Origin of the sequence: Rubellimicrobium thermophilum DSM 16684, assembly GCF_000442315.1 — a bacterium.
Taxonomy (GTDB): Bacteria; Pseudomonadota; Alphaproteobacteria; order Rhodobacterales; family Rhodobacteraceae; genus Rubellimicrobium; species Rubellimicrobium thermophilum.
Genome location: NZ_KE557318.1, coordinates 113,641 through 170,036, shown reverse-complemented (window position 1 = coordinate 170,036; position 56,396 = coordinate 113,641). Strand labels below are relative to the sequence as shown.

Below are 56,396 nucleotides of genomic sequence, written 5' to 3'. Positions count from 1 at the left end.
TTCGCTCCGGCGTGCGCAAGATCAACATCGACACCGACAACCGTCTGGCGATGACCGCAGGGATTCGCCGAACGCTGGCCGAAGAGCCGGGCGAGTTCGATCCCCGCAAGTATCTCAAGGCCGCGATGGCCCTGATGCAGAAGGTCTGCGAGGCCCGGTTCGAGGCCTTCGGGACTGCCGGACACGCCAGCCGCATCCGCCCGCTTCCGGTCGAGGCGATGGCAAAACACTACTGACGTCCGTCCGCCCTGTCGCTAGACTGGTGCACAAGGGAGGCCGGAATGCAGACCCAAAAACTGATCAATGACGGCAACCTGGCGGTTGACGAGATGCTTGCGGGCATCCTTGCCGCCCATCCGCAACATCTCTGGCGGCCCGAACATGCGCCGCGGGCGGTCATCGCCCGCCATGGCCCCCGCCCCGGCAAGGTTGCCCTTGTCATCGGCGGCGGCTCAGGACATGAGCCGACCTTTCTGGGCTTTGTCGGCAAGGGGCTGGCCGATGCCGCCGCCATCGGCAATGTCTTTGCCTCGCCCCCGCCGCAACCCGCCGTCGATGCGGCGCTGGCCGCGAATGGCGGGGCCGGGGTGCTGTTCATGTATGGCAACTATGCCGGCGACGTGATGAATTTCGACATGGCCGCGGAACTGCTGGAGATGGAGGGCATCGAGGCCCGCACCGTCCTGACCACCGACGACATCGCCTCGTCCCCCGTCCGTGAGAAGCGCCGGGGTGTGGCCGGGAACGTGTTCATCTTCAAAGCCGCAGGCGCCGCCGCCGATCTGATGCTGCCTCTGGACGAAGTCGAACGCATCGCCCGCCACGCCAATGCGCGCACCTTCACGATGGGCGTCGCGCTGTCCTCTTGCTCGCTGCCGCAGACCCGGCGGCCCAGCTTCGACCTGCCGCCGGGCGAAATGGAGATCGGCATGGGCATCCATGGCGAACCCGGCGTCCGCCGCGGCCCCCTGCGCCCGGCGGACGAGGTGACGGACGAGATCATGGACGCGCTTCTGGCCGAGATGGGCGCGTCGCGTGGGGACCGAGTCGCGGTGCTTGTCAACTCGCTGGGGGCGACACCGCTGATGGAGCTTTACATCCTTCACGCTCGCGTCGCCGCGCGTCTGGCGCAGGCGGGGCTTTCCGTCCACAAGGTGCTGGTCGGCCCCTACTGCACGTCGCTGGACATGGCGGGGGCCTCGATCACGCTGATGCATCTCGATGACGAGCTGACCCGCCTGATCGACCACCCTTGCGACTGCGCCATGTTCCGCCAGGGCTGATCCATGTTCACCACCGACGATCTGAAAACCCTTTTCGCCGCCTTCGCAGCCCGGATGGCGACCGAGCGCGACCACCTTTGTGCGCTGGACGGCGCGATCGGCGACGGCGATCACGGCATCGCCATGGAGCAGGGCATGGCCGCCGCCGCCAAGGCCGCCGCCGAGACCGAGGGCACGCTGCAGGACATCTGCAACGCCGCGGCAAAGGGGTTTCTGAACGCCGTCGGCGCTTCGTCAGGGCCGCTTTACGCCACGGGGTTTCTGCGCGCGGGCAAGGCGCTTGGCCCCGTGACCAGCGTGCCGCAAGCGCAGGTTCTGTCCATCATACCGGCGATCCGCGACGGGATCGCCCATCGCGGCAAGGCGGTGCCGGGACAGAAGACCATGCTCGACACCTGGCACCCGGCCGCCGAGGCTGTCATTGGCGGTGCGACCGCGGCCGAGGTGCTGCGCACCGCGACCGAAGGCGCCGAGGCGACCCGCGCGATGACCGCGACACTGGGCCGGGCCGAACGACTCGGCGCCAGGGCGGTGGGTCATCCCGACCCCGGCGCGGTCTCGGCCCTGATGCTGATCGAGGAAATCCTGGCACGGATCGTCCCGCCACCCGCCGACTAGGCTGCGGACTCGGATGCCGCATCCAGAGTCGTACGGAGGCGATGCGGGCAGCGACAAGGTCATTGTGGGCGGTCTTTTGGTAGCGTGTGGCGATCTTTCTGAAGTGCTTGAGCTTGTTAGGGACCGCTCAACCAAGTTGTGCTGGCGGGCGGCGGGCATCGCAGCTTCGATGATCCCGCCTTTCTGGCCGAGGCGGCGGGCGAAGCCATCTATGCTCGGCTCGACCCGACGCATGAGCTCTCTCCGCCCGCGCGGGCCTTCGCGCATCTGTCCCTGCCCGAAATGGCGCGGTCGGTGCTCGAGTTTCGATGTGTGCAGACGCGGGGCTCTCGCCCGATCACCTGATCGCCCGCGCGCTGGGCGGGGCGCATTCGACGGGCGACTTCCCCCTGACCCTCGGTAACGCCCTGACACGAAACCTGCGTCGGCTTTACGAGGCTGCCCCGCCCGCCCTGCGCGCGGTGCGCGCGAGGCCTCGGCGCGGGACTTCCGCGACAAGCAGGTGATCGCCCTGGGCGAGGGGCCGCGGCTCGAGCGGGTCGCCGAGGGCGCGGAATTCCGCTACGCGCCGTTGTCGAGGCCGCCGAGGCCTACCGCGTGCAGACCTATGGCAAGATCGTCGCGATCACCCGTCAGGCGCTGGTCAACGATGGCCTCGGGGCCTTCGACCGGCTGCCGCGGATGTTCGCCCATGCCGCCGTGGACCTCGAAGCCTCGCTGCGGCTGGCCTGATCGAGGCCAACCCGACCCTGAGCGACGGGCGGCCCGTCTTCCACGCCGATCACGGCAACCTTGTTGCAACGGGCACGCCGATCACGGTTGATGCGGTGGGCGACGCCCGGGCGCTGATGCGGGCCCAGCGCGGGCCGCAAGGCGCCGTGATCGGTGCGGCCCCGACCTTCCTGGTCGTCGGCCCGGCGCGGGAGACGCAGGCCGAACAGCTTGTGGCCCAGATCACCGCGGCCGCGCCCGCGAACGCCAACCCCTTCGCGGGGCGCCTGCAGGTGGTGGTGGAACCGCGCTTTAGCGACGCGAACGCTTGGTATCTGGTGGCAGATCCCGCGATGCATGACGGGCTGGAGTTTGCCTATTTCTCGAAGGCCAGCGCGCCTTCAGGTCGAGACGCGGGCGGGCTTCGAGGTGGACGGGATCGAGGTGCGCGCCCGGCTCGACTTCGGCGCGGGCTGGGTGGACTGGCGGTCCTGGGTCCGGAACCCCGGCGCGGCGTCCTGATCGCGGCCACTTTCCATCGGCGACGGCGCCCGGTGCCCGCCGGGCGCGTTCGTGTGTCTGCTGCCTGCCTCGGGTCCTTCCCGGCAGTCATGGGATTCGGGCGGCGGGGGTGCGGTATTCCTCTAGGCTCAGTTAGACAACCAGTCCAGGCGGCGGCGAGATGCAGCCTACCAAGGAAGCTGGCTGCGGTTTTGTCATATCGGGTGGCGATGGCGCGGGTTTCCTTGAGGCGTGCCCAGAGGTTCTCGACGCGGTGGCGTCTGCAGTAGGCGGCGCGGTCGTGCGGTGGGGCCGGGGATAGGTGGGCTGGCCGGGCACGCAAGGGATGGCTCCGACGGCGCGGATGGCGTCGCGCCAGGGTCGGAAGAATATCCACGGTCGCAGACGACGCGACCGATGGGCCCCAAGGGGCACAGTAGCTCCAAGACGGCCGGCCCGGCCCGCACCTCGCTCGCCTGGCCGGGCAGCAGCAGGAACAGCACGGCCCGTCTTTTCGCGTCAGCCACGCCCAAGGCCTTGGTCCCGAAGCCGCCGCGGGATCGGCCTAGGGCGTGCCTCAGCCCCCCCCCTTTTGCGCCCGCCGCCTTGTGGTGAGCCCGCACCGAGATGCCGTCCAGGAACACCTCGCCCAGATCGGGCCGCCCCGCCTCGCGCAGATGCTCGAAGGCCCGTTCCCACACGCGCGACCGCGACCAGCGGATGTGCATCTGCGCCGCCTTCCACCAAGGTCCGAACTCGGACGGCAGCGAGCGCCACTTGGCGCCGTTCCTCTGCCGCCAGATCACGGACTCGATCACACGGCGCTCATCGCCCATCGGACGCCCTGTCCCAGACCGGGCCGCATCCAGCGCCCCCTTCAGCCGCCCCCACTCCACGTCATCCAGTATCTCCATGCCAACCTAACTCAGTCCAGCATGCAAGAGTTCTCTAACAGGCCCTTAGCTGCGCAAGCGATCACGTTGCATCGTATCCGGCGGCGGCGGAGCAGTTGGCGCATTCCTGCGGGGTGAAGGTGTCGAGGAGGCGGCCGATGGCGGTCCGGAGGCCATCGACGGTGCGCTTGGCGGCCTTTCTGAGGAGGGCCCTGAGCTTGGCGGAGGCGTTCTCGATAGGGTTGACGTCCGGTGAGCAGGGCGGCAGGTCAAGCAGGCTGGCGCCTGCCGCCCCGATCATCGCGCGCATCTTCGGCCCCTTGTGGCTTGACAGGTTGTCCGGCACGACGATGTCGCCGGGACGCAGTTCGGGACTGAGCACCTTCTCGACATCGGTCTCGAAGGCGATGCGGTTGATCGGGCCGTCGAGCACGAGGGGCGCGATCATGCCGCGCAGCGTGAGGCCCGCCACGAAGGGGGTGGTCTTCCAGTGCCCGTGGGGGATGCCAACGCGCAGGCGCTCGCCGCGCGGGGCCCATCCGTGGCGCCGTGCCATGTTGGTGGAGGCCCAGTCTTGTCGATGAAGACGAGATGCCCGGGATCGAGGTCGGGCTGATCGTCGCACCAGGCCGGACGCTGCTTCAGGATGTCGGGGCGCTGCTGCCCGGCCGCGTGGGCAGTCTTTTTTTGCGCGTCATGCGGTGCCGCTTGAAGAAGCGCTGGACGGTGCCGAAGCCGAACGCATGGCCGCGCTCGGCAAGGGCCTGGCGCATCTCGTCACGCGTCATGTCGGGCGTCTCCTCGCGCAGCGACAGGATCAGCCCCTTCACGGCCTCGATCCGCTTCGATCGCCGGTCGCCGCCAAGCGCCTTCGGCCGGACATCCCCTTGCTCCCGCTTGCGCCTCCGCCACCGGCTGACGCTGGCTGCGCTGACCCCGAACCGTGCCGCCGCCTGGCGGTGCGTTGCGCCCGCCGCCACCGCCACCAGAACCCGCTCCCGAAGATCGACCGACAAAGCTCTCGACCTGCCTGCCGGCCTCCCCCCCCCGGCCAGGCAGCTCGAATCAGAACCGAACAATCGGAGAATCCCCAGCGATGCATTCAGCTCAGGTGATGCCTAGTGGCAGAGGGAAGATCGGGGTACGCAGCGGCTGTGGCTGCATGCTCCTCTCCGCGGGTCGCGGCCGCCTGTCGAGGCGCTCCGCGGCGGTGCCCAGCCTGTTCGGCATCCGCCGCCGCTTCGGAGTCCGTGTTCGGAGTCCCTGAACGTCCGGATGAATCCCGGTCGCAATGGGGGATGTTCCGGGGACTGGCTTGAGAAAAAGCCATTATAATCAGATTTTTGTTCAAAAAGTGGCGGAGACGATGGGATTCGAACCCACGAGACGGTTTCCCGTCTACACCCTTAGCAGGGGTGCGCCTTCGACCACTCGGCCACGTCTCCGCCGCCGTGTCTAGGGAGGATGAGGGGGGATGACAAGGCGAAAGCAGTGCCCTTGCTGCAAAGTCCGCAGGGGAAGAGGCTTTCCCGTCCCGCTCGCGGCATCGGCCCGAAGAGAGGCGCAGGATCTTCCTCTTTCGGTGCGCCTGCTTCATCAGGGGAATAAGCCCCTTCGCCGCATGGGGTCATCCGCGCGCCCGAACGGGCTGCCGATGACTGCCCCCCGCCCCTGCCCCCCGCCCCTGCCCCCCGTCCCCCGGAACCGCCGCAACCGAGGCGTCCGGACGCGCCGCCTCATGTCTCGGGCAGCCAGACCGCCATGGCCCCCGCATCGCGATTCCCCCAAAGGAAATACGGGATCGCGACCAGAGGCGCCTCGATCTCGGACGGCGGGTCGGAGCGATACAGATCCTCCCTGTCATCCGTCCGGATGGCCCGCGCCGTCGTCGCCAGGGTCACGATCCCGCCAAAGAGATCGGCGCGCGGCACTGCCGCAAGGGCAGCGCTGCGGGGCAACCGCAGATCGGCGACCGGCACCGGATGATCGGCGGCCTCGAGGCAATAGATGAGCGGTCCGCGTTGCAGCGCCACACGGCCGCGATCCGCCCGGACCAGCGGATGAGCCCAGATCCGCCCGGGCGGCATCGGCAGGTCCAGCATCACCCGGTCGCCCGGGGACCAGAGCCGATCGAGCACCAGATAGCCGCGCTCGGTCCGCGCATCGACATCGATCACCTCCCCGTTCACCGCCGCTGCGGCGCCCCTGCACCAACCGGGGATGCGCAGCCGCAGGGCCATCCGTAGCGGGACTGCCGGCGTGACGGTCAGGACGATCCGCCCGTCCCAGGGATAGTCCGAGCGCTCCTCCACCCGCAGACCCTGCCCGCCGATGGTCGTCTCCACCGTCGCGCCGCCGTAGAGGTGGAAGGCCAGGCCATCAGGGGCGACCGAGCAGAAATAGCCGCCGACCGAAGCGACAAGACGCGCCACATTCATCGTGCAGCAAGGGCAGGGGTGCCAGGGCCAGCGCCGATGGCTGCCGTCCGATTCGAGCTTGTTCTCGTAGAAGTAATGGGTGCCATCCCATGACAGGCCCGACAGCGCACCGTTGTAGAGCGCGCGCTCCATGAGGTCGGCATATCGACCCTCGAGATCGAGATGCAGCATCCGGTGCGCCCAGAACACGAAGGCGACCGAGGCGCAGGTCTCGGCATAGGCGGTGTCGTTGGGCAGGTCGTAATCGGCGGTAAATCCCTCGTTTCCGGCCGAGGACCCGAACCCCCCTGTCACATACATCCGCCGCAGGGTGGCATCCTGCCAGAGCCGCTCGCAGGTGCGGCGCAGATCCTCATCTCCCGTTTCGGCCGCGAGATCCGCCATGGCGGCATACATGTACATCGCGCGCACCGCATGACCCACAACCTTGGTCTGCTCGCGAACCGGGAGATGGGCCTGCTGATACTCATAGGTCTTCTGGTGATAGGCGGCCGGGTCCTCGCCCCGGGCACGCGCCTCCTCGTCATAGTAATGCGGCTGTCGCCCGCGCTCGTCGATGAAGTAGAGCGCAAGCTCGAGATGCCGACGATCCCCGGTCAGCCGGTAGAGGCGCATCAGGGCGATCTCGATTTCCTGATGCCCGGGATATCCACGCTTCTGCCCCTCGCCACGGCCGAAGGTGCTGCGGATATGGTCGACGAAGCGCTCCATCACCGCAAGGAAGCGCCGCCGGCCCGTCGCCTGGAAATAGGCGATGGCACCTTCGAGAAGGTGGCCGGCATTGTAGAGTTCATGCCGGTCGCGCAGGTTGGTCCAGCGCAGATGCGGCTCTCGCCCCAGATACCAGAAGTTGACATAGCCGTCCGGCAGTTGTGCCGCCTCGAAGCGGTCCACGATCGCCTCGATCCGGGCTTCGATCAGCGGATCGCGGCGATGGTGCAGCGCATAGGAGGCGGCCTCGATCCATTTGCCGATGTCGCTGTCCCAGAAGACCTGATGCGTGTGTCCGTTCGGCCAGCGGGGAATGCGCAGGGGCGGCGGCGGATCCTTCAGCTCGAGGGACTCGAGAATGCCACTTTCGCCGAGCTTCTCGTACTGGCTTGGGATCGTGCGGGTGAGCACGGTCTCGAGCCGCTCGGACCAGAAGCGCCCGGTGAAGCGCACATCCCTGAAGGGAACTGGCTGCCATCTGGTCATGTCAGGCCAGCGTGACGCGGATCATCTGCCAGGAATGCGGCGGAAGCGTCACCGTCAGCAGTCCATCGGCGACTCTTGCGCCGGCCCCGTCGCGCGGAACGACGGCATCAGGATCGGCCAGCGTATTCCGCGCGCGCAGATTCTCATGCGTCATCACCTTGTGTTCGGTCACACGGGCCGCGCCGAAGCCTTGCAGGGCGATCTCGGTCTGCAAGGATTCGGCCGCGTGCCGATTGATGGCAAAGAAGGTGAGGGTGCGGGCCGCCTCGTCATGGACCCCGGCGATATCAAGCCAGGGCACATTGTCGTCATGAATGCTGTCGTAGCCGGGACAGCTGACCGACAGATTGAGCGCCGTTCCCCGCCCATGGCGGGAAGCGAAGTAGTAGGGATAGTAGATCGTTTGCCGCCAGGCCGGCCCGCCCGGCTCGGTCATGATCGGGGCAATGACATTCACCAGCTGCGCGATGCAGGCGATCTTCACCACATCCGACCGCCGGATGAAGGTGTTGAGGATACACCCGACCTGAAGCACATCCTCGAAGATGTAGATGTCCTCGAGCAGCCGCGGCGCATGGGGCCATCCGGCATTCCCCTCGAGCACGGCCCGATCCTCGGCATTGGAATGATACCAGACATTCCATTCATCAAAGCTGATATGGACATCGCGCTTCGACCTCTTGTTCGCCTTCACCAGACGGATCGCTGCGGCGACGGTCGCGATGTAGCGGTCGAGCTTGTGATTGAGCGAAAGATAGGTCTGCGTGTCGCCGTCGCGGTTGGCGAAATACATGTGCAGGCTGATGTGATCGACCGCCTCGTAGGTATGTTCGAGGACGATGCGCTCCCATTCCGGATAGGTCTTCATGTCCGAATTGGAGGAGCCGCAGACGACCAGTTCCAGCCCCTTGTCGAAGGCCCGCAGGGCCTTGGCCGTCTCGTTGGCGAGCCGTCCGTATTCCTCGGCCGTCTTGTGGCCGATCTGCCAGGGCCCGTCCATCTCGTTGCCGAGGCACCACAGGCGGCAATTCCAGGGCTCGGCCCGGCCATTCTTCTTGCGCAGGTCGCCCCAGTAGCTGCCCAGGGGTCCGTTGACATATTCGACGAAGTTCCGCGCCTGATCGAGCCCGCGGGAACCGAGATTGATGGCGAGCATCGGCCGGGTGTTCACCGTGTCGCACCAGGCCATGAATTCGTGGATGCCGACGCGGTTCGATTCGGAGGTGTGCCAGGCGAGGTCGAGCCGCACCGGGCGCTGCTCCACCGGACCGATCCCGTCCTCCCAATTGTAGGCGGAGACGAAATTGCCGCCGGGATAGCGCACGAAGGGGATGTCGAGCTCGCGCACCAGCTCGGCCACGTCGCCGCGCATGCCGTTGGCATCAGCCGTCGGATGATCTGGTTCATGGATACCGGTATAGACCGCCCGGCCCAGATGCTCGAGGAACGCGGAATAGATCCGCTCGTCGATGGCGGCGATGGTGAAATCCCGGTGCGCCGTGACGGTCGCCTTCATGTTGCCCTCCCTTCTGCGCAGGACCCGGCGGCCCGGAATCCGTATCAGCAAATACGATGTATATCTGACTACAGGGAAAGGTCGTCAAGAAGAATCCCCGCCCCGGCCTAGCCGGAGGTCGTGATCCGCATCACGATGTCCTGGTCATAGTTGCCAAAGCCGCGTCCGAAGATGTTGACGCCACCGGGATGGCGCGCATCCTCGCGCACCGCGATGCGCAGGCGGATCGAGCGATGCCTGTCGAGGTCGAGATCCTTGAGGGAGACGGGCGAGATCTTCACGCCATCCACGAAGGTGCCTTCGGGTGTCACCCGCCAGGTCTTGAGCTTGCCATACTGGCTGCCCTTCAGCTTCCACCAGTCGGGCGTATAGACGCCGCGCTGGTCGCCGAAATCGCCCGGGCTTGTCCATGTGCCGATATCGACCCGGTTGACCGAGACAGTGATGTCCGAGGGCCAGTTGGGGCTCGTCCCCGGCACTTCCGAACAGAGCTCCATGGAGAACTCGAGCGAGCGCAGGCTCCCCTTCATCAACTTGATATTGTTCGGAAACTGATACTCAACATAGCCCCGGGTGAACCAGATGAGAGCCGCATCCATGCGGCCGGGATCCAGAAAGCTGTCCGGCACATCGAGAAGCCCCACGATGCCCTGCGTGGAGCAGAGGCCGCAGGGCGCCGTTACCTCGCAGGAGGTGTAGAGGCCGAGCGGCATGGCCACCTCGATGGTATTGGCATCGGCAGCCGCCGCATCCTGATCCTTGAGCAGGACCAGAATCTCGTCGAACTGACTGTGGCAGAGCTTCTGGTTGCCCTTGCGGGCGCGCTGCGTCTCGGTCCGGATGAGGCCGGCCTCCTCCAGAAGCTGAATGTTGGCCGAGACCGTGGATTGCGGCAGGGACAGGCGCTGGGCGATCTCGTTGACGTTCAGCGGCCCCTCCCGGCGCAGAAGCTTCAGGGCCTGAATCCGCGCCGGAGAGGCAAGAGCCTTGAGAACGCCGAGACCTTCTTCGGGATCGACGATGAGAAAGTTGCGACCCATGATACCGTATCAGCCTCCATGGAACACATCCAGTCTAGTCCGGCATCACGGATGCCATCAAGCGACCCCTCCTGCCCAAATTGGAAATTGTTCCAGCGCGCAGGAGCATGGGCATTCGCCTTCCAGCATGGCTCTATGATCTTCAATAATCATGGACACCGATATGTATCTACATTCTTGTTGACACAAGTCGTGTCTTCCATAGGATTTCCCCTGTCGGATCCGCGTCCTCGCGACGGGGGCGCTCCGGGAATGCCGGGCCGGATCCGGAAAGAACGGGTCGAGGGGCGCACAAGGCCCCCGGGCAAAGGGAGGATCGGATGACCAGAACATTTCGGGCGGCCTTGCTGTCTTCGGCGCTGCTGGCGCCCGGCGTGCAGGCTCAGGAGATCGTCGAATGGTGGGATTTCCTGGGTGGCGGCGACGGGGTGCGGATGAAGCAGCTCATCAGCGACTTCAACGCCGAACATGCGGGCGAAATCCAGATCAATGCCACCACGCTCGACTGGGGCATTCCGTTCTATACCAAGGTCCAGACAGCGGCGGCGGTCGGGGAAGGCCCTGACATCATGACCTATCACGCAAGCCGCATCCCCCTCGCGGTCAGTCAGGGCACGCTGGCCCCGATCACGCCGGAGGATCTTGCCGCGATGGGCCTGTCACCCGACAGCTTCGCCCCCTCGACCTGGGAAGCGGTGAACGTGGACGGCACGACCTATGCCATCCCCTTCGACACCCATCCCATCGTCCTCTACTACAACAAGGACATGCTCGAGGCAGCGGGCCTCATCGGCGAGGACGGGCTGCCAACCGGGCTCGACGGGCTCGAGAATTTCAACGCCGCACTGCAGACGCTCAAGGACAATGGTGCAGAGTGGGCCATCGCGCAGGTGACGGCCGATGGCGGCTTTGCCTTCCGCACCATCTATTCCCTTCTCTGCCAGCAGGGCGGCACCATCGGCGGCGACGGCGACTGGTTCCCTGGCGACAGTCAGCAGAAGCTTGAAAACGCGGTGCAGGTGATCGCCGACTGGGTCGCCAACGGCTACAATCCCTCCTACACCGATTACCCGACCACGGTGGCCCTCTTCACCTCGGGGGCGGCGCCGTTCATGATCAACGGCGTCTGGGAAGTTCCCACGATGACCGATCTTGCTGCGCGGGGCGAGCTTTTCGAATGGGGCGCGATCGAGCTGCCTGTGCTCTTCGACCGGCCCTGCACCTATGCCGACAGCCATGCCTTCGCCATCCCCAACAATGTCGGCAAACCGCCAACCGCTGAAAAGCATGCGGCGGTGCTCGAAGTGATCCGCTGGATGTCCGAACATTCGCTGTTCTGGGCCACGGCGGGGCATATTCCTGCCAACCTGGCCGTCATTCAGTCCGAGGAATACCAGACGATGGAGCCGCAGGCGACCTATGCCTCGCTCATCGCCAACATGGTCTTCGACCCGAAGTCGATCCATGCAGGCGTGGCCTCTGCCCTGTTCGAGGAAGCCGGCAATGCCTTCACCGCGGCCATGAACGGCGAGGTGGATGCCGCCACCGCCGTGGCCGAGATGAAGGCGGCGATGGACAGGCTCTGACCCCTTGCGCAATGGCCGGCCCCACCCTGTGCCGGGGCCGGCCCGACCCGACCAGACCCGACCGGGGAGCCCATGCTGACCGACCGACGCAAGGAACTGATCGCCGCCCTGGTGCTGATCACACCTTTTCTCGTGATCTATGGCTGGATGTTCGTCTGGCCCACGATCCAGATGGTGACGATCAGCTTCACCAATGCTCCCCTGATCGGGAAAGGGGACTGGATCGGGCTCGACAACTACAGGGCGCTTCTCGCCGATCCGGTGTTTCACACGGCCCTGTGGAACACGAGCTATTTCGTGATCCTGACCGTGGTTCCCGGCACGGCGGTCGCGCTGCTGATCGCCCTCATGGTCTCGCGGCTGAGAGGCTGGCTCCAGAGCCTGGTGCTCGCGCTGTTCTTTCTGCCCTTTATCCTGCCGGTCACCGTCGTCTACGTCATCTGGGACTGGCTCACGAATGTGCGCTTCGGCCTGCTGCAGGGCGTGATCGAACCCCTGGCGGGCCGCAACGTCAATGTCTGGCGGACCCTGCCCTGGTTCATGCCGGGGGTCGCCCTGATCACCATCTGGTGGACCAACGGTTTTTCCATCCTGCTGTTTCTGGCCGGGCTGAGGAACATCCCGCGCGATCTCTACGAGGCGGCAAGTCTTGACGGCGCAACGCGCTGGCAGCTTTTCACACGGATCACCTGGCCACTGATCTGGCCGGTCACCGTGCTGTGCCTGACGATCCAGCTCATCCTTCAACTCAAGATCTTCGATCAGGTCTACCTGTTCGCTCAGGGCGGCCGGACACGTTCCACCATGGTCATGGTGCAATACATCTACGAAACCGCCTTTCAGCGGAATCAGGGCGGCTATGCCGCGACAGTTGCCGTGATGCTCTTCATCATCGTGGCCATCTTCTCGGTGCTGCAGTTCCAGCTCCTGCGCATGAGGGGTGCGCGATGACCGCCCTGTCCGCCGGACATCCCACCCGTCGCATCGACCTGGCTGGCGTGCTTCTCACGCTGTTGACGCTGATCGCCGCAGCAATCTGGTTCCTGCCGATCTACTGGGCGCTGGTGACAAGCCTGCGCTTCGATGCGGACACGGTTCGGGAATTCTCCCCCTGGCCGTCGAACCCCACCCTGCAGGGCTACATCTTCGGCATCACCAATTCGAACCTGCCGGTCTGGTATCTGAACTCCACGATCACCTCGGTGGCGATCACCGTCATCGCGGTTCTCGTCTCGGCCTGTGCGGGTTATGCGATCTCGCAGCTGCGCTTTCCGGGGCGGCGGCTGCTGTGGTGGATCATCCTCGCTTCCTTCATGATCCCGGTCCCGGCGCTGATCGTGAACCATTTCATCATCATCGCCGGCGTGGGACTTCTGAACACGCATCTGGGGATCATCCTGCCGATGCTCATCACCCCGGTCACGGTGATCGTCTACAAGCAATTCTTCGACAGCCTGCCACGCGAATACCGCGAGGCGGCCGTCATGGACGGCGCCAGCGAGTTCCAGCTGCTGTTCCGGCTCTTCCTGCCGATGAACTGGGGGGTCACGACGGCGATGGCGATCATCACCTTCATCGGGGCATGGAACAGTTTCCTGTGGCCTTTCCTTGCCGCAAACAATGAACGGATGATGACCGTGACCGTGGGGATCGCCACGGTCCAGGACGCCTTTGGCGTTGCCTACGGGCGCATCCTGGCCGGCGCAGTCCTGGCCAGCCTGCCCGTGGCTCTTGCCTATCTTCTCTTCCAGCGCAGGGTCACCCAGGCCATCGCGCTGTCTACCGGGATCAAGGGGTAAGCCATGGCGAGCGTCGAACTGGCCTCCATCTCCAAGAGCTTTGGCGCGGTGGACGTGATCCGCGACCTGAGCCTTTCGGTCGAGGACGGATCCTTCTGCGCGCTGCTGGGGCCTTCGGGCTGCGGCAAGTCCACCCTGCTGCGGATGATTGCCGGACTTGAGAGGGTGAGCGGGGGAAGCGTCCGCATCGGCAGCCGCGACGTGACCCATGCCGAGCCCAAGAGCCGCGGCGTGGCCATGGTCTTTCAGTCCTATGCCCTCTATCCGCATCTGACGGTGGCGCAGAACATCGCCTTCTCGCTGTCCCTGGCCGGGCGCCCGCGGGCAGAGCAGCGTGCCGCGGCCGAACGTGTGGCCCGGCTTCTCCAGCTGGATCACCTGCTCGACCGGCGCCCGGCCGAGCTGTCGGGCGGACAGCGTCAGCGTGTTGCCATCGGCAGGGCGCTGGTGCGCGAACCGCAGGTCTTCCTCTTCGACGAACCGCTGTCCAATCTCGATGCGCTGCTGCGGGTGCAGATGCGGATCGAGCTGGCCAAGCTGCACAACGAGATCGGCACGACCATGATCTATGTGACCCATGATCAGGTCGAGGCGATGACACTGGCCGACAGGATCGTGGTGCTTGACCGGGGGCGCATCCAGCAGGTCGGCAGTCCGCTCGAGCTCTACAACCATCCGGCCAATCGCTTCGTGGCCGGCTTCATCGGCAGTCCGGGGATGAACTTCGTGCCGGTGGATTCCGAAGGCAGGATACCCGGGGGCGGGCGGCTTCCCGCTGTCCCGCCGGGTGCGACGGAGCTGGGGATCCGGCCCGAGCATCTCCGGCTGACGGGACCGGGCGAGGGACATCTCGATGCACGGGCAACCGTGGTCGAGCATCTGGGCAATACAAGCTTCGTCTATCTCGACAGCGCCGCAGGCCAGATGATCGTGGAGGCCGATGCCGGATACCGGATCGTCCCCGGCGATACGGTCGGCCTCGCCTTCGACCCGGCGCGGATTCATGCCTTTGACGACAAGGGTCTCGCCATCGGCTGACAGGAAAGACCCACAAGCCGCCTCTGCCATGAGGACGCGGCACGGCTGTCTGCATCTTCTCTCCCGCCCTCTCTCAGGGACGGCCGACGAATTCGAAGGAAAAGGTCGTCAGCGCCCCGGCCGGGGGGGGCGGGAAGGGAGCCGCCCTCTGGACATGCTCCAGGGCGATGCGGTCGAGTTCAGGCGCGCCGGAGGAGCTGGCCACGCTGACAGAGGCCAGGGCTCCGGAAGGCGCGATGGTGAACACCACAAGCACCCGCCCCCGTGCTGGCGCCGGGGGGCGGCGCAACCGGGTGATCTGGCGCAGGACCTCTCCCGGATAGTTCGTGGCGGCCGCATTGCCGGCCTCGGCCGCTGTGGCAGAGGGGCTCCCCGTTGCAGCAGCCTGCCCCGTTTCGCTGCCGTCGGGGCTTCCGCGGCGGGCATCGGCTTCGGCATTGCCGGGGCTGGCGGGCGGCGTCGCAGGCTGCTGCGTCCTCGGGGCTGGCGGATCGCTGCGGGTCACTGCGGCCCGTCTCTCGGGCGAAGGCCGGGCCACGGGACGCAGGCTCGAGACGGGCGCTTCTGCCATCGCTGCATCCCCGGTCAGAAGCTCATCCGGCACGGGAGAGATCGTCTCGTCCGGTGTGACAGGCCTGGCTGCAGGCGGGGCAGAGGTGGCCAGGGGGGGCTCTGTCGGAGCTGCTGGATCATCCGGGCGCGCATGAGACGCCAGATCGGCAGCAGCAATCTGCGGCAGGGCGGGCGGTTGAGGGACGATCGGCTCTGCGATCCCGGCCGGGGCAGCCCCGGCCGGTTCGACAGCCGGCATGTCCGCTGGCGCAACCGGCGGCGAAGAGTCCGGCTGCACGGGGGACGGCTGCACGGGAACGGGCCGTGGGGCGGAGCGGTCGAGCGGATCGACTGCGGCCGCGGCATCCGGGCGGACCGCGCTCACCCCCGCCGCGAAATCCGCAAAGGCATGGCCGAGCGCGGCCGGGGCCGCGTCTCCGCCGCCACCCATCATCGGCCGATCCGGCAGGCGATAGGCCCATGACAAACCGGCCGCATGCAGGGCCGCCGAAAGGGTCAGGGCAAGCCCGCCGCCTGCCAGCATCCGGGCCCGGCTCATGGGGTCAGCCCCCGTTCGGTCACAAGCCGCACCTCCCGATCACCGGCCAGCTCCCGCAGGCGGGCGGCTACCGCGATCAGATCCCGTGCAGGCAGGTCACGGTCAGGCAAGAGCCGCAGAGGCCCCTCGCCGGGCATCACGGCGATGGCGCTTTCCGGATCCGCCGGGCGACCCTGCCACAGCAGGCTTCCATCCGCACGCAGGACCAGCGCATCATCCGGCACCCGCGCGGCGGCTAGATCCGCCTGGACCAGGCGAAGGTCGTCCTCGATGGGCCGGGCGATCCGGCCAGCCACCAGAAAGAATACCAGCATCAGGAAGACGACATTGATCAGCGCGATCGTCGGCTCGGCACGGCGGCGGGGCGATCGGGACAGGCGCATCGCTCAGCCTCCGATCAGTCGCAGGTTGATGCCCTCGGCCTTCCGGGCTGCGAAGAGGACATCCACCAGCCGCTGGGCGGTGACACCTTCGGCGGGGCTCACCAGTACGGTTTCGGCATCGACCCGGCCGAGCGCGGCAGACAGATCGGCGAGCGTCACCTCGGCCGTGTTGAGGATCACGCGGTCCGGCAGCACCCGCAGGAAGGCAGGGGGCGATCCCGCGACCGGGGCCCCTGTCCCTCCCCCGGCAGCCAGAAAGGGCATGTCGCCAAAGCGGGTAAAGGTGGACGACAGCATGAAAAACAGCAGAAGCAGGAAGATGACATCGATAAGCGATGTCAGGCCCAGGGGACGGCGTCGCCGGACGGACTGCAGTCTAGACATGAACGGCGGCTGCAGAATCGGTCCCCTCCCGCGGATCCACCGCGCGGGCCGGGGCGGCGGCAAGGGGGACGAGTGCGCCTTCGATCACCGTTTCGGCCATGCGTCGCTCGGCTGCCATGCGGGCCTCCAGCCAGGACAGGATGGCCGAGACGGGCATGGCCACGGCCAGGCCGGCCGCCGTGGTCATCAGCGCCACCCAGATCCCGCCCGCCAGGACGGAAGGGTCTACATTCTGTCCTGCCTCCTGCATGGCGCGGAAGGCATCGATCATGCCCAGCACCGTGCCGAACAGACCGAGGAGCGGCGCAATCTGCGCCACGGCATCGAGCAGGCGGAACCCGCCTTCGAGCCGGGCCAGCCGTGCTTCGGCCAGGGTATACAGCCTGTCCCGTGCCGAAGCATCGCTGCCCAGCGCCAGAGCGAGAAGCGGGCCCAGATGACTGGGGGCCGATTCCGCCAGCGACCGGGCACGCGCCCGATGGCCGGCATCCGCGACGGCCAGCGCGTCCTCCAGCGCCGCGTGACGCCCCACGCCGGCCAGATGGAACTGCACGAGCTTGAACAGCACCACGGCCCCTGCAAGAACCGACAGCATCAGGATCACGCCGACGACCCATCCGCCAAGATCAAGCAGGGCCAGAAGGCCGGCATGGATCTGCAGCAGGACGGTCATTGCATCACCTCCACGCCCTCGACCGTGGTCGTCACCTCAAGGGCGGCGGTGCAATCGGGCACCGTCAGTCCCTCGCCCGCACAGGCGGCCACGCCATTCACCAGAACCTGCCCGATGGTCCCGCATTCCACCTCCGGGACATCGAACTGCCGCACGCGCATCCGTCCTGCCGGCAGTTCCCCCAGATCGAAGAGATTGAGCGCGGCCACCTGACCGGCCCGATCGAAGATCACCGTTTCGAGAGTCAGCCCGGCAATGGCGGAGATCCCGTTCTCCGCCACGAAGGTCAGACGGCAGGCGCCATCCTGCTGATCCAGGCGATTCAGCTCCAGGCGAAGCCTTCCTGCCGCAGGCTCCTCGCCCGCTGCAGGAAGGCCTGCCATCATGGCAAGGGCAGCGAAGCAGGCCGCCCGCCTTACCATGTCAGGACCCGCCCCAGGGTGAGCTTGACGGTCCGCCCCCGGCCCTCATCGAGCGAGAGATTGTTGCGATAGCTTTCGTCCAAGGCGTTCTCCATGGCGAGTTGCACCTCGAAACCCTCGAAGGGTCCGGATTGGGGTTTCCAGCTGACAAAGAGATCGTGCAGCGTGTAGCCCGGATAGGTGGTCGGGGTGATCACCCCGGTTGTCGTGCTGCGGGTCGCGGTGGTGATCTCTTGCACGAAGGTCCCGCGCCAGCCGAATTCCAGTCCGCGATCCGGCAGCCGCCCGCCCAGCGTCAGCGCGAGATTGTCGGCCGGAGAGGTGGCCAGCGTATAGCCATAGGTGCTGTCCTCTCCCCTGGCCCGCGCATAGGCGAGACGGGCAAAGACATGATCGGCTTCGTAACCGGCCTCGATCTCGCCCCCGGTGAATTCCGCTTCGGCAAGGTTACGGAAATAGACCGTGTCGGTCGCGGGGGTGGTGGTGATGAGATTCTCGATGCTGTTGCGGAAGACGGTGACCTTCAGCTCCAGGCTGTCGCCGGCCGACAGCACGTCCTGCCGGCTGAAGGCCAGACCCGTTTCGAAGCTGAGGGCGGTTTCCGTCTCGAGATCGAGCGCCGGGGCCTTCGTCGCGGACCAGGAATAGAGCTCGTCAAGTGTGGGCAGTCGCTCGGTCCGGGCCACCGAACCGAAGACCGACAGATCCTCCGTCAGATCGTAGAGCGCGCGAAGGTCAGGGCGCTTGCCTGATCTTCGACCTCGCTGCCGCCCGGCACATCGGCACCGGCCGTGCGGCGGGCAAGGTCGATGCGTGCCCCGGGGATCAGGGTCAGGCGATCCGCGATCACGAATTCCCCCTGGGCATACAGACCGACCTTGCGGTCCTGTCCCTCGGGGTGGAAGCCGATCGGCCCTGCGCTGTCGGCCACACGCTGCTGGTTCGTGAACTGGACACCATAGGTCAGGAAGGCGTCCCACCCTGCCCCCGAGGTCTCACCGGTGTTCTCGAACTTCAGCATCGCCGTGCGGTAGGCATATTCGGTATCGCAGAAGACATTGCTGCTGGCCGCATAGGGGAAGCAGGGCCGCGCCGTGCCGGTCGTGCTCCGCGCGTTCTCCTGGATCACCGTGGTATCGGAATAGGCCAGCTGCACATGCGGGTTCAGCCAGGCCCCGCCCTCCATCCGCCAGTCGAGACTGAGGGTGTCATCCTGCACATTGCGATCGACCAGACCGAAGACATCGGCGGCACCGGCCCCGCCGGTCTGGGCATAGGCTGCTCCGTCCGCATCGGAGGTGAAGCGCTGCCAGGACAGACGCAGGGTCTGGTTCTCCGCCAGGGCGAAGGTTCCCTTCAGAAGGCCCGATGGGGCCGCGAAGTCCGTTCCCTGAACGGTATTCCCATCCCCGTCCTGATAGGAATCGGCGGTGCGGTAGTTCAGGGCGGCAAGGAATTCGGCCCCTTCGACAGGCTGGGAGGCATAGATCCCCGAGAAGAGCCGGCCGTTGCCGTTCGATTCGATCCCGAAGCGCAGCCGGAGAGCGCCTTCCCCTCCTTCGGGAATGAAGTCGCCGGCATCCTTGGTCTCGAAATTGACGGCACCGCCGATGGCACCTGAACCGTAGAGCGTGGCCGAACCGGGGCCGCGCAGCACCTCGACCCGGCGATAGAGCTCGGGATCCGAGAAGAAGGAGCCCATCCGGTACTGTTCGTAGAATTTCGGAACGCCATCGACATTGACGATGATCCGCGCCTCGCTGGCGGTCTGCTCGGTTGCGCCGATCCCGCGGATGTTGAAGGCAAATCCCAGAGGCCTGTCGGATCCTGCGATCTGGACCCCCGGCACGTTGCGGAAGACCTGCCCCACGGTCTGGGGCTGCTCGCGGTCGAGATCCTCCTGTTCCACAGCCGTGACCGATTGCGGTGTGTCGATGGCCACCTTCTGTTGCCCGGCCCCGAGGATCAGGCGACCCAGAAAGGTGCCCGAAGAGGCCGTTTCCTGTGCCAGGGCGGGGCCATGGACGGCGGCCATGGCGGTGATCATGAGGCAGGCCATGACGGGCCTGCGCGGACGCGCGCCTTGTGTCACTCTCGCTTCTCTCTTGCAGATGGGCGGCTGGCTGGCGAAAGAGGCTGGCGCTCCCGGGCTGGTCATCGAACCCGATTGCGCCGGCTTGTGAGATGATTTACTGAAACTGTCAAGTATCGCGCCGGTCTTCCAGCCGGGCGGCGGGTCGTTTCTGCCGCCGAAGCCAGACCCAAGGCCTTGCGTCGTCCCCCGACCCGAACCGGATGGTCATCAAGGAGGCCGCATGATCCTGTCACCGGAACTCTCCGAGCGCATCGCCGCTGCCCGTGCCGAATACCCCGGCATGCGGGAGCGCGATCTGGCCGATCGCCTGGGCCTGGCCGAGGCCCAGCTTCTGGCCGCCGATCTGGGGCGCGGCGTGCGTCGTGTCATCGCGGATCCGGCGCGGCTGATTCCGGCGGTGGAACCGATCGGGGATGTGATGGCCCTGACGCGCAACGACTGGTGCGTGCATGAACGCCGCGGGCGCTATCTCGGCTTCCGGCCCGGCGAACATGCAGCCCTTGTCGCAGGGCCGGAGATCGATCTGCGGATCTTTCCGCGCCACTGGGTTCACGCCTTTGCGGTCGAGCGTCCCGGCAAGGATGGCCCCCGGCGCAGCCTGCAGGTCTTCGATGCCGCCGGCGATGCCGTCCACAAGGTCCATCTGGGGCTGGATTCGGATGTCGCCGCCTTCGAAAGGCTTGTCGATGAGCTGTCCCTGGATGAGGCCGCGCCCTTCGATCTTGTCCCGCGCGAGACGCCGGATGCCATCCGGATCCGCCCGGACCGCGTGGCAGAGCTGCGGGAAAGCTGGTCCCGGATGACCGATACCCATCAGTTCCTGACCATGACTTCACGGCTCCGCTTCGATCGTCTCGGGGCCTATCGCAGTGTCGGGGAACCCTGGGCGCGCCCCCTGCCCGCCGATGCGATCGTCGAGGCGCTGCGGCGCGCGGCGGCAGCCGGGCTGCGGCTGATGATCTTCGTGGGCAATCGCGGCTGCATCCAGATCCATTCAGGGCCGGTCGAACGGATCGAGCCGATGGGCCCCTGGTTCAACGTGCTCGATCCGCGTTTCAACCTTCATCTGCGCGCCGACAAGGTGGCCGAGGTGTGGCTGGTGCGGAAGCCGACAAGGCGGGGCGATGCCGTCTCCGTCGAAGGCTTCGATGCCGAGGGCCGGCTGATTCTCCAGATCTTCGGCAAGCGGGCCGAGAATGCCACGGACACGGCAGCATGGGACAGCCTGGCCGAGGACCTGGCAGGGAGGGTCGCTGCATGATCGGCCCGATGTTCACCCGTCGTGGGGCCCTGCTGCTGCTGGGGCTTCTGGCGTCCGTCCCGATGGCGCCGGCCCTGCGGGCCGAAGGCGCCACGCGCGTCATCGCCGCCGGCGGCTCGGTCGCGGAGATCGTCTTCGCCCTCGGGGCCGGGGACCGGCTGATCGCGCGCGACAGCACCTCCTCCTTCCCGCCGGAGGTGCTCGATCTGCCCGATATCGGCTATCTGCGCACCTTGTCGGCCGAGAATCTGCTTGCCCTGTCGCCGGACCTGATCCTGGCCGAACATGACGCCGGCCCCCCCGAAGCGGTCGAGATCCTGCAGCGCAGCGGCATTCCCCTGATCGTCCTGCCCGAGGCCTTCGATGCCGAAGGGGTGGCCACCAAGATCGCGATCGTGGCCGAAGCGCTCGGCCTGCCGGAACGGGGGGCCGCCCTGTCCGGACAGGTGCGGGCGAGCTTTGCGCAGGCTGCAGGGGCCGCCGCCGCCCTGCCCCATGCGCCGAAGGTCATGTTCATCCTGTCGATGCAGGGCGGGCGCCTGATGGTGTCGGGTCGGGGCACCTCGGCGGATGCGATGATCCGGCTGGCCGGCGGACAGAATGCCGTGGACGGATACGAGGGATACAAGGCCCTGACCGACGAGGCCGCAATCGCCGCCGCCCCCGAGATCATCCTGGTCATGGACCGCTCGGGGGATCTGGCCGTGACACTGGAGGACATCCGCGCCCATCCTGCGCTGAGTCTGACGCCGGCCGCCCGGAATGGCCATGTGGTCGCGATGGACGGTCTCTATCTCCTTGGTTTCGGCCCGCGTGCGGGCAAAGCCGCGCAGGAACTGGCGGGCCGTTTCGGGGACATCCTCGCCGGGCAGACGGGGGATGAGGCGGCGGATCAGGCGGGGGATGGCGGCTGATGGTCGCGCAGGACATGACTTTCCCGCTTGCGGGAGACCGCGAAGGCACGGCCCGGCGGATGATGCTCCTCCTCGCAGGCCTGCTGATCGTGGTCTGCGGTCTGAGCCTCTCGCATGGGGCGACGGGCGTTCATCCCGGTCAGATGATTGCCGCCTGGCTGGCCGGCGATCCGGTGGCAGAGCGCGATCGCCTGATCCTGTGGGAGATCCGTCTGCCGCGCCTCCTGACCGGGCTTCTGGTCGGTGCCGCCCTGGCCGTAGGCGGGGCGGTCATGCAGGGTCTGTTCCGCAATCCGCTGGCCGATCCGGGTCTTGTCGGCGTGGGCGCGGGCGCTGGGCTTGGCGCGGTGCTGGCTATCGTCCTGGGCGGCCTGGCCCCTTCGTGGCTGGCAGCGGCGCTGGGATGGCATCTCGTCCCTGTTGCGGCCTTCACCGGGGGCTGGGTCTCGACGCTGCTGCTCTACCGTGTCTCCACACGGTCAGGGCGAACCTCGGTCGCCACGATGCTGCTGGCGGGATCGCCCTGGGTGCGCTGGCAGGTGCGGCGACGGGCATCCTCGTCTACATGGCCAATGATCAGCAGCTTCGCGATCTGACCTTCTGGGGTCTGGGATCGCTGGGCGGGGCATCATGGCCCAAGATCATGGCTGCAGGACCGGTCATGGCGCTGGCCCTCATCGCGGCCCCCTTCCTGGCCCGCGGCTTGAACGGTCTGGCCCTGGGCGAGGCCGCGGCCCACCATGTCGGCATCCCGGTGCAGAGCCTCAAGACGGCCGCGATTCTCATCGTCTCGGCCGCGACAGGTGCGGCCGTGGCGATCTCGGGCGGGATCGGCTTTGTCGGCATCGTGGTGCCGCATCTGCTGCGGCTGGCGACCGGGCCCGACCACCGGTTCCTCCTGATCAATGCGGCGCTGGCCGGCGCAGCCCTGCTGCTGCTGGCGGACATCGTGGCGCGCAGCATCGTGGCCCCTGCCGAACTGCCCATCGGGATCGTCATGGCCATCATCGGGGCGCCGGTGTTCCTGTGGATCCTTCTGCGCCGGCGCGGACTGACGGATCTCTGATGCTGACCATCCGCTCTCTCCGCGTCCAGTTCGGCAGGCAACCCATCCTGCACGGCATCGAGGCCACGGCCCTGCCGGGGCGGATCACCGTCGTCATCGGTCCCAACGGATCGGGCAAGAGCACGCTTCTGAGGGCCCTTGCCGGCGACATTCCCTGGCAGGGGCAGATCGCCCTGGATGGCGCAGACATGGCGCGCCTGAAGCCCTGGGAGCTGGCTGCCCGGCGGGCCGTCCTGCCCCAGAGCCTGACCCTGGCCTTTCCCTTCACCGTGGCCGAGGTCGTGCGCCTGGGCCTGACGGCCGGGCCTCATGCCAATCGGGCCGATCTGATCCCCCGGGCCTTGGCGGCCGTCGGCCTGCCGGGCCATGCCGGGCGGCTCTATCAGGAACTGTCCGGCGGCCAGCAGGCCCGGGTGCAGCTGGCCCGGGTGCGTGTCCAGGTCTGGGAACCCGTCCTGGACGGCCGGCCAAGCTGGATGCTGCTGGACGAACCGGTGGCGGCCCTCGACATCGGCCAGCAGATCGCCGTCATCCGGCTGCTGAGGGATTTCGCCGATGCCGGAGGCGGGGTCGTGATGGTGCTGCATGATCTCAACCTGGCCGCGATGGTCGCGGACGAGATCTGGCTGATGCACGAAGGAAAGCTGGTCGCAGCCGGCGATCCGGCCACGGTGATCGGCGGGCCGGCCTTGGCGCAGGTCTATGATTGTCCGATCCGGGCGAACTTTCTGCCCCCCCCGGAGGCCACCTTCGTGCTGCCACACACCCTGTGGGTCAGGCCCGAACACCCGATGCCTCCCTGATTGCGGCTCTGATGTCAGCGCCCGGTGGATCCCCTTCATCGGGCGCCGATGTCAGCCCCGCCAGCGCAGCGCCTCGACCAGAAGCCGGAAGGCCGGAGTCATCTGACGGCGGCTGGGATAATAGAGATGGTAGCCGGCGAGGCGGCACCAGTCCTCCAGCACGCGGACCAGAGCGCCCGCCTCCAGATATGCCGCAAGATGATCCGATGGCAGGCAGAGCAACCCATGCCCGGACAGCGCGGCCTCGATGAGCAGGTCGGGCTCGTTGCAGATGAACTGCCCCTCGACGCGCACATTCAGCGGGCGTCCGTCCTTCTCGAACTCCCAGACATAGAGCCCTCCGAGGGTCGGCAGACGCAGGTTGATGCAGCGGTGATGCGTCAGGTCATGCGGGGTTCGGGGCTTCGGATGGTTCCGGAAATAGTCTGGCGATCCGGCGACCACCATTTGCAGATCGGGTGAAATCCGCACTGCGACCATGTCCTTGTCCAGGCTTTCGCCCAGACGGACCCCGGCATCGAAGCCCTCCCGGGCAATGTCGACAAAGCGGGAATCGACCACGATCTCCACATGAACGTCCGGATGTTCGGCCATCAGACGGCTGACCGCCGGAAACAGGATCTGCCGTGCCGGATGATGGCCAGCGGTGATGCGGATCATACCCGACGGCCGGGCCCGCATGGCGTCGAGAGCCGCCAGCTCCGCCTCGATCCCGTCAAGAGCCGGACGCAGGGCATCGGCCAGACGCCGGCCGGCTTCGGTCGGAGAGACCGAACGGGTCGTGCGCATCAGAAGCCGGACCCCGAGCCGCTCCTCCAGTCGCCGGATCACGGCGCTGACAGCGCTCTGCGATGTTTCCAGGCGCGCGGCTGCACGGGTAAAGCTGCGCTCCTCGGCCACCGCCAGAAAGGCGATGAGATCGCTCATCTCTTCGCGCCGCATTCATCGCTCCGGAATATGAAAGCAATATCCATCTAGCGCGTTCCCTGTCCCCGCCCCAGCCTCTACCTTGCCGGACGAAGCCGCAGGACGGCTGTTCCCGGGATGCGGATGAGACGGATCCTGCCGCAACGCAGGCAGCGGTGTGCGCATGGGATCTCGGCCTGTCCTCGCCCGGCCGAACGCGTGGGAAAGGAAGCATCCATGGAAATCTTTCGTGCCGGGGCCCGAGCCTCTGCCATCGGGCCTGCCGACTGGTTCACCGGCCGGGTCCGGGTGGATCCCCTCTTCAATCCGGCCGCACCCGAACGGGTGCAGGGAGCGCATGTCACCTTCGAACCGGGCGCCCGCACGGCCTGGCATACCCATCCGCTGGGCCAGACGCTGATCGTGACCTTCGGGCGCGGTCGGGTTCAGCGCGAAGGCGGACCCATCGAGGAGATCCGTCCCGGCGATGTCGTCTGGATCGCCCCGGACGAACGGCACTGGCACGGGGCCTCGCCCGAAACGGGCATGAGTCATATCGCCATCCAGGAACCGCTGGACGGCCGGACGGTCACCTGGCTCGCCCCTGTCACGGATGCCGAATACGGCGCATGAACTACGGAGACTTCATGATGCAGAAGCGCAGGCTCGGGGCCGGCGGGCCCGAGGTTTCGGCCATCGGCTACGGCGCGATGGGTCTGAGTTTCGGCTATGGCCGCACGGTTCCGCGCGATCAGGCCATCGCCATCCTGCGGCAGGCGGTGGAGCTCGGCGTCACCTTCTTCGACACGGCCGAGGCCTATGCCCAAGGCGCCAACGAAGAGGTGGTGGGCGAGGCGCTGGCCCCCTTCGGCCGCGATGTCGTGATCGCGACGAAATTCGGCTTCCGCGAGGGCAATCCGGCGCAGGGGCTGGATTCGCGCCCCGAACGCATCCGCGCCGTGGCCGAGGCCTCGCTGCGCCGCCTGCGGCGCGACCGCATCGACCTGTTCTATCAGCACCGTGTGGATCCCGCCGTGCCGATCGAGGAGGTCGCCGGAACGGTGGCGGCGCTCATCGCCGAAGGCAAGGTGGCGCATTTCGGCCTGTCCGAGGCCGGCGTGGCCACGATCCGGCGGGCCCATGCCGTCTGTCCCGTGCCGCGCTGCAAAGCGAGTATTCGCTGTTCTGGCGCGAGCCCGAGGCGGAAATCCTGCCCTGCCTGCGCGAGCTGGGCATCGCGCTGGTGCCCTTCAGCCCGCTGGGCAAGGGCTTCCTGACCGGGGCGATCGGGGCCGAAACGCGCTTTGCCCCCGGCGATTTCCGCGCCACCGTGCCGCGGCTGAACGACGACCACCGCACCGCCAACCTGACCCTGGTCGAGGCGCTGGGCCGGATCGCCGCCGAAAGGGGCGTGACCCGTGCGCAGATCGCGCTCGCCTGGCTTCTGGCGCAGGGGCCGGACATCATCCCCATCCCCGGCACCGCCAGCCCCGAGCGGCTGCGCGAGAATGTCGGGGCGGCCGCTGTCACCCTCGATCCGGCCGATCTGGAGCATATCGGCAGCGTGCTGGCGTCCATCCCCGTCCGGGGCGAACGCTACAACGCCATCGCCCAGGCCTGGATCGACCGCTGAAACGGACAACGACGACCCGCACAAGAGGCAGATCTTGTCGATTTCCCTGACAACGAATGCAGATGGAACGCCCTCCGCCCGGGGGGCGGTCCTGTCGATGGCGCTTTGCGTCGCGGTGCTGATCGCCTCCGAGTTCATGCCGGTCAGCCTGCTGACCCTGATCGCCGCTGATCTGGGCATTGGCGAGGGGCAGGCCGGCCAGGCGATCTCGATCTCGGGCCTGTTTGCCGTGATCACCAGCCTGACCGTCGCCCGGCTGACCCGCCGCATCGACCGCAAGGCGGTGCAGTCCGCCTTTGTGGCGCTGCTGATCGTCTCGGCCCTGATCGTTTCCCTGGCCCCAAACTATCCCGTGCTGATGATCGGTCGCGCGCTGCTGGGCATCGCCATCGGCGGGTTCTGGTCGATGTCCACTGCCATCGTCATGCGGCTGCTGCCGGCCGATCAGGTGCCGCGGGGATTGGCGACTTTGCAGATCGGCAACGGTATCGCCTCCACGGTCTCGGCGCCGCTGGGGGCCTGGCTCGGCGATCTCATCGGCTGGCGCGGGGCCTTTGCGCTGATCGTGCCGGTCGCCCTGCTGGCCCTGGTCTGGCAGCGGATCCATATGCCGCCTCTGCCGCCCCGCGGCATCCGGCGGCCCAGCCCGCTCGGGCTTCTGCTGCGCGGGCAGGTCGCGCTTGGCATGGCGGCGATCTTCCTGCTGTTCGCCGGGCAGTTCGCACTGTTCACCTATCTGCGGCCCTATCTGGAGGCTGTTACGGGCTTTTCCATCCCCATGCTCTCGGCCGGCTTCCTGGCGGTGGGGCTGGCGGGCCTGGCCGGCGCCTGGACCATGGGACGGCTGCTGCGCAGACGGCTCTACAGCCTGCTGATTGGCATACCCGCCGTCCTTGCCGGCCTTGCGCTGCTTTTCATCCTGCTGGCGCCCTCGCCGGTTGCGGCCGGCGTGCTCATCGTGCTGTGGGGGTTCTGCGGCACCGCCGCCCCGGTCGGCTGGGGAACCTGGCTGGCGCGGACCTTCGGCGAGGACGCCGAGGCCGGCGGCGGCCTGCAGGTCGCGGTGATCCAGCTTGCCATCATGGCCGGGGCGGCCTCCGGCGGGTTCCTCTTCGATGCGCTGGGCTGGCAGTCCACCTTTGCCCTGTCGGCAGTTCTGCTGGGCAGTGCCTCCCTTTTCGCCTCTCTCGCCTGTTCGCTGCCGCGCGCGGGATGGACGAAGGCGGTGTGAAGCCCCTGCTGATCCGCGGAGAGTTTCCGCTGCGCCTGGAATTGAGCGATTGAAAGGAGAAATCCGAATGTATGCAACCGTCATGCATGGCCCCGGCGACGTCCGCTATGAACAGGTCGACGATCCGAAGATCCTGAAGCCGACCGATGCCATCATCCAGCTTTCGGCGACCTGCATCTGCGGCTCCGACCTGTGGCCCTATCGGGGCGCGAGCCCGATCGAACAGCCGATGCACATGGGTCACGAATATTGCGGCGTGGTCGTCGAAGTCGGCAGCGAGGTCCGCACCGTCAGGCCCGGGCAGTTCGTCGTGGGCTCCTTCTGCCTGTCGGACAATACCTGTCCGCATTGCCGCTCGGGCTTCCAGTCGTCCTGCCGTCAGCGCGAGTTCATGAGCGGCGCTCAGGCCCCCTATGCCCGCGTCCCGCTGGCCGACGGCACGCTGGTGGCCACCGAGGAGATGCCTGATGATGCCATGATCCCGCACATGCTGGCCGTCTCGGACGTTCTCGGCACCGGGTGGTACGGGGCCTGGGCAGCGGATGTCCGCGAAGGCAGCACCGTGGTCGTCGTGGGCGACGGAGCGGTCGGCCTGCTGGCCGTTCTGGCCGCACGGCAGATGGGCGCGGAACGGATCATCGCCATGAGCCGCCACGAGACACGGTCGCAGCTTGCCCGCGAATTCGGAGCCACCGACATCGTGACGGAACGCGGCGAAGACGGCATCGCCCGCATCCTCGACATGACGGACGGGATCGGAGCGGAATCGGTGGTCGAGGCCGTCGGCACGAAGGAGGCCATGCAGCAGGCCATGGGGGTCTGCCGGCCTGGCGGCGCGATCGGCTATGTCGGCGTGCCGCATGGCGTCACCCTGGACGGTCAGGATCTCTTCTTCCGTCAGCAGCGGATGCTGGGGGGACCGGCCCCGGTGCGCCGCTTCCTGCCGGATCTGATGGACCGCGTGCTGCAGGGCCGCATCCAGCCGGGCCGGGTCTTCGATCTGACCCTGCCCCTTGCGCAGGTCGCCGATGGCTACAAGGCCATGGACGAACGCCGCGCCATCAAGACATTGCTGACGGTCGCCTGATCCTGCCGGGCGCCGGGAGGCCGACGATGCGTGCCCGAAGAATCGGCAGACTGCTCGGGCATTGATCACCGCCCCGGCGTCTGCCTCCCGGCTTGCCGTCCTCGGGTGGGCGTCGGTTGCGGGCAGGACGGAGGGCCCCTAGCCCGGCCCCATGACCCTGCGAATCGTCATTGTCGAACCGGACGAAATGCGCGCACGGCTGCTGATCGACAGCCTGCGCCCGCTCGGCCATCATGTGACGGTCATCGCCGAGGCGGCAGGCCTGGCGCGCCGGGTGCGTGAGCTGGCTCCCGACATCGTGCTGATCGACATGGCCGATCCCTCGCGCGATACGCTCGAGGCGATGGCGACGGCCTCCGGACCGCTCGACCGGCCGGTGGCCCTGTTCGTTGATCGCACCGATGCCGATCTGACACGGCAGGCGATCGAGGCGGGGGTTTCGGCCTATGTGATCGACGGGCTGCGGCCCGAGCGCGTCGCGGCGGTGATGGATGCCGCCATCGCCCGGTTCCAGCTGTTCCGCCGGATGCGCCTCGAGCTCGAGGCGACACGCCGCGCGTTGGAAGAACGCAAGCTGATCGACCGCGCCAAGGGCATCCTGATGAAGGCCCGCGGCATCGGCGAGGACGAGGCCTATGCCCTGTTGCGCCGCAGCGCCATGGACCAGGGCAAGAAGCTGGCCGAGGTCGCCGCGGCTCTGGTCACCGCCGCGGGACTCCTGACATGAGCGCGCTGCCCCTGCGCCTCGGCTTCGTGCCGCTGCTCGATGCGGCGCCGCTGATCGTGGCGCGCGAGATGGGCTTTGCCGAGGCCGAGGGCCTGGCGCTCACGCTCTGCCCGGCGCCGTCCTGGTCGAGCCTGCGCGACATGCTCCTCTGGGGACAGGTCGAGGCGGCGCAGATGCTGGCCCCGGTTCCGGTGGCCATCGCGCTGGGACTCGTCGGACCGGTGCCGCGGCTCGACATCCTTCAAGTCCTGTCGGCCAATGGCGACGTGCTGGGCGTCTCGACGGCGATCGAGTCGCGGCTGCGGGCGCGGGGCTTCGGCTTCGACTTCGTCGATGCGCGGGCGGCCCGCGATACTCTGGCCGAGGTGGTCGCAGGCGAGCTGCGCATCGGTGTGCCTTTTCCCCATTCGACCCATGCCGCGCTGGTCCGGCACTGGCTGGCTGGGGGCGGCCCGGCCTTCAGCCTGCACACGATCCCGCCCCCGCGCATGGCCGAGGCGCTGGCTGCGGGCGAGATCGATGCCTTCTGCGTGGGAGAGCCCTGGGGGTCGGTCGCGGTCGAGCGGGGGCCGGTGCACTTCTGCTCCCCGGCGCCGCGATCTGGGCGACGGCCCCCGAAAAGGCACTGGCCGCACGCCACGACTGGGTCGAGGCGCAACCCGAGGCGACGGCACGGCTGATGCGCGCGGTCTGGCAGGCCGGTCGCTGGCTGGACATGCCGGCCAACCGCGCCGTCGTTGCCGACCTGCTCGCACGGGCCGAGCATGTGAACGCCCCGCCCGAACTGCTGGACCGGGCGCTGAGCGGACAGATGGTGATCTCGGCCCGCGGCGAAGAGCGCCGGGTGGAGGACATGATCCGTTTCCACGCGGGAGCCGCACCCTTTCCCTGGCGATCGCAGGCGGCCTGGTTCGCGCGTCAGATGGCGCGGGTCCATGGCCTCGATATCCGGGCGGCGGTGGCGGCGGCAATGGCGATCTGCCGGACCGATCTCTACCGCGCCAATCTGCGCGGCATCGGTGCCGATCTGCCCGGCGCCTCGTCGCGAATCGAAGGGGCGCTCGAGCATCCGACCGCCGTGGCGTCAGAGCGCGGGACGATGATCCTGCCGCGCGATGCGTTCTTCGACCGCGCAATCTTTGATCCGGCCCGTCCGGACTGCTGAACTTTTCAGCGCCCGGCCGCAAGGGCACGGGTCATACCCTTTGCGCATGCAGCAATCCGTTGCCCCGTGTCACAGAAAGCCGCAGGGTAAAGGGGCCGGCAACGATGTCGGCCCCTGCGGCGATGGGCCATGACCGCCCCTCGCAGCGATGTTCGCACCGTCGCGATCCCCCGAACCGATAGCCTGTGTGCAGTCGCCGCTGCACCGACCCGATCCGTGCCGCCCGTGCGGCCGGATGCCATCTGGAGTGCGACATGACCGAAGCCATCTCCCGCCGTTCCTTCCTCAGGGCCAGCTCCGGCGCGGCCGCCACGGTCGCGGCCGCCCGCGCGCTGCTGCCCGGAGGGGCCTTCGCCGCCGCGCCCGGCCCCGAAGTGACCGGCGCCACCTTGGGCTACATCGCCCTGACCGATGCTGCCCCCCTGATCATCGCGCAGGAGAAGGGGTTCTTCGCCCGCCACGGCATGACCGAGATGCAGATCGTCAAGCAGGCGAGCTGGGGAGCCACGCGCGACAACATGGCCCTGGGATCGGCCGGCGGCGGGATCGACGGTGCCCATATCCTGCGGCCCAAGATCGCCCTCTACACGCTCGGCACGGTGATGCAGAACAACCAGCCGACGCCGATGTACAACCTCCTGAGCCTGAACGCGGATTGCCAAGGCATTTCGGTCGCGCAGGCCTATGCGGACACGGGCGTGGGGCTGGACAGCAGCCCCCTGCGCGAGGTCTTCGCCGCCCGGCGCGCCGCAGGGGGCGAGGTGACCGCGGCGATGACCTTCCCCGGCGGCACCCACGATCTGTGGTTGCGCTACTGGCTGGCTGCGGGCGGCATCAACCCGATGACCGATGTCAACCTGATCGTCGTGCCGTCGCCACAGATGGTGGCCAACATGCGCGTCGGCACCATGGACTGCTTCTGCGTGGGCGAGCCATGGAACGAACAGCTCGTCAATCAGGGCATCGGCTTCACCGCCGCGACGACGGGGGAGATCTGGCGCCACCACCCCGAGAAGGTTCTGGGGATGCGCGCCGACTGGGTCGATGCCCATCCCAACGCCACCCGCGCCATCCTGATGGCGGTGATGGAGGCGCAGATGTGGTGCGAGGACATGGCCAACAAGGAGGAGCTGGCCGGGATCGTCGGGCGACGGCAGTGGTTCAACGTGCCCCCCGCCGACATCATCGGCCGGCTGCGGGGCGATGTGAACTACGGCAACGGCCGGGTCGAGACGGCGACCGGCCTCGAGATGAAGTTCTGGGGCGAGAACGGGCGCATCTCCTATCCCTGGCCCAGCCTCGACCTGTGGTTCGTGACCGAGAACATCCGCTGGGGCTATCTGCCCGCCGATCTCGACATGCGCGCGGTGGTGAACCGCACGAACCGGGCCGATCTGTGGCTCGAGGCTGCCAGCGAGCTGGGGATCGACACCCGGGACTTCGGCCCCAGCCGGGGGGTGGAGACCTTCTTCGACGGCAAGGTCTTCGATCCCGCCGATCCGGGGGCCTATCTGGCCAGCCTTGCCATCACCGCCCTGTCCTGAGGAGGCCCCGATGCAGAGCACCCTCGCACGACCGATCCCGCAGGCGGCAGAGCAGGCGACCCCGGCCCGGCCCGCATCCGTGACGCGGCTGCGCGTCCGCCCTCCGGCGCGGCTGTCGCCCGGGCGGCGGGGGGCAGGACTTGCGGCCCGCCTGCTTCCGCCCGTCGTGGTCGGCCTGCTGGCCCTCGCCGCCTGGGAACTGGCGACCAGCGGCCCCGGCGCCACCCTGCCTCCGCCCTCGGCCGTCTGGAGAGACTCCGCCGAGCTGATCCTGCATCCCTTCTATGTCTACGGCACGCAGGATGTCGGCCTCGGCTGGCGGGTGCTGACCTCGCTCGAACGGGTGGCCTATGGCTTCGGCCTCGCCGCGATGGCCGGGGTGCTCATCGGCGCGGTGATCGGGCAATCGGTCTGGATGATGCGCGGGCTGGATCCGTTCTTCCAGGTGCTGCGCACGGTCCCGCCGCTCGCCTGGCTGCCGATCAGCCTGGCCGCCTTCATGGACAACCGCCCCGCCGCAATCTTCGTGATCTTCATCACCGCGATCTGGCCGATCCTGATCAACACCGCCGCCGGGGTGCGCAACATCCCCGCCGACTACCGCAACGTCGCCCGGGTGCTGCGGCTCGGTCAGGTCGAATTCTTCTTCCGCATCATGGTGCCTGCCGCCGCGCCCTACATCTTCTCGGGCCTGCGCATCGGCATCGGCCTGTCATGGCTTGCGATCGTCGCGGCCGAGATGCTGACCGGCGGTGTGGGCATCGGCTTCTTCATCTGGGATGCCTGGAACAGCAGCCGGCTGACCGACATCATCGTGGCGCTCGTCTATATCGGGCTGGTCGGCCTCATGCTCGACCGGCTGGTGGGCCTTGCCGGGCGTCTTGTCACACGCGGCACCGGAGGGGCCTGAGCCATGGGATATCTGAGGATTTCCCGGGTCGGAAAGACCTTCGAATCGGGCAGCCGCCGGACCGAGGTGCTGCGCGATGTCGATCTGACCATCGACAGGGGCGAGTTCGTCTCGATCATCGGCCATTCGGGCTGCGGCAAGTCCACGCTCTTGAACCTGATCGCCGGGCTGACCGAGGCGACGAAGGGCGGCATCGTGCTGGAGGGCCGCGAGGTGAACGCCCCCGGCCCCGACCGGGCGGTGGTGTTCCAGAACCACAGCCTGCTGCCCTGGCTCACCGTCTACGGCAATGTCCGGCTGGCGGTGGACAAGGTCTTCCGCGGTCGCAAGAGCCGCGCCGAGCGGCACGAATGGACACTCCACAACCTCGATCTGGTGCAGATGCGCCATGCCGCCGACAAGCGGCCGGGCGAGATCTCGGGCGGTATGCGCCAGCGGGTGGGCATCGCCCGGGCGCTCGCCATGGAACCCAAGGTGCTGCTGCTCGACGAACCCTTCGGGGCGCTCGACGCGCTGACGCGCGCGCATCTTCAGGACGCGGTGATGGAGATCCATGCGCGGCTGAGGAACACGATGATCATGATCACCCATGACGTGGACGAGGCGGTGCTTCTGGCCGACCGCATCGTGATGATGACGAACGGACCCGCCGCGACCATCGGCGAGGTGCTCACGGTGCCGCTGCCCCGCCCGCGCGACCGCATCGTGGCGGCGGGCGACCCGGCCTGTCTGCGCGCCCGGCAGGCGGTGCTGCGTTTTCTTCACGAACGCCACCGTCTGGTGGCTGCGGCGGAGTGATGCCCATGACACGCAGACTTGTCGTCATCGGTGCAGGCATGGCCTCGGGCCGGATGCTCGAACATCTGTTCGAGGCCGGGTTCGACGGGCATGTCACCCTGTTCAACGCCGAACCGCGCGGCAACTACAACCGGCTGATGCTGTCGCCGGTGCTGTCGGGCGAAAAGACCTATGACCAGATCGTCACTCATGACGATGCCTGGTATGCCGCGCATGGCGTGGCCTGCCGCTTCGGCGAGGCGGTGACGCGGATCGACCGCGACCGGAAGGTCGTGGTGTCGAAGCGGGGCGAGACGCCCTATGACACGCTGGTGATCGCCACCGGCTCGGCGCCCTTCGTCATCCCGGTGCCGGGAAAGGATCTGCCCGGCGTCGTCACCTACCGCGACCTCGAGGATACCAACGCGATGATCGCGGCCAGCCGCCCGGGTGCGAAGGCCGTGGTGATCGGCGGCGGTCTGCTGGGGCTCGAAGCCGCGGCGGGCATGGCCGCGCGCGGGGCAGAGGTCACGGTGATCCATCTGATGGGCCATCTGATGGAACGCCAGCTTGATCCGGCGGCGGGCTACCTGTTGCAGAAGGATCTGGAACGCCGCGGTCTCCGCATCCATTGCAAGGGCGCGACCAAGGCGATCCTGGGCAAGGATCGGGTGGACGCCGTGCTGCTCGAGGACGGCACGGTCTATCCCGCCGACATCGTCTGCATGGCCGTCGGCATCCGGCCCGAAGTGCGTCTGGCCGTGGACGCGCATCTGGAGGTCGGGCGCGGCATCACTGTGGACGACCGGATGCGTACCTCCGACCCCGCGATCTTTGCGCTGGGGGAATGCGTAGAACATGACGGTCAGCTCTTCGGGCTGGTGGCCCCGCTCTACGATCAGGCCAGAGTGCTGGCCGCGACGCTGATGGGACAGGAGGCCGCCTTCCGCCCTGTGCAGACGGCGACCAAGCTGAAGGTGACGGGCGTCGATCTGTTCAGCGCGGGCGATTTCGCCGACGGTCCGGGACGCGAGGACATCGTGTTCCGCGATCCGGGGCGCGGGGTCTACAAGCGCCTGGTGATCGAGGGCAACCGGCTGATCGGCGCAGTGATGTATGGCGATACCGCCGACGGGGCCTGGTTCTTCGGCCTGATCAAGGACGGCACCGACATCGCGCCGATGCGCGGGACGCTGATCTTTGGCCCCGCCTATCGAGGGGGGGACCGCGGCGGACCCTCTGGCAGCCGTTGCAGCCTTGCCGCCTGAGTCGGAGATCTGCGGCTGCAACGGCGTCTGCAAGGGCACGATCCTCGCCGCCATCGCGGGCGGCGCCACGGACCTTGGCACGGTGCGGGCGCGGACAAAGGCCAGCACCTCCTGCGGGAGCTGCACGGGGCTGGTCGAGCAGCTTCTGGCGCACAGCCTGGGGGATGCATTCCGGAAACCCGCCAGCCGCCCGGTCTGCGGCTGCACCGAGCTGGCGCACGAGGATGTCCGGCGCCTGATCCGGGCGCGCGGGCTGAAGTCGATGCCGGCGGTGATGCAGGAACTGGGCTGGAAGACCTCCTGCGGCTGCGCCACCTGCCGCCCGGCGCTGAACTTCTACCTGCTGGCCGAATGGCCCGAGACCTACCGCGACGATCCGCAGAGCCGCTTCGTCAACGAACGCAACCATGCCAACATCCAGAAGGACGGCACCTATTCGGTTGTCCCGCGGATGTGGGGCGGGATGACCACCCCGCAGGAGCTGCGCGCCATCGCCGATGCAGCCGAGAAATACCAAGTGCCGGCGGTCAAGGTGACGGGCGGGCAGCGGATCGACCTTCTGGGCGTGCGCAAGGAGGATCTGCCACGGATCTGGGCCGATCTGAACGCCGCGGGGCTGGTCAGCGGTCATGCCTACGGCAAGGCCCTGCGCACGGTGAAGACCTGCGTCGGCAGCGACTTCTGCCGCTTCGGCACGCAGGACAGCACCGGCCTCGGCATCCGGCTGGAACGGCGGCTCTGGGGCGCCTGGACCCCGCACAAGGTCAAGCTTGCCGTCTCGGGCTGTCCGCGCAACTGCGCCGAGGCGACCTGCAAGGACGTGGGCATCGTCTGCGTCGAGTCGGGCTACGAGATCGGCGTCGGTGGGGCCGCGGGCATGGATGTGAAGGCCACCGAGCGGCTGGCCAAGGTCGCGACCGAGGACGAGGCGGTCGAGATCGTCGTGGCCTTCGTCCAGCTCTACCGCGAAAGCGCCAACTATCTCGACCGGCCCTACAAATGGCTGGCGAAGGTGGGGCTCGACTGGGTGCGCGCGCAGGTCGTCGAGGACCGCGACAGCCGCGCCGCCCTGGTCGCCCGGTTCGATCGGGCGCAGGCGATCTTCCAGAAGGACCCCTGGGCCGAACGCACCGCGCCCGAGGCAAGGGCCGCCTTCACCCCCCTCGCACATCTTGCGGCTGAGGCGGCAGAATGACCTGGATTGACATCGGAGCGCTCGAGGACATCCCCCGCCGCGGGGCGCGCGTTCTGCGCACGGCACAGGGCTGTGTGGCGGTGTTCCGCACCGCCGATGACCGCGTTTTCGCGCTCGACGACCGCTGTCCGCACCGCGGCGGCCCTCTCTCCGAGGGGATCGTGCATGGGGATGCCGTGACCTGCCCGCTGCACGGGCTGGTGATCGGGCTGGCCGACGGGCGGGCGCGCGATGCAGAGGGCGGAAAGGTCGAGACCTATCCCGCGCGCATCGAGGGCGGGCGCATCCTGATCGACGCGGCGCGACTCTTGCCAGAGGGACGGGCGGCATGAGCATCCGCACCACCTGCCCCTATTGCGGCGTGGGCTGCGGCCTCCTGGCCATGCCCGACGGCGCGGGCGGCGCGCGCATCGCGGGCGACCCGGATCATCCCGCCAACCGGGGGCGGCTCTGCTCCAAGGGCACGGCGCTGGGGCAGACGCTGGGGCTCGAGGGGCGGCTGCTGTCGCCGCTGATCGGCGGCCGGCCGGCCGGCTGGGATGCGGCGCTCGATCTCGTGGCCGAGCGCTTCGCCGCGGCGCTCGACCGGCACGGGCCGGACAGCGTGGCCTTCTACCTGTCGGGCCAGATGCTGACCGAGGACTATTATGTCGCCAACAAGCTCATCAAGGGCTATATGGGCAGCGCGAATGTCGATACCAATTCGCGCCTGTGCATGGCCTCGACCGTGGCGGGGCATCGCCGGGCCTTCGGCACCGACACGGTGCCCGGCACCTACGAGGATCTGGAGCTTGCCGATCTGGTGGTGCTGGCGGGATCGAACCTCGCCTGGTGCCATCCGGTCCTTTACCAGCGCCTGGCCGCCGCCCGGGCCGCGCGCGGCACCAAGGTGGTGGTGATCGACCCCCGCCGCACCGCCACCTGCGAGATCGCCGACCTGCATCTGCCGCTGGCCCCCGGTTCGGACGCGGCGCTGTTCAATGCCCTGCTCGTGGCGCTGGCCGATCGCGGCGCGGTGGACCGCGCCTTCGTGGCCGCTCATGTCACGGGGTTCGATGCCGCGCTGGCCGCCGCCCGCGCCTCTGACCCCGGCGCGACCGGCCTGCCCGCGGCCGCTCTGGCCACCTTCCTCGACTGGTTCTGCACGACCGGGCGGGTGGTGACGGTGTTCTCGCAGGGGATCAACCAGTCCGCCTCGGGCACCGACAAGGTGAACGCGATCCTGAACTGCCACCTGGCCAGCGGCCGTATCGGACGGCCGGGCATGGGGCCCTTCTCGGTCACCGGCCAGCCCAATGCCATGGGCGGGCGCGAGGTGGGGGGCATGGCCAACACCCTGGCCTGCCATCTGGAGATCGAGAACCCTGTCCATCGCGCCGCAGTGCAGGCCTTCTGGGGCAGCCCGCGGATGCCGCAGGCGCCGGGGCTGAAGGCGGTCGAGATGTTCCGCGCCGCGGCCGAGGGGCGGATCCGGGCGCTGTGGATCATCCATACCAACCCCGCCGTCTCGATGCCCGAGGCCGATGCCGTGGCCGCCGCGATCCGCGCCTGCGATTTCGTCGTCGTCAACGACGTGACCGAGACAGACACGACGCGGCTGGCTGATGTCGTGCTGCCCGCCACCGCCTGGGGCGAGAAATCCGGTACCGTCACCAATTCCGACCGCACCATCAGCCGCCAGCGCGCCTTCCTGCCCGCGCCGGCGGGAGTGCGCGACGACTGGCGCATCCTGGCCGACGTGGCAGCGCGGATGGGCTGGGGCGCGGCCTTCGGCTGGGCGAGCCCGGCCGAAGTCTTTGCCGAACATGCTGCGCTGTCGGGCATCGCCGGGCGGATGGGGCTCGATTTCGACATCTCGGGCCTCGCAGGGTGCGACTACGACCGTCTGCCCCCACCCGCTGGCCCGTCGGCCCCGGTGGCCCCGGCGGGCAGCGCGAGCGCTTCTTCGGCGACGGCCGCTTCTTCACCCCGGACGGCCGCGCGCGCATGGTGCCCGTGACCCCGCGCCCGCCGGTCGCCGCGACAGGGCCGTGCCATCCGTTCCGCCTGAACACGGGCCGCATCCGCGACCAGTGGCACACGATGACGCGCAGCGCCCGCGCGCCGGCGCTGAACCGCCACATCGCCGAACCCTTCATCGAGATCCACCCAGCCGATGCCGCCGATCTGGGCCTCGAACCCGCCACGCTCGCCCGCGTGACGAGCCCGCAGGGGCAGGCGATCCTGCGCGTGGCGGTGACCGAGCGGATGCCGCGCGGGCAGGTCTTCGCCCCGATCCACTGGACGGCCGACACCGCCCCGACGGGGCGGATCGACGCCCTGGTCGCCGCAGCGACCGATCCGATCTCGGGCCAGCCCGAAAGCAAGGCCGCCGCCGTCGCCATCGCGCCGCTCGCGCCGGCCTGGTATGGCTTTGCCGTCGCGCACGCAGCGATACGGCCCGAGGCCACCTACTGGGCGCGGGCGCGCACCGAGACCGGCTGGCGCTGCGAACTGGCGGGCATGGAGCCCCCCGCCGACTGGGAGGCCTGGGCGCGGGCTCTCTTCGGCCTGGCCGATGCCCCCTGCCTCAGGGTCGAGGACCGCAGCCGCGGCGGCCTGCGCCTGGCCTTCACCGAAGCCGGCCGCTGCGTGGCCGCGCTGTTCGTCTCCCCCGAACCGGTGGAACTCTCACGCGACCATGTCGTGGCTCTGCTGGGCGGGGCAGGGGCCGAGATCCTGGCCGGCAGACCGGCACAGGGCATGGCCGACCCCGGCCCGACGCTCTGCGCCTGCCTGAAGGTGGGGCGCAACACCATCCTGCGGGCTATCGCCGAGCAGGGGCTCGACAGCGTCGAGGCGATCGGCGCCGCGCTTCAGGCCGGCACCGCCTGCGGCGGCTGCCGCCCGGAACTGGCGGCGCTGCTGGCCCGGCGTCTGGAGGCCGCGGAATGAGCCTGCCCCCTTCGTGCAGATCCTCGGGCGTGGGCCGGGCCGCTCCCGGAACCTGACCGCCGAGGAGGCCGAGGCGGCGATGGGCCTGATCCTCGACGGCCGGGCCGATCCGCATGCCATCGGCGCTCTCCTGATGCTGATGCGTTATCGCGGCGAAAGCCCCGAGGAGATCGCCGGCTTCACCCGCGCCCTGCGTGCCAGCCTGCCCCCGATGCCGCCGGCCGATCTCGACTGGCCGAGCTATGCCGCGGGCCGCAGCCGCGGCCTGCCCTGGTTTCTTCTGGCGGCACGCCTTGTCGCCCGGTCCGGAGCGCGGGTCCTGATCCACGGCTGGGCCCCGCCGCAGCCGGAGGGGCCGGAGCTGCGCGAGGCCCTGGCCCTTGCCGGAATCGGCCTTGCTGCCGACCCCGATGAGGCGGGGCGCCTGCTCGACCGCGACGGCATCGCCTTCCTGCCGCTTGACGGCTTCGCGCCGCAGGCGCTGGGCCTCCTGCGTCTGCGCGAGGTGCTGGGCCTGCGCTCCTGCATCAACACCGTCTGCCGGATGCTCAACCCCGCGGGCGCGGCAGCGGCAGTGCAGGGGGTGTTCCATCCGCCCTATATGGCGCTTCAGCAGGCCGCGGGCGCCCTGCTCGGCCAGCGGCGGCTGGGCATCCTCAAGGGCGGAGGCGGCGAGTTCGAGCGCAACCCGTCCAAGGCGGTCACCCTCTGGCGTCTCATCGGCGGGCAGCCCGAACGGACCGAGCTCGCCCCGCTCCTGCCCGAACCGCAGCGTCTTGCGGACGGGCTGCGATCGCCGCAGGCCCTGGCCGCGCTCTGGGATGGAAGGATCGATGATGCCTTCGCCCGCGCCATCGTCATCGCCACGGCCGAAGCTGCACTTCTGACTCTGGGCAGCCCGGCGCGGGCCGAGGCCCTCTGGGAAGAGCGAGGCCGTTCCCTTGCCGCCTGACAACGGAGGGCGTGGATGAAGACTTTTCCGATGTTCCTGCAGATGGCCGCTCGGCGCGTCGTCATCGTCGGCGGGGGGGCGGCGGCGGCCCAGAAGGTGCGCCTGATCCTGCGGACCGAGGCACGGCTCGTCCTCGCCGCCCGGGATCCCGAACCGGAACTCGCTGCGCTGGCGGCCGCAGACCGGGCAGACCTGACGGACGATCTGTCGCCCGATCTGTTCCGCGGCGCGGCCCTGGTCTTTGTCGCCACCGGCTGCCCGGCGCTGGATCGCATCGCCTGCGACATGGCGCGCGCCGCGGGGGCGCTCGTGAACGTCGTGGACCGGCCCGAGCTCTGCGATGCCTTCACCCCCTCGATCGTCGATCGCGATCCGGTGGTGGTCGCTGTCTCGAGCGAGGGGACCGCGCCGGTGCTCGCCCGCCAGATCCGCAGCCGGATCGAGACGATGCTGGAACCCTCGATCGGCGCCCTGGCCGCACTGGCCGGCCGCCTGCGGGCCGAGGCCGGCCAGCGCATCCCCCGGCACGAGCGGCGCTTCTTCTGGGACTGGGTGTTCAACGGGCCGCCCCGGCAGGCGATGGCCTGCGGGGCCCCGCGCGAGGCGGCGCGGCTGGTCAAGGATGCGCTCGCCGCCGGCGGGGCCAGCCCGGTTCAGGGCTCCATCGCCCTTGTGGATACAGGTCCGGGCGCTTCGGATCTGCTGACGCTGCGGGCGCTGCGTCTGATGCAGGAAGCGGATGCGATCTGTCACCACAGGCAGGTCGATCCGGGGCTGCTGGACCTGGCCCGCCGCGATGCCGAACGGATCGTCCTGGACTGCGGGGCCGGGGCCGACGCCGGGCCGCAGGCGGATGTCGTCGCCATGATGGTCGCCGCCGCGCGACAGGGGCGCCGGGTGGTGTGGCTGCGTCCGGGCAATCCCGGTCTTTCGGGCCGTCTTCCCCAAGGGATGGAAGCCGCCCATGCGGCCGGAATCCCGGTCGAGATCGTGCCCGGAGTGACCGCCGCCTGCTCCCGATCCCAGAGGCGGCGCCCCCCGGCCCGAAGCGCCCCCGGCGTGGCGGAACCGGTCCTGCCTCGGACCGGGATGCCCGGTCAGTCAGCACATGACCTCTGGTGAGAGGGCCTGTTCCGTGACGGAATCGAAGAGATGGATGCAGGACGGATCGACAGACAGCCGGATCGGATCGCCCGGCCGCAGATCCAGACGCCGGGCAACCGCCACCGTCAGCGCCGGATCCGTTGCCGTGACGAGCATCGAGGCCGATCCGGTCTGTTCGACCAGGGCCACCGAAAGCGTCATCTGACCGCTGCCATCCTCTGCCGGGACAAGATGTTCCGGCCGCAGGCCGACCGTGACCTGCCTGCCCGCGTCCAGCCTGCGGCTGCCAAGGGCGAGGACCGGATCCCCGGGAAGGGCCAGCCGGACATGACGGCCATCGGGCGCGATCTCGCCCGGAAGGAAGTTCATTGCCGGACTGCCGATGAATCCGGCCACGAAGCGGTTGGCCGGCCGGTCATAGAGTGCGAGCGGAGGACCCTCCTGTTCGATCCGGCCGGCGCGCATGACGACCACGGTATCGGCCATCGTCATGGCCTCGATCTGGTCATGGGTGACATAGACCGATGTCGCCCCCAGACGGTCATGCAGCTTGCGGATCTCCGACCGCATCTGGACCCGCAGCGCGGCATCGAGATTGGACAGGGGTTCGTCGAACAGGAAGGCCCGGGGTTCGCGGATGATGGCGCGGCCCATGGCCACACGCTGCCGCTGTCCCCCGGACAGTTCCCGCGGATAGCGCCCCAGAAGCGACTGAAGCCCCGTGATGGCGGCGATCTCCTCGGCCCGCCGCCGGCATTCGGCGCGAGGAACACCCCGCAGACGCAGGGCATAGGTGAGGTTCTGTTCGACGGTCAGATGGGGATAGAGCGCATAGGACTGGAACACCATCGCCAGATCCCGCAGGCGCGGGGGCAGATGGGTGACATCGCGGCCGGCGATGCGGATGCGCCCTGCGGCGATGGTCTCGAGCCCCGCAAGCACCCGCAGCAAGGTGGACTTGCCGCAGCCCGAAGGGCCCACCAGCGCCACGAAGCGGCCGGCCGGCACGGTCAGGCTGACATCCCTGAGGGCGTGAAAGGCCCCGTAATGCTTCTGGATGCCATGAAGTTCGATCTGGGGTTCGGTCACTTGAGTGCTCCGGAAGTCAGGCCACTGACGATCTGGCGCTGAAGCAGGACGAACAGGATCAGGATGGGCGTGACATAGATCGCCGCATAGGTCATGACCCCGGCCCAGTCCGAACTATTGGGTCCCATGAAGCTCTGGAGTCCGACGGTCGCCGGCTGATAGGCCCGGTCCGCGATGAGCGACCGTGCATACACATATTCCCCCAGCCCCTGCATGAAGATCAGGATCGCGCAGACCAGAAGGCCGTTGCGGGCCAGCGGAACCATGATCCACAGGAAGGCTCCCAGCCGCGAATGGCCGTCCACGCGCGCGGCCTCCTCGAGTTCGCGCGGCACCTGCAGGAAGGTGGCCCGGCACAGCACGATGTAGAGGGGCAGGGCCTTGGCGGCCTGTGCCAGGATGACCCCCAGGCGCGGCATGTCGGTCAGACCGATCTGCGCATAGGCCACGAAGATCGGCGTGATCATCAGCGACGAGGGCAGAACCTGCATCATCAGGACGAGGAAGAGGGCCGCATCCATCCAGCGGTTGCGCACCCGTGCCAGGGCATAGGCGCATCCTGTCCCCAGAAGCACGACAAGGGCCGTGCTGCCTGCCGCGATCAGCAGCGAATTGCCGATGGCGACATCCATCTTCATCCGGGTCCAGACCTCGGCCAGCCGCAGCTGCGGCTCGCGTGGCCACAGGGTCGGGGGCTGGGCAAAGATCTCGGACTGCGACTTCAGCGCCGTCGCATACATCCAGTAGAGCGGAAAGAGATAGATCGCGACCAGCGCCAGCCCCAAGGCCAGCAGCAGCCCTCTCTTCCAGGAGGATCCTTCAGACAGCATGATCCTGCCTCGTGGAGCGGACATAGACGGCGGCGACCAGCACCACGAACAGGATCATCAGCACCGACACCACCGCCCCATGGCCTATCCGGTATTCCTGGAAGGACATCTGCCAGGACCAGTACTGAAGCACGTTCGAGGCATTCGACGGCCCCCCCTGGGTGAGCGCCGCGAACAGGTCGAACTGCTGGAGCGTGAAGATCACCCCCAGCGCGATCACCGCGCCGAGCTGGGCGCGCATCAAGGGCAGGGTGATGGTGCGGAAGCGCTGCAGCCGCGTCGCCCCGTCCAGTGCTGCCGCTTCGTAGAGGTCGTCGGGGATGGCCGCCAGACCGACCGACAGCAGGATCATGTTGAACGGAATCCCCAGCCAGACATTCGCGATGATCACGGAATAGAGGGCCATGTCGGGATCCGAGAGCCAGAAGATGCGCCCGTCGATCATCCCCAGCGTCCGCAGCAGATGATTGAGCACCCCGAAATCGCCCGCCAGGATCCAGCTCCAGACCGCCCCCACGACCAGCCCCGGCATGATCCAGCCTGCAAGGAACAGGCCTCTTAGCCAGCGCGCGCCGGGAAAGCGCAGGTCGAACAGCAGCGCCAGCCCGAAACCGATCGTGACCTGGAAGAGAAGCGAAAGCGCAACGAACAGGGCGGTGTTGGCAAAGATGCCGGGGGCGACCAGCGCTCCCAGAACCTCTGCATAGTTGCGCCAGCCCACGAAAGGCCGGTCGAAGGACGCCAGGGTGAACAGATCCACATCCTGAAAGGACAGAATGAGGTTGTAGACCAGCGGAAAGGCCGAAAGGACCAGCAGATAGCCCAGCGCCAGCAGAACGAGGAAGGCATCGAAGGCCGGTCCGTCGCGGAAGCTGTGTCGGAGTCGTGGCATGGCGGATCTCCTGTTGCGTTGCCGCGACCCGCGGGAGGAACGGGCCGCGGCAACCGACGGTGCCCTAGCGTCCCAGGATGCCGTCGATTTCGGCCTGCGCCGTGGCCAGAGCCTCTTCGGGGCTGGCCTGACCGGTCAGGGCCGCCTGGATCGCCGTCTGGATGGCCTTGGAGATGCGCGGCCATTCCGGATGGGGCCCGCGATTGCGGGCATACTGCATCGACTCCTCGAAGGCGGCATAGGCCTCGGGATTGACGGGCTGATCGACCTCCACGCGCGAGGCGGGCAGATAGCCGAACTCGTTCCAGACCCGAGGCATCTGGGCATAGAGATATTCGAGGAAGGCGAAAGCTGCCTCCGGCTGGTCGGTATTGGCGAGGATGACATTGTCCCCCTCGCCCAGGGCACTGGCCCGCGGCGCATCGAGGCTCGGGGCCGGCAGAAGGGCGACACGATAGTCGAATGCGGCTTCCCGGCTCATCCGGGGCAGCTCCCAGGGGCCGGAGATCGCCATCGCCGCCGAACCCGCGTTGAAGGTTCCGGTCGAATCCCACTGTCCGCGGATCAGGGTGTCCGGACTGGCCAGGCCCTCGTCGATGAAGCGCTTCCACAGTGTCAGGGCCTGCACGGCGCCTTCGGTATTCACATGGTCGTAATCGCCCCCGGTCATCTGGATCCAGGGCAGGAACTGGAAGGTGCCTTCCTCGGTCGCCACGGCCGAGAAGGCCAGACCATAGACCCCCGCTTCCGGATCCGTCAGGACCTTCGCCGCCTCATAGAGTTCGTCCCATGTCCGGGGCGGATTGTCCGGATCGAGACCGGCGGCCCGGAACATGTCGGCATTGTAGTAGAGCGCGATCGTGTTGGCGCCCCGGGGGATGCCATAGATGCCCCCCTGTAGCTGACCGAGGCGAGCGGACCGGGATAGATGTCGTCGAGCCGGATCACTTCGGACTGCTCGATCATCGGCCTGAGATCGAGCAGAAGCCCGCGCGAGGCGAACAGGGCCACCTCGGGGTTGTCGATATAGGTGATGTCGGGCGCATTGCCGGCGGCGATGGCGCGGGCCAGGTCGTTGACCATGTCGCGGAACTGCACGGTGCGCAGGTTGATCTGCACCTCCGGATGCAGGGCCATGTATTCCTCGGCGAGGACGTAATGGTATTCGCCCGGGTCGTCGATCGTCCACAGATCGAGGACCACCTCCTGCGCACGGGCCCATGGGGGCGCGGCCAGAACGGCGGCCAGAGCCGCCAGACCGGTCAGTGTGATGGAACGCATCGGCTGATCTCCTCCGTTGGCCAATGTCGGGGGCCGGGCTGGGTCCCGGCTCTATCGCGGCAGGGAGGGATCGCCGCCCTCATAGGCGCCGTCCTCGGGGACGAATTCGCCCCCCCTGCAGGTCTTCAGGTAGCGAAGCGCATGCATCTGCCCGGTCATCTCGAGGTCGCCGCGATAGACGGGATCGTGCCAGCCTTCGATGTCGATGCAGCCGACATAGCCGTGCAGGCGCAGCTCGCTGATGATGGCCGTCCAGTTGCTGTCGCCGAAGCCGGGCGTGCGCATGTGGACAAAGGGCTCGCGCCCGAAGATGCCATGGCGGCGGATCACGTCCCAGCGCACCGTCGCGTCCTTGCCATGGACATGGAAGATCCGCGACGCCCATTGCCGGATCTGCGGCAGCGGGTCGATCAGATAGACGAGCTGATGGCAGGGCTCCCACTCCAGCCCGAGATGTTCGTCGGGAGTTTCGTTGAACATCATCTCCCAGGCGTCGGGAGTGTGGGCGATGTTCCAGTCCCCGCTCTGCCAGTTGCCGTCCATGGCGCAGTTCTCGAAGGCGATGCGGACCCCGCGGTCGGCGGCGCGCCGGGCCAGCTCGGACCAGACCTCGCGGTAGCGGGGCAGGCTTTCGGGAATGGGACGGTTGCGCAGCCGGCCGGTAAACCCGGCGACGACCGTTGCGCCGAAGTGATGGGCATTGTCGATGCAATCCTTCCAGCCCTGCAGGGTCTCGCGGTCGAGGGGGGTGTCCTCGAGCGGATTGCCGAACATGCCGATGGCCTGGATGACGATGTCGCGGTCGCCGATGGCATCGCGGCAGCGCTTGCCGAGCTCGGCAAGGTCCTGCCCGTTCGTCGTCTGCCAGAAGAACGGCTCGAAGCTTTCAAAACCCAGGGGGGCAAGCTGGGCGATGCGCTCGGCGGCCCGGCCGGCAGTGGCCTGAATCATCGTGCCGATGCGGATGGTCTTGGCAGGATTGGTCATGATCTCCATCAGGGTGTCACGGGCTGGCGGCGCCCGGTTTCGGCGCTGGCGATGGCCGCCATGACCATGGCCAGGCTGTGGATGTTGTCCCGCCCCTCGGTCATCGGGGCGTGACCGCTGCGGACCGCCCGCAAAAAATCCGCGATCACGCCGGCATGTCCCTCGATCAGGGGCGCAGACAGGTCAGGCACGGCAATCGGCCGGAGAGGCCGGCGGAAGCCCTCATCCCCGGCAACGACATGGGCAGAGAACCCCTCGTTGCCGTCCCACAGAAGCGTGCCGCGCGTGCCTACCAGGCGCCAATGGGCCTCCCAGGAGGTATCGGCGCCTTCGGCGCACCAGGAGCCGCGATAGTTGAAGGTCACCCCTTCTTCGAAATCGAACAGGGCCTCGGCAGACGCCCCGTGGGCATACCAGGAGCCGGGGGGATTGGTTTCGCGACAATAGACGGCAACCGGCCGCGCCCCGATGAGATAGCGCGCCGCATCGAAGGTATGGATTGCCATGTCGAGCAGCAGCACATGCGCCATCTGCTCGCGGAAACCGCCGAAATGGGCGCCGATGAAGAAGTCCGCATGGACCTGCGTCAGCCTGCCCAGTGCACCGGATTCGATCAGCGCCCGGACCCGGCGAATGCCCCGCAGGTAGCGACGGTTCTGGACCACCGCATGCAGCCGCCCTGTCTGCTGCGCAGCCGCGACAAGAGCCCGCGCCTCCTCGAGTGAGGCCGCCATGGGTTTTTCGGAAAGGACATGAGCACCGGCGACCAGGGCGGTCTCGACCACCTGGCGGCGGGCGGATGGCACGACAAGATCGAAGACCAGATCCGGGCGAAGCGTCTCCAGCGCCGAGGGCAGATCGGATCCTGTCAGGGCATCGGTCCAGCCGTATCGCGCGGCCAGGGCCGAGGCCCGGCGGGGATCGAGATCGACAAACCCCCGCAAGCGGACCGCTGCTGCCAGTTCGGGCGTGTCGCGCAAGGCCCGCAACCAGCCGTCGGCCATGGCTCCGCACCCCACCAGGACGGCGTCGAACATGCTCCTCCCCTGCAGCGGTTGCGCTGCCTTGTCGATTTCAGCCCCCCGATGAGGGCCTGACGCGATTCGTAAACGTTTACGAGCCTTCCATGATCGGGCATTTCATGTCAATCGGATTTTCGTAAACGTTTTTGAGGACCCATGACCGGCATCCGCCAACTGGCCGACCATCTCGAGCTGTCCATCGGCACCGTCTCGAGGGCCCTGAACGGGCGCCCCGGTGTCCATCCCGCCACGCGCGAACGTGTCCTGCAGGCCGCACGGGAGCTGGGCTATGTCGCCAACCAGTCAGGGCGTTCGCTGCGCCGGGGGCAGACCAACACGGTCGGTTTCGTGGTCGAATCGGGCCATCCCAGCAATCTGGGCGGGGACAATTTCCAGTTCGCCACGATCGACGCGATGAATCTGCGCCTGGCCGAGCATGGGCTCGATCTGGCGATCCTGCCCTGCCATTCGGCCGATGATCCCATCAGCTTCCTGGCCCGCACGGTGGCGCGTGGCGTGGTGGATGCCCTGGTCCTGACCGCCACCCGCCAGCAGGACAAGCGGATCGCCTTCCTGACCCGCTCGCGGATGCCGTTCCTGACCCTCGGCCGCTCTGCCACGCCGGGGGATTATCCCTGGATCGATCTGGATTTCTTCGGGGTTGCGCAGGATTCGGTAGCGCGGCTTGTCGCGCTCGGGCATCGCCGCATCGCCCTGGCCCTGCCGAACCGCGATGTCGCCCTGGCCCATCACTATCTGGACGGCTACCGCGCCGGACTGGCGGCGGCGGACCTGCCCTTCTCTTCGGATCTCGTGCTGCGGGTCGACTCCTCCGAGGAAGGAGGGGTCGCCCTGGGAGGCCTGATCCTGGATCACCCCGCAGCGCCGACGGCCGTCATGGTCTGTTCCGAGGTCACGGTCCCGGGGCTCTACAATCATCTCGCCTCGCGCGGGCTGACTGCGGGGCGGGACCTGGCCGTCATCGCCTTCCGGCAGAGCCCTCCCTTGCGCTTTCTCTCTCCTCCGGCGGCGGGCTACGACCTGTCGCTGCGGGATCTGGGCCATGAACTGGCCGATGCGGTGGCGGATCTGCTTGCCGCACGTCAGGGACACCTCTCGGAGAGGCCCCGCACGCGGATCTGGCCAATGACCTTCTGCGATTCCCCCTCGCTCGCCCCTCCGGGCCGGAAGCGCGGGTCCAGTTCATCATCCTGAGGACAGGCATCCCGGCCAGGGCCGCGGCGGGTCATTCCCGCGACCGCTGCAACGCCAGCATCAGGCCGGCGGCCACGATGATCAAGGCTGCCAGCAGCATCGGCAGGCGCGGCACATCGCCGAAGGCGATCCAGCCCAACAGCATCGCCCAGGGCAGGAGCGTGTACTGAAGGGGGGCCATGCGGGCCGCATCCCCGAGCTTCAGCGCACGGGTCACGCACAGATGGGCGCCCATCGCCACCACACCCAGAAGGCCCAGCAGGGCCCAGTCGAAGCCTGTGGACCACGTCCAGCCCCAGGGGGCGGTGAGCGCCCCCAGACCCCCGGCGCCGATCAGCTGCCAGAACACCAGCGCGGTGTCGGGTGTGCCGCGAAGGCTGCGGCCGGTCAGCATCATGCCGGCGAAGCAGGCCGAACCGATCACGGCTGCCGTCGTGCCGGACAGCGAGACGGTGCCCGAGGGGGCGAGCGCCAGCAGCACCCCGGCAAAGCCCAGCAGGATGGCCGTCCAGGTCATCCACCCCACCCTTTCTCCCAGCAGGAGCGGGGCCAGTGCGGCCACATAGATCGGGGCCGCCAGCCAGTAGGTCATGACATCCGCCAGCGGCAAGCCACGGACAGCGAAATAGAAGCACCAGACCTCGGCGGCGGCGAAGGCCACGCGCAAGGCCTGGAGGCCCGGCCGTTCCACTGCCAGCAGCCTGCGCGGTCCCAGAAGCCACAGGAAGGGCATCAGCACGATCAGGGCCGTCAGGCTGCGGATCAGCAGCACCTGGCCGACCGAATGGCTGGCCACCAGCCATTTGCCCAGCGTGTCGTTCAGGGCAAAGAGGAACATCCCCCCCGCCATCAGCGCCACGCCCATGCGCATCGCAGACGCGTGGGTCATCTCGGGCATCCCGATGAAGGAGGCCGGGCCGTCGGACCCGGCCTTCCGGTTGCGGCTTTCGGCGGCTTACTGACCGCGGATGCGGGCAAGCTCGGCCATCATCTGGTCGATCACATCCTGCCCGATGGTGGCGGCATGCCGTTCATAGACACCGGCGACGGCTTCGCGGATGCGCTCCATCTCGGCCAGATCGAGTTCGTTGTACTCCATTCCCGCCGCCTGGATGTTCTCGAGCGACTGCTGCGACAGCTCACGGCTGACACGGCGCTGGACATCGCGACCGATGATCGCGCAATCGCGCAGGATCTGCTGTTCCTCAGGCGAGTAGGTGTCGAAGATCGGCTTGGAGAACAGCACCATGAACGGCGTATAGGCATGCTGGGTGTTGGAGACGTAGTCCTGCACCTCGTAGAACTTGGACGTGTCGATCGTCACGAAGGGGTTTTCCTGCGCGTCGATCGCCTTGGTCTCGAGAGCCGTGAACACCTCGCCGAAGGCCATGGGAGTCGGGTTGGCGCCCAAGGTCTGGAAGGTGTCGAGGAAGATGTTGTTCTGCATCACCCGCACCCGCAGGCCCGCGAAATCCTCCAGCCGCGTGATGGGCCGGACAGAGTTGGTGAGGTTGCGGAACCCGTTCTCCCACCAGGCGAGGTTGACGAGACCCGAGGCCTCCAGTTTCTCCGACATCATCGCGCCGAATTCGCCGTCGAGAACGGCATCGGCCTCTTCCGCACTGCTGAACAGGAAGGGCAGGTCGAACACGCCCAGGGCAGGTTCGATGCCCACCAGCGGCGATGTCGAGGTGATGACCATTTCCTGCGTGCCGGACCGAAGGGCCTGCGTTGCGTCGAGGTCGCCGCCCAGGGCCCCCGACCAGAAGGCATTGAGCGTCCACTTGCCATCGGTGCGTTCGGCCATGCATTCGCGCATGGCCTCCACGCCATTCCCGACCGGATGGGTCTCGGCCACGCCGTTGGAGACGGTAATGGTGCGGGTCTGGATCTCGGCAGCGGCCGGCAGACCCAGGGACAGGGTCAGGGCCGTGGTCAGCGTCAGCGCACGCAGTCTCATGAGTCTTGTTCCTCCCTCCGATGGATGGCTGGTTTCGGCCGTCAACGCAGTGCATCAAGCGGCACGGTAACGAGTTCGGGTATGGCGATCAGCAGCAACAAGACGCAGACCTGTGCGATCAGGAACGGGAAGACACCGAAGACCACCTGACCGAGGGGCACACGGGCAACCCCGCTGACCACATTGAGCACCACACCGACAGGCGGGGTCAGCAGACCGATGCAGCAGGTCATCACGAAGATGATGCCGAAATAGACGGGGTCGATTCCTGCAGCCCCGATCACCGGCATCAGGACCGGCGACAGGATCAGGATCGTGGGGGCCAGATCCAGCACCATCCCGACCAGCAGCAGGAGCAGGACGATCACGAGCATCAGCAGCCGGGGCCTGTCGATCACGGGGGACAGGAAGCGCGTCAGCTCGGCGGGGATGTTGGCCCGCGTGATGAGCCAGGATGTCACAAGGGCGGCCGAGACCAGGAACAGCACCACGGCCGTCATCTTGGCCGCATTCAGGAAGACCCCGTAAAGGTCGCGCAGCCGCAATTCGCGATAGACGAACATCCCCACGAACAGCGCATAGACCGCAGCGACCACGGCTGCCTCGGTGGGCGTGAAGACGCCGAAGCGAATCCCGCCCAGGATGATGACGGGCATCACCAGAGCCCAGGCCGCGCGCAGTGCGGCTTTCCCTCTCTCGCGGGCCGACTGCCGCGGCAGCGGGGCCACTGCATCGCGTCCGGACACGACAGCCCAGGCGGCGATCAGCGCCAGCGCCATCAGCAGCCCCGGCACGATTCCCCCCAGAAACAGCGCGGTGATCGACACATTGGCGGCCACACCGAAGATGATGAAGGCAATGGAGGGGGGAATGACAGGCGCGATCACGCCCCCTGCCGCCATCAGCCCGGCCGAACGCGGCACATGATAGCCCGCCGACTTCATCATCGGGATCAGGATCGCCGCCAGAGCCGCCGAATCCGCCGCCGCCGATCCCGACAGCGAAGCCATGACAACCGCCGCGATGACGGCGACATAGCCCAGCCCTCCGCGCAGATGCCCCACGCAGGCGACGGCAAAGTCCACGATCCGCCGGGACAGCCCACCGGCATTCATCAGTTCGCCGGCCAGAAGGAAGAAGGGAATTGCCAGCAGGGTGAAGGTATTGGCCCCCGACACCATCTGCTGGCTGACGATCTGGGGATTGAAGATCCCCATCCAGCTCATCAGGACGATGCCGCAGAAGATCAGCGCGAAGGCGACCGGCAGACCGATGGCTAGCCCCGCGAACAATGTGGCCAGGAAAACCCCCAGGATCATCAGGCTGCCTCCACTGCGTTTCCGATACGCCTATCCGGTCATTCCGCCCGGCCGGCGCCATCCGGCCCGTAATCGCCGGTGATGCGCGCCATCTCGGCCTCGGAAACGCGACCGGCCAGCGCCAGCAGAAAGCGGCCCAGCGCCATGACCCCGATCGCCAGACCCGTGACATAAGTCACGCCATAGACCCAGATCATCGAGATCCCGACGACCGGCGCCGTCATCGAGGCGTTGATGGCATGCTGCCGCCATGTGCCCCAGATCAGCACGACCGCACAGAGCAGGATGATCGCATTGGACAGCGCCACGCAGATCAGCCGCCCTCGCGGCCCCAGCCAGCGCACGAAGGTCTCCACCCCGACATGAGCATGATCCCGGAAGGCCAGGGCCGCCCCGAGGAAAGTGAGCCAGACAAAGAAATAGCGCGACATCTCCTCCGAGATGGTCAGGCCGCTATTGAATCCGTAGCGAAGCACGACATTGACGAAGACCATCGCCACCATGCCGGCCAGCAGCAGCACCAGCACGACCTCGACAAGCCGGACAAGCAGACCCCCGATACGCTGCAAGACGACCACGCTGCCCCTCCCTGGCGTCGCGTCACGCGGAAACCGCCCCTCCATGATCGGGTTCCGCTTGCTCCTTGCTAGATGATAACGTATATCATTGTCAATGCGCCATTCGGACCACACTCCCGGATGGCCGAAGATATGTCTGAAATTTTCAAGCATAAACAAAGATCAAGGCTGATCGACGTCGCCAGGCGGGCGGGTGTAAGCGTTATCACTGCCTCCCGGGCCCTGCGCCAGCCGGAACTGGTCGCGCCCGAGACGCGGGAGCGGGTCCGGCAGGCTGTCGAGGCCTTGGGCTATGTGCCCAATCCGGCTGCACAGGCTCTGGCCATGGCGCGCAGCCGCGTGATCGGGGTGGTCATTCCGTCCGTCACGAATTCCGTCTTTGCCGAGCTGTTGCGCGGCGTGATGGACGCGACCGAGGGCACCCCCTTTCATTTGCAATTCGCCAATACCCGCTATCAGACCCGTCGCGAGGAGGAACTGGTGCGGCTGTTCGCGGCCCAGAACCCTGCCGGCCTGATCGTGGCGAGCATCGATCAGAGTCCGGCCTCCCGCGCCATCCTGACCGGCATGGGCTGCCCGGTCGTCCAGGTGATGGAGATCGGGCCGGAGCCCATCGACATCATGATCGGCTGCAACCAGACCGAGGCGGCGCGTGCGGCCGTGCGGCATCTGATCGAACAGGGCTACAGACGGATCGGGTTTCTGGGCGCACGCATGGATCCGCGTGCGCAGCGCAGGCTGGCCGGCTATCGGCAGGAGCTGGAATCGGCCGGGCTGGCCGAGCCCCTGCGGGTGCTGACGACGCCCGAACCCTCGGCCGTGACCGTCGGACGCCGTCTGATGGCCGATTTCCTCGCCCAGTATCCCGAGGCCGATGCCGTCTTCTGCGTCAATGACGATGTCGCACTCGGGGCGCTGTTCGAATGCGCCAGCCGCGGCCTGCGCGTGCCGCGGCAGATGGGAATCGCCGGGTTCAACGATCTGGACATGGCTCAGGGGGCCGAGCCGGGCATCACCTCGGTCCGCACGCATCGCTACGCGATGGGCCGGCAGGCCGTGGCGGCGATCCTGGAGGCCGCCGAAGGAAGACGGCCCGAACCCGCCGTCATCGATCTGGGGTTTTCGCTCATGGTGCGTGGCAGCACCCGACGGATGGGAGGAGCATGAAAGTCTTGATTCTCGGAGCGGCCGGCATGATCGGCCGCAAGCTGGCAGCGCGCATCGCCGCGGATGGAACGGTCGCGGGGCGTCCAGTCTCGGCTCTGCATCTGGCCGATGTGACAACGCCGCCGGTCCCCGCGGGGCTGCCGGGCCGCGTGACGGCCGAAGCGGTGGATCTGGCCTCTGCCGATGCGGCTGCCCGGCTCCTCGCGGGCCGTCCGGATCTGATCCTGCATCTGGCCGCCGTGGTCTCGGGCGAAGCCGAGACGGATTTCGACAAGGGCTACGCGGTCAATCTGGACGGCACGCGCGCGCTGCTCGAGGCCGTGAGTGTCGCAGGGGACTGGCGTCCGCGCCTTGTCTTCGCCTCGTCGCTGGCGGTGTTCGGCCCCCCCTTCCCCGCCCGCATCCCCGACGATTTCGCGCCGCAGCCGGCCACGAGCTATGGCACCCAGAAGCTGATCTGCGAACTGCTGATCAACGACTATACCCGCCGGGGCCTCATCGACGGGCTTTCGCTGCGCCTGCCCACGATCTGCATCCGCCCCGGGGCACCGAACCGCGCGGCTTCGGGCTTCTTCTCTGCCATCCTGCGCGAGCCCCTGGCCGGCCTTCCCGCCGACCTGCCGGTTCCCGAGAGCACGCGACACTATTTCGCCAGCCCGCGATCGGCTGTCGGCTTCTTCCTGCATGCCGCGGCGCTGGACACGGCAGGGCTGGATCACCGCCGGGCGCTGGTCATGCCCGGCCTGTCGGCCACCGTGGAAGAGCAGATCGAGGCCCTGCGCGCCGCGGCGGGGGATGCGGCGGTGGCCCGCATCCGGCGCAGCGAGGATCCCCTCGTGGCGCGGATCGTGGCCGGCTGGGGCGCGGACTACGAGGCATCCCGTGCGCGTTCGCTCGGCTTCACGGCCGAGACCGCGATGGATCAGATCGTGGCGGCCCATGTCGAGGACGAACTGGGGGGGCGGATCGCATGAGCGGGATTGCCATCATCACGGGAGCCGGCAGCGGGATCGGCCGGGCGGTCGCGCGCGATCTGGCCGCGCATGGCTGGCGCGTGGCGCTGACCGGGCGACGTGCCGCCGCGCTCGAGGAGACGGCCGAGGGCCGCTCCGAGACCCTCATCCACCCCGCCGACCTGACCGATTCGGCGCAGGTGGACGCGCTCTTCGCCGCCACGGTGGCGCGCTGGGGCCGGTGGACCTGCTGTTCAACAATGCGGGGATCTTTCCGCCCTCAGTGCCGCTCGAGGAACTGAGCGTGCAGGACTGGATGGCGGTCGTGAACATCAATCTCAATGCCGCCTTCTTCTGCCTGCAGGCGGCGTTCCGGGTCATGAAGGCGCAGGATCCGAAGGGCGGGCGGATCATCAACAACGGGTCGATCTCGGCCACGACGCCCAGGCCGCTGTCCGCGCCCTATACGGCGACCAAGCATGCCATCACCGGGCTGACGAAATCCGCCGCCCTGGACGGACGGGCGCACAACATCGCCGTGGGGCAGATCGACATCGGCAATGCCGCCAGCGCGATGACGCACGGCATGGCCAAGGGCGTCCTGCAGGCCGACGGCTCCCGCCGGCCCGAACCGGTGATGGATGTGGCGCATGTGGCGGCTTCGGTCCGGCACATGGCCTCGCTGCCGCTGGATGCCAATGTGCTGTTCATGACGGTGATGGCCACCGCCATGCCGTTCGTCGGGAGGGGATGATGAGGATCACGGCGATCGAGACGGTCCGCCTGGCCGAGCGACCCAACCTGATCTGGCTGCAGGTCGAGACCGACGAAGGCATCACGGGGCTGGGCGAGACCTTCTTCGGCGCAGGAGCGGTCGAGGCGCATCTGCATGACACCGTGGCGCCCAAGCTGATCGGTCAGGACCCGCGGCGCATCGAGGCCCTTGCCGCCGACCTGACAGGCTATCTCGGCTATCGCTCCACGGGGGCCGAGATGCGCGGCAATTCGGCTGTGGATCTGGCCCTGTGGGATATCCTGGGGCAGGCCACGGGCCAGTCGGTGGCCCAGCTTCTGGGCGGGTTCACCCGGACCGCGATCCGCACCTACAACACCTGTGCCGGGCCGGACTACATCAGGACGGCCAAGGGCCAGACCAGCGCCAATTTCGGTCTGGGCGACGGCGATCTGGACGATCTGACGGGCTTTCTCACCCGTGCCGACGACCTGGCCCTGTCCCTTCTGGACGAAGGGATCACGGCGATGAAGATCTGGCCCTTCGACATGGCCGCCGAGGCGACGCGGGGTCATCACATTTCCGTTCCCGAGCTGAAGCGCTGTCTCGAGCCCTTCGAGAAGATCCGCCGCGCCGTGGGCGACCGGATGGATGTGATGGTCGAATTCCATGGTCTCTGGCAGCTGCTGCCCGCGATCCGGATTGCCCGTGCGCTCGCCCCCTATGGCACCTTCTGGCATGAGGATCCGATCCGCATGGACAGCCTCTCCAGCCTGGCGCGCTATGCCGAGGCCAGCCCCGCGCCCGTCTGCGCCTCGGAGACGCTCGCGGGTCTGTCAGGTTTCCGCGATCTGCTGGAGACCGGGGCGGCGGGGGTCGTCATGCTGGATGTGGCCTGGTGCGGCGGTCTGACCGTGGCACGCAAGGTCGCCGCCATGGCCGAGGCCTGGCATCTTCCCGTTGCACCCCATGACTGCACCGGGCCGGTCGTCCTGACGGCGAGCACGCATCTGTCGCTCGCCGCACCCAATGCGCTGGTGCAGGAATCGGTCCGCGCCTTCTATCGCGGCTGGTATCGTGACGTGGTCACGGCCCTGCCCCCGGTCGAGAAGGGCATGATCACGGTTCCTCCGGGACCGGGTCTGGGGCTGAAACTGCTGCCGGATCTGGAGCGCGGCTGGACCGTGACCCGCCGGCGCACGACC

At 67.8% G+C, this 56,396-nt stretch carries 49 protein-coding genes, 1 tRNA gene and 9 pseudogenes (1 of these 59 running past the window's edge); 35 read left to right on the top strand and 24 right to left on the bottom strand.

The window, feature by feature from the left end:
• From fba to RUTHE_RS17240, 7 genes and pseudogenes are all read left to right on the top strand, one after another.
• On the top strand, positions 1-236 hold the end of the coding sequence (gene fba / locus RUTHE_RS00800; protein WP_021096317.1) for a class II fructose-bisphosphate aldolase. It extends 799 nt beyond the left edge of the window; 236 of the gene's 1,035 nt are visible here — the last part of the coding sequence; its start codon lies beyond the left edge, outside the window; its stop codon occupies positions 234-236.
• Positions 237-281: 45 nt separating this feature from the next.
• Positions 282-1,283 carry a dihydroxyacetone kinase subunit DhaK gene (locus RUTHE_RS00795; protein ID WP_021096316.1) on the top strand — a complete coding sequence of 334 codons (1,002 nt, stop codon included), beginning with the start codon at positions 282-284 and terminating at the stop codon, positions 1,281-1,283.
• 3 nt (positions 1,284-1,286) lie between these two features.
• Positions 1,287-1,901, top strand: a complete 615-nt coding sequence (dhaL, locus tag RUTHE_RS00790; protein ID WP_021096315.1) for a dihydroxyacetone kinase subunit DhaL — start codon at positions 1,287-1,289, stop codon at positions 1,899-1,901.
• Between the two features lie 138 nt (positions 1,902-2,039).
• Positions 2,040-2,246, top strand: coding sequence for a hypothetical protein (locus tag RUTHE_RS15200; RefSeq protein WP_051150348.1), 207 nt, complete (start codon positions 2,040-2,042; stop codon positions 2,244-2,246).
• A 93-nt stretch (positions 2,247-2,339) separates the two neighbouring features.
• Entirely contained in the window at positions 2,340-2,633 is a 294-nt protein-coding gene (locus tag RUTHE_RS18790) for a phage major capsid protein (protein ID WP_483826384.1), read from the top strand.
• A pseudogene (locus RUTHE_RS18510) lies at positions 2,630-3,025 on the top strand (phage major capsid protein); the annotation flags it as partial. The gene RUTHE_RS18790 and the pseudogene RUTHE_RS18510, both read left to right, overlap by 4 nt.
• Complete coding sequence (locus RUTHE_RS17240; RefSeq protein WP_245542173.1) at positions 2,970-3,134, top strand: hypothetical protein; 165 nt, start codon at positions 2,970-2,972, stop codon at positions 3,132-3,134. The pseudogene RUTHE_RS18510 and the gene RUTHE_RS17240, both read left to right, overlap by 56 nt.
• A gap of 128 nt (positions 3,135-3,262) precedes the next feature.
• Here RUTHE_RS17240 and RUTHE_RS15750 read toward each other — a convergent pair.
• The 6 genes and pseudogenes from RUTHE_RS15750 to RUTHE_RS00750 form a co-directional block, all read right to left on the bottom strand.
• Positions 3,263-4,021 (bottom strand): annotated as a pseudogene (locus RUTHE_RS15750) (IS5 family transposase).
• 67 nt (positions 4,022-4,088) lie between these two features.
• Positions 4,089-5,061, bottom strand: a pseudogene (locus RUTHE_RS15745) (IS630 family transposase).
• A gap of 300 nt (positions 5,062-5,361) precedes the next feature.
• Positions 5,362-5,451, bottom strand: a tRNA-Ser gene (locus RUTHE_RS00765).
• A 291-nt stretch (positions 5,452-5,742) separates the two neighbouring features.
• Complete coding sequence (locus RUTHE_RS00760; RefSeq protein WP_021096309.1) at positions 5,743-7,641, bottom strand: glycoside hydrolase family 127 protein; 1,899 nt, start codon at positions 7,639-7,641, stop codon at positions 5,743-5,745.
• A gap of 1 nt (position 7,642) precedes the next feature.
• Entirely contained in the window at positions 7,643-9,157 is a 1,515-nt protein-coding gene (arfA, locus tag RUTHE_RS00755; RefSeq protein ID WP_021096308.1) for an arabinosylfuranosidase ArfA, read from the bottom strand.
• A gap of 107 nt (positions 9,158-9,264) precedes the next feature.
• On the bottom strand, positions 9,265-10,197 hold the full coding sequence (locus RUTHE_RS00750; protein ID WP_021096307.1) for an ArsR/SmtB family transcription factor: 933 nt from the start codon (positions 10,195-10,197) through the stop codon (positions 9,265-9,267).
• A 320-nt stretch (positions 10,198-10,517) separates the two neighbouring features.
• Here RUTHE_RS00750 and RUTHE_RS00745 point away from each other — a divergent pair, with 320 nt between their 5' ends.
• The 4 genes from RUTHE_RS00745 to RUTHE_RS00730 all read left to right on the top strand — a co-directional run bounded on the left by RUTHE_RS00745 (position 10,518) and on the right by RUTHE_RS00730 (position 14,620).
• Positions 10,518-11,783, top strand: coding sequence for an extracellular solute-binding protein (locus RUTHE_RS00745; RefSeq protein WP_021096306.1), 1,266 nt, complete (start codon positions 10,518-10,520; stop codon positions 11,781-11,783).
• Between the two features lie 72 nt (positions 11,784-11,855).
• The gene (locus RUTHE_RS00740) at positions 11,856-12,734 is read left to right on the top strand and encodes a carbohydrate ABC transporter permease (RefSeq protein WP_021096305.1); all 879 of its coding nucleotides are present in this window, start codon (positions 11,856-11,858) and stop codon (positions 12,732-12,734) included.
• Positions 12,731-13,582 carry a carbohydrate ABC transporter permease gene (locus RUTHE_RS00735; protein WP_021096304.1) on the top strand — a complete coding sequence of 284 codons (852 nt, stop codon included), beginning with the start codon at positions 12,731-12,733 and terminating at the stop codon, positions 13,580-13,582. Before RUTHE_RS00740 ends, RUTHE_RS00735 begins: the two co-directional genes overlap by 4 nt.
• A 3-nt stretch (positions 13,583-13,585) precedes the next feature.
• Entirely contained in the window at positions 13,586-14,620 is a 1,035-nt protein-coding gene (locus RUTHE_RS00730; protein WP_021096303.1) for an ABC transporter ATP-binding protein, read from the top strand.
• Positions 14,621-14,693: 73 nt separating this feature from the next.
• Here the strand turns inward: RUTHE_RS00730 and RUTHE_RS00725 are convergent, their stop codons facing one another.
• The 7 genes from RUTHE_RS00725 to RUTHE_RS17920 are packed head-to-tail and all read right to left on the bottom strand — an operon-like array spanning position 14,694 to position 19,640.
• Entirely contained in the window at positions 14,694-15,731 is a 1,038-nt protein-coding gene (locus RUTHE_RS00725; protein ID WP_021096302.1) for a TonB family protein, read from the bottom strand.
• A complete protein-coding gene (locus RUTHE_RS00720) occupies positions 15,728-16,114 on the bottom strand; it encodes an ExbD/TolR family protein (RefSeq protein WP_021096301.1) in 387 nt (128 codons plus the stop codon). Before RUTHE_RS00720 ends, RUTHE_RS00725 begins: the two co-directional genes overlap by 4 nt.
• 3 nt (positions 16,115-16,117) lie before the next feature.
• Positions 16,118-16,498, bottom strand: coding sequence for an ExbD/TolR family protein (locus tag RUTHE_RS00715; protein WP_021096300.1), 381 nt, complete (start codon positions 16,496-16,498; stop codon positions 16,118-16,120).
• Entirely contained in the window at positions 16,491-17,171 is a 681-nt protein-coding gene (locus RUTHE_RS00710) for a MotA/TolQ/ExbB proton channel family protein (RefSeq protein WP_021096299.1), read from the bottom strand. Before RUTHE_RS00710 ends, RUTHE_RS00715 begins: the two co-directional genes overlap by 8 nt.
• Positions 17,168-17,557, bottom strand: coding sequence for a hypothetical protein (locus tag RUTHE_RS00705; RefSeq protein WP_245542167.1), 390 nt, complete (start codon positions 17,555-17,557; stop codon positions 17,168-17,170). The genes RUTHE_RS00710 and RUTHE_RS00705 overlap by 4 nt, the downstream gene beginning before the upstream one ends.
• Before the next feature lie 29 nt (positions 17,558-17,586).
• On the bottom strand, positions 17,587-18,279 hold the full coding sequence (locus tag RUTHE_RS17925; RefSeq protein ID WP_021096297.1) for a TonB-dependent receptor domain-containing protein: 693 nt from the start codon (positions 18,277-18,279) through the stop codon (positions 17,587-17,589).
• Between the two features lie 26 nt (positions 18,280-18,305).
• Entirely contained in the window at positions 18,306-19,640 is a 1,335-nt protein-coding gene (locus RUTHE_RS17920; protein WP_281167451.1) for a TonB-dependent receptor domain-containing protein, read from the bottom strand.
• A gap of 268 nt (positions 19,641-19,908) precedes the next feature.
• Here RUTHE_RS17920 and RUTHE_RS00695 point away from each other — a divergent pair, with 268 nt between their 5' ends.
• From RUTHE_RS00695 to RUTHE_RS00680, 4 genes and pseudogenes are all read left to right on the top strand, one after another.
• Positions 19,909-20,949: a hemin-degrading factor gene (locus RUTHE_RS00695; RefSeq protein WP_021096295.1), complete on the top strand. Its 1,041-nt coding sequence runs from the start codon at positions 19,909-19,911 to the stop codon at positions 20,947-20,949.
• A gap of 8 nt (positions 20,950-20,957) precedes the next feature.
• Positions 20,958-21,863: a heme/hemin ABC transporter substrate-binding protein gene (locus RUTHE_RS00690; protein ID WP_245542166.1), complete on the top strand. Its 906-nt coding sequence runs from the start codon at positions 20,958-20,960 to the stop codon at positions 21,861-21,863.
• Positions 21,863-22,929, top strand: a pseudogene (locus tag RUTHE_RS00685) (FecCD family ABC transporter permease). Before RUTHE_RS00690 ends, RUTHE_RS00685 begins: the two are co-directional and overlap by 1 nt.
• Entirely contained in the window at positions 22,929-23,732 is an 804-nt protein-coding gene (locus tag RUTHE_RS00680) for a heme ABC transporter ATP-binding protein (protein WP_021096291.1), read from the top strand. Before RUTHE_RS00685 ends, RUTHE_RS00680 begins: the two are co-directional and overlap by 1 nt.
• Positions 23,733-23,783: 51 nt before the next feature.
• Here the strand turns inward: RUTHE_RS00680 and RUTHE_RS00675 are convergent, their stop codons facing one another.
• Positions 23,784-24,659 (bottom strand): LysR family transcriptional regulator, encoded by an 876-nt coding sequence (locus RUTHE_RS00675; RefSeq protein WP_245542165.1) that lies wholly within the window; start codon positions 24,657-24,659, stop codon positions 23,784-23,786.
• A 216-nt stretch (positions 24,660-24,875) separates the two neighbouring features.
• Between RUTHE_RS00675 and RUTHE_RS00670 the strand changes: the two genes are divergently transcribed.
• The 15 genes and pseudogenes from RUTHE_RS00670 to RUTHE_RS00605 all read left to right on the top strand — a co-directional run bounded on the left by RUTHE_RS00670 (position 24,876) and on the right by RUTHE_RS00605 (position 41,183).
• The gene (locus tag RUTHE_RS00670) at positions 24,876-25,271 is read left to right on the top strand and encodes a (R)-mandelonitrile lyase (protein WP_021096289.1); all 396 of its coding nucleotides are present in this window, start codon (positions 24,876-24,878) and stop codon (positions 25,269-25,271) included.
• A complete protein-coding gene (locus RUTHE_RS18785) occupies positions 25,268-25,915 on the top strand; it encodes an aldo/keto reductase (protein ID WP_021096288.1) in 648 nt (215 codons plus the stop codon). The genes RUTHE_RS00670 and RUTHE_RS18785 overlap by 4 nt, the downstream gene beginning before the upstream one ends.
• Complete coding sequence (locus RUTHE_RS18780; protein WP_281167452.1) at positions 25,801-26,271, top strand: aldo/keto reductase; 471 nt, start codon at positions 25,801-25,803, stop codon at positions 26,269-26,271. Before RUTHE_RS18785 ends, RUTHE_RS18780 begins: the two co-directional genes overlap by 115 nt.
• A 97-nt stretch (positions 26,272-26,368) precedes the next feature.
• Positions 26,369-27,502 carry an MFS transporter gene (locus tag RUTHE_RS00660; protein ID WP_021096286.1) on the top strand — a complete coding sequence of 378 codons (1,134 nt, stop codon included), beginning with the start codon at positions 26,369-26,371 and terminating at the stop codon, positions 27,500-27,502.
• A 67-nt stretch (positions 27,503-27,569) separates the two neighbouring features.
• Positions 27,570-28,589, top strand: a complete 1,020-nt coding sequence (locus RUTHE_RS00655) for a zinc-dependent alcohol dehydrogenase family protein (protein WP_021096285.1) — start codon at positions 27,570-27,572, stop codon at positions 28,587-28,589.
• Between the two features lie 151 nt (positions 28,590-28,740).
• Entirely contained in the window at positions 28,741-29,316 is a 576-nt protein-coding gene (locus RUTHE_RS00650; RefSeq protein ID WP_021096284.1) for an ANTAR domain-containing response regulator, read from the top strand.
• Positions 29,313-30,481, top strand: a pseudogene (locus tag RUTHE_RS00645) (CmpA/NrtA family ABC transporter substrate-binding protein). The gene RUTHE_RS00650 and the pseudogene RUTHE_RS00645 overlap by 4 nt, the downstream one beginning before the upstream one ends.
• A gap of 254 nt (positions 30,482-30,735) precedes the next feature.
• The gene (locus RUTHE_RS00640) at positions 30,736-32,025 is read left to right on the top strand and encodes a CmpA/NrtA family ABC transporter substrate-binding protein (protein WP_021096281.1); all 1,290 of its coding nucleotides are present in this window, start codon (positions 30,736-30,738) and stop codon (positions 32,023-32,025) included.
• A gap of 10 nt (positions 32,026-32,035) precedes the next feature.
• On the top strand, positions 32,036-32,935 hold the full coding sequence (gene ntrB / locus RUTHE_RS00635) for a nitrate ABC transporter permease (protein ID WP_021096280.1): 900 nt from the start codon (positions 32,036-32,038) through the stop codon (positions 32,933-32,935).
• Between the two features lie 3 nt (positions 32,936-32,938).
• Positions 32,939-33,733 carry an ABC transporter ATP-binding protein gene (locus tag RUTHE_RS00630; protein WP_021096279.1) on the top strand — a complete coding sequence of 265 codons (795 nt, stop codon included), beginning with the start codon at positions 32,939-32,941 and terminating at the stop codon, positions 33,731-33,733.
• A 5-nt stretch (positions 33,734-33,738) separates the two neighbouring features.
• Positions 33,739-36,175 (top strand): annotated as a pseudogene (gene nirB / locus RUTHE_RS00625) (nitrite reductase large subunit NirB).
• Positions 36,172-36,507 (top strand): nitrite reductase small subunit NirD, encoded by a 336-nt coding sequence (gene nirD / locus RUTHE_RS00620; RefSeq protein ID WP_021096278.1) that lies wholly within the window; start codon positions 36,172-36,174, stop codon positions 36,505-36,507. Before nirB ends, nirD begins: the two are co-directional and overlap by 4 nt.
• Positions 36,504-39,109, top strand: a pseudogene (locus tag RUTHE_RS00615) (molybdopterin-dependent oxidoreductase). The gene nirD and the pseudogene RUTHE_RS00615 overlap by 4 nt, the downstream one beginning before the upstream one ends.
• A 13-nt stretch (positions 39,110-39,122) precedes the next feature.
• Entirely contained in the window at positions 39,123-40,061 is a 939-nt protein-coding gene (locus RUTHE_RS00610) for a glycosyl transferase family protein (RefSeq protein ID WP_021096275.1), read from the top strand.
• Positions 40,062-40,076: 15 nt separating this feature from the next.
• Positions 40,077-41,183, top strand: coding sequence for a siroheme synthase family protein (locus RUTHE_RS00605; protein WP_021096274.1), 1,107 nt, complete (start codon positions 40,077-40,079; stop codon positions 41,181-41,183).
• Here RUTHE_RS00605 and RUTHE_RS00600 read toward each other — a convergent pair.
• The 6 genes and pseudogenes from RUTHE_RS00600 to RUTHE_RS00575 all read right to left on the bottom strand — a co-directional run bounded on the left by RUTHE_RS00600 (position 41,163) and on the right by RUTHE_RS00575 (position 47,281).
• Positions 41,163-42,254: an ABC transporter ATP-binding protein gene (locus RUTHE_RS00600; protein ID WP_021096273.1), complete on the bottom strand. Its 1,092-nt coding sequence runs from the start codon at positions 42,252-42,254 to the stop codon at positions 41,163-41,165. The genes RUTHE_RS00605 and RUTHE_RS00600 overlap by 21 nt on opposite strands.
• Positions 42,251-43,084 carry a carbohydrate ABC transporter permease gene (locus RUTHE_RS00595; protein WP_021096272.1) on the bottom strand — a complete coding sequence of 278 codons (834 nt, stop codon included), beginning with the start codon at positions 43,082-43,084 and terminating at the stop codon, positions 42,251-42,253. The genes RUTHE_RS00600 and RUTHE_RS00595 overlap by 4 nt, the downstream gene beginning before the upstream one ends.
• A complete protein-coding gene (locus RUTHE_RS00590; RefSeq protein WP_021096271.1) occupies positions 43,074-43,976 on the bottom strand; it encodes a carbohydrate ABC transporter permease in 903 nt (300 codons plus the stop codon). The genes RUTHE_RS00595 and RUTHE_RS00590 overlap by 11 nt, the downstream gene beginning before the upstream one ends.
• A gap of 64 nt (positions 43,977-44,040) precedes the next feature.
• Positions 44,041-45,113: pseudogene (locus RUTHE_RS00585) on the bottom strand (ABC transporter substrate-binding protein).
• A 195-nt stretch (positions 45,114-45,308) separates the two neighbouring features.
• Positions 45,309-46,244: a sugar phosphate isomerase/epimerase family protein gene (locus RUTHE_RS00580; protein WP_040644873.1), complete on the bottom strand. Its 936-nt coding sequence runs from the start codon at positions 46,242-46,244 to the stop codon at positions 45,309-45,311.
• 8 nt (positions 46,245-46,252) lie between these two features.
• Positions 46,253-47,281, bottom strand: a complete 1,029-nt coding sequence (locus tag RUTHE_RS00575; RefSeq protein WP_021096267.1) for a Gfo/Idh/MocA family protein — start codon at positions 47,279-47,281, stop codon at positions 46,253-46,255.
• Between the two features lie 141 nt (positions 47,282-47,422).
• On the opposite strand from RUTHE_RS00575, the gene RUTHE_RS00570 reads away from it, so the two are divergent.
• Positions 47,423-48,481, top strand: a complete 1,059-nt coding sequence (locus RUTHE_RS00570) for a substrate-binding domain-containing protein (RefSeq protein ID WP_021096266.1) — start codon at positions 47,423-47,425, stop codon at positions 48,479-48,481.
• A gap of 31 nt (positions 48,482-48,512) precedes the next feature.
• Here RUTHE_RS00570 and RUTHE_RS00565 read toward each other — a convergent pair whose 3' ends face one another.
• The 4 genes from RUTHE_RS00565 to RUTHE_RS00550 form a co-directional block, all read right to left on the bottom strand.
• Positions 48,513-49,370 (bottom strand): DMT family transporter, encoded by an 858-nt coding sequence (locus RUTHE_RS00565; RefSeq protein ID WP_021096265.1) that lies wholly within the window; start codon positions 49,368-49,370, stop codon positions 48,513-48,515.
• Positions 49,371-49,436: 66 nt separating this feature from the next.
• Positions 49,437-50,441 carry a TRAP transporter substrate-binding protein gene (locus RUTHE_RS00560; RefSeq protein WP_021096264.1) on the bottom strand — a complete coding sequence of 335 codons (1,005 nt, stop codon included), beginning with the start codon at positions 50,439-50,441 and terminating at the stop codon, positions 49,437-49,439.
• A gap of 41 nt (positions 50,442-50,482) precedes the next feature.
• Positions 50,483-51,760 carry a TRAP transporter large permease gene (locus tag RUTHE_RS00555; RefSeq protein ID WP_021096263.1) on the bottom strand — a complete coding sequence of 426 codons (1,278 nt, stop codon included), beginning with the start codon at positions 51,758-51,760 and terminating at the stop codon, positions 50,483-50,485.
• Between the two features lie 38 nt (positions 51,761-51,798).
• The gene (locus tag RUTHE_RS00550; RefSeq protein WP_021096262.1) at positions 51,799-52,338 is read right to left on the bottom strand and encodes a TRAP transporter small permease; all 540 of its coding nucleotides are present in this window, start codon (positions 52,336-52,338) and stop codon (positions 51,799-51,801) included.
• 120 nt (positions 52,339-52,458) lie between these two features.
• On the opposite strand from RUTHE_RS00550, the gene RUTHE_RS00545 reads away from it, so the two are divergent.
• From RUTHE_RS00545 to RUTHE_RS00530, 4 genes and pseudogenes are all read left to right on the top strand, one after another.
• Entirely contained in the window at positions 52,459-53,505 is a 1,047-nt protein-coding gene (locus RUTHE_RS00545; RefSeq protein ID WP_021096261.1) for a LacI family DNA-binding transcriptional regulator, read from the top strand.
• Complete coding sequence (gene denD / locus RUTHE_RS00540; RefSeq protein ID WP_040644822.1) at positions 53,502-54,479, top strand: D-erythronate dehydrogenase; 978 nt, start codon at positions 53,502-53,504, stop codon at positions 54,477-54,479. Before RUTHE_RS00545 ends, denD begins: the two co-directional genes overlap by 4 nt.
• Positions 54,476-55,212: pseudogene (locus tag RUTHE_RS00535) on the top strand (SDR family oxidoreductase). Before denD ends, RUTHE_RS00535 begins: the two are co-directional and overlap by 4 nt.
• Positions 55,212-56,396, top strand: a 1,185-nt coding sequence (locus RUTHE_RS00530; protein ID WP_021096259.1) for a mandelate racemase/muconate lactonizing enzyme family protein, incomplete at its 3' end; no start/stop codon positions are given. The pseudogene RUTHE_RS00535 and the gene RUTHE_RS00530, both read left to right, overlap by 1 nt.

Bases quoted from the DNA above. Each gene is read 5' to 3' on its own strand.
- RUTHE_RS00750 (WP_021096307.1), bottom strand. From the start codon at position 10,197: ATGGGTCGCAACTTTCTCATCGTCGATCCCGAAGAAGGTCTCGGCGTT.
- dhaL (WP_021096315.1), top strand. From the start codon at position 1,287: ATGTTCACCACCGACGATCTGAAAACCCTTTTCGCCGCCTTCGCAGCC.
- denD (WP_040644822.1), top strand. From the start codon at position 53,502: ATGAAAGTCTTGATTCTCGGAGCGGCCGGCATGATCGGCCGCAAGCTG.
- RUTHE_RS00710 (WP_021096299.1), bottom strand. From the start codon at position 17,171: ATGACCGTCCTGCTGCAGATCCATGCCGGCCTTCTGGCCCTGCTTGAT.
- RUTHE_RS00795 (WP_021096316.1), top strand. From the start codon at position 282: ATGCAGACCCAAAAACTGATCAATGACGGCAACCTGGCGGTTGACGAG.
- arfA (WP_021096308.1), bottom strand. From the start codon at position 9,157: ATGAAGGCGACCGTCACGGCGCACCGGGATTTCACCATCGCCGCCATC.
- RUTHE_RS00655 (WP_021096285.1), top strand. From the start codon at position 27,570: ATGTATGCAACCGTCATGCATGGCCCCGGCGACGTCCGCTATGAACAG.
- RUTHE_RS00740 (WP_021096305.1), top strand. From the start codon at position 11,856: ATGCTGACCGACCGACGCAAGGAACTGATCGCCGCCCTGGTGCTGATC.
- RUTHE_RS00605 (WP_021096274.1), top strand. From the start codon at position 40,077: ATGAAGACTTTTCCGATGTTCCTGCAGATGGCCGCTCGGCGCGTCGTC.
- RUTHE_RS00595 (WP_021096272.1), bottom strand. From the start codon at position 43,084: ATGCTGTCTGAAGGATCCTCCTGGAAGAGAGGGCTGCTGCTGGCCTTG.
- RUTHE_RS00560 (WP_021096264.1), bottom strand. From the start codon at position 50,441: ATGAGACTGCGTGCGCTGACGCTGACCACGGCCCTGACCCTGTCCCTG.
- RUTHE_RS17240 (WP_245542173.1), top strand. From the start codon at position 2,970: ATGACGGGCTGGAGTTTGCCTATTTCTCGAAGGCCAGCGCGCCTTCAG.
- RUTHE_RS00730 (WP_021096303.1), top strand. From the start codon at position 13,586: ATGGCGAGCGTCGAACTGGCCTCCATCTCCAAGAGCTTTGGCGCGGTG.
- RUTHE_RS00690 (WP_245542166.1), top strand. From the start codon at position 20,958: ATGTTCACCCGTCGTGGGGCCCTGCTGCTGCTGGGGCTTCTGGCGTCC.
- RUTHE_RS00660 (WP_021096286.1), top strand. From the start codon at position 26,369: ATGGCGCTTTGCGTCGCGGTGCTGATCGCCTCCGAGTTCATGCCGGTC.
- RUTHE_RS00640 (WP_021096281.1), top strand. From the start codon at position 30,736: ATGACCGAAGCCATCTCCCGCCGTTCCTTCCTCAGGGCCAGCTCCGGC.
- RUTHE_RS00570 (WP_021096266.1), top strand. From the start codon at position 47,423: ATGACCGGCATCCGCCAACTGGCCGACCATCTCGAGCTGTCCATCGGC.
- RUTHE_RS00705 (WP_245542167.1), bottom strand. From the start codon at position 17,557: ATGATGGCAGGCCTTCCTGCAGCGGGCGAGGAGCCTGCGGCAGGAAGG.
- RUTHE_RS00590 (WP_021096271.1), bottom strand. From the start codon at position 43,976: ATGCCACGACTCCGACACAGCTTCCGCGACGGACCGGCCTTCGATGCC.
- RUTHE_RS00545 (WP_021096261.1), top strand. From the start codon at position 52,459: ATGGCCGAAGATATGTCTGAAATTTTCAAGCATAAACAAAGATCAAGG.
- RUTHE_RS17920 (WP_281167451.1), bottom strand. From the start codon at position 19,640: ATGATCACCGCCATGGCCGCCGTCCATGGCCCCGCCCTGGCACAGGAA.
- RUTHE_RS00580 (WP_040644873.1), bottom strand. From the start codon at position 46,244: ATGACCAATCCTGCCAAGACCATCCGCATCGGCACGATGATTCAGGCC.
- RUTHE_RS00745 (WP_021096306.1), top strand. From the start codon at position 10,518: ATGACCAGAACATTTCGGGCGGCCTTGCTGTCTTCGGCGCTGCTGGCG.
- RUTHE_RS00565 (WP_021096265.1), bottom strand. From the start codon at position 49,370: ATGACCCACGCGTCTGCGATGCGCATGGGCGTGGCGCTGATGGCGGGG.
- RUTHE_RS00725 (WP_021096302.1), bottom strand. From the start codon at position 15,731: ATGAGCCGGGCCCGGATGCTGGCAGGCGGCGGGCTTGCCCTGACCCTT.
- RUTHE_RS00715 (WP_021096300.1), bottom strand. From the start codon at position 16,498: ATGTCTAGACTGCAGTCCGTCCGGCGACGCCGTCCCCTGGGCCTGACA.
- RUTHE_RS00575 (WP_021096267.1), bottom strand. From the start codon at position 47,281: ATGTTCGACGCCGTCCTGGTGGGGTGCGGAGCCATGGCCGACGGCTGG.
- RUTHE_RS00760 (WP_021096309.1), bottom strand. From the start codon at position 7,641: ATGACCAGATGGCAGCCAGTTCCCTTCAGGGATGTGCGCTTCACCGGG.
- RUTHE_RS00720 (WP_021096301.1), bottom strand. From the start codon at position 16,114: ATGCGCCTGTCCCGATCGCCCCGCCGCCGTGCCGAGCCGACGATCGCG.
- ntrB (WP_021096280.1), top strand. From the start codon at position 32,036: ATGCAGAGCACCCTCGCACGACCGATCCCGCAGGCGGCAGAGCAGGCG.
- RUTHE_RS00555 (WP_021096263.1), bottom strand. From the start codon at position 51,760: ATGATCCTGGGGGTTTTCCTGGCCACATTGTTCGCGGGGCTAGCCATC.
- RUTHE_RS00695 (WP_021096295.1), top strand. From the start codon at position 19,909: ATGATCCTGTCACCGGAACTCTCCGAGCGCATCGCCGCTGCCCGTGCC.
- RUTHE_RS00675 (WP_245542165.1), bottom strand. From the start codon at position 24,659: ATGAGCGATCTCATCGCCTTTCTGGCGGTGGCCGAGGAGCGCAGCTTT.
- nirD (WP_021096278.1), top strand. From the start codon at position 36,172: ATGACCTGGATTGACATCGGAGCGCTCGAGGACATCCCCCGCCGCGGG.
- RUTHE_RS00735 (WP_021096304.1), top strand. From the start codon at position 12,731: ATGACCGCCCTGTCCGCCGGACATCCCACCCGTCGCATCGACCTGGCT.
- RUTHE_RS00650 (WP_021096284.1), top strand. From the start codon at position 28,741: ATGACCCTGCGAATCGTCATTGTCGAACCGGACGAAATGCGCGCACGG.
- RUTHE_RS18785 (WP_021096288.1), top strand. From the start codon at position 25,268: ATGAACTACGGAGACTTCATGATGCAGAAGCGCAGGCTCGGGGCCGGC.
- RUTHE_RS00670 (WP_021096289.1), top strand. From the start codon at position 24,876: ATGGAAATCTTTCGTGCCGGGGCCCGAGCCTCTGCCATCGGGCCTGCC.
- RUTHE_RS00680 (WP_021096291.1), top strand. From the start codon at position 22,929: ATGCTGACCATCCGCTCTCTCCGCGTCCAGTTCGGCAGGCAACCCATC.
- RUTHE_RS00630 (WP_021096279.1), top strand. From the start codon at position 32,939: ATGGGATATCTGAGGATTTCCCGGGTCGGAAAGACCTTCGAATCGGGC.